This is a genomic window from Streptomyces alfalfae (assembly GCF_004127445.1).
GTDB classification, from domain to species: Bacteria; Actinomycetota; Actinomycetes; order Streptomycetales; family Streptomycetaceae; genus Streptomyces; species Streptomyces alfalfae.
On record NZ_QEXM01000012.1, the window covers coordinates 225,497 to 283,167 of the forward strand.

Annotated in this window: 46 protein-coding genes and 5 pseudogenes (2 of these 51 running past the window's edge); 23 read left to right on the plus strand and 28 right to left on the minus strand. The window is 69.7% G+C overall.

What is annotated here, in order from left to right; translation table 11 throughout:
- A protein-coding gene (locus DCW30_RS03655; protein WP_076682471.1) for a GlxA family transcriptional regulator crosses the window boundary here: on the plus strand, nucleotides 1–984 show its 3' portion. The gene continues 6 nt to the left of window position 1, outside the view; the window shows 984 of its 990 coding nt (coding positions 7–990); the start codon falls outside the window, past its left edge; the stop codon is at nucleotides 982–984.
- A gap of 75 nt (nucleotides 985–1,059) precedes the next feature.
- Here DCW30_RS03655 and DCW30_RS03660 read toward each other — a convergent pair whose 3' ends face one another.
- Nucleotides 1,060–2,031, minus strand: a complete 972-nt coding sequence (locus tag DCW30_RS03660; protein ID WP_076682473.1) for an SDR family NAD(P)-dependent oxidoreductase — start codon at nucleotides 2,029–2,031, stop codon at nucleotides 1,060–1,062.
- Between the two features lie 55 nt (nucleotides 2,032–2,086).
- Between DCW30_RS03660 and DCW30_RS03665 the strand changes: the two genes are divergently transcribed.
- Nucleotides 2,087–2,509, plus strand: a complete 423-nt coding sequence (locus tag DCW30_RS03665; protein WP_103557347.1) for a MerR family transcriptional regulator — start codon at nucleotides 2,087–2,089, stop codon at nucleotides 2,507–2,509.
- Between the two features lie 413 nt (nucleotides 2,510–2,922).
- Here the strand turns inward: DCW30_RS03665 and DCW30_RS03670 are convergent, their stop codons facing one another.
- Complete coding sequence (locus DCW30_RS03670; RefSeq protein WP_076682475.1) at nucleotides 2,923–3,648, minus strand: dienelactone hydrolase family protein; 726 nt, start codon at nucleotides 3,646–3,648, stop codon at nucleotides 2,923–2,925.
- Nucleotides 3,649–4,255: 607 nt separating this feature from the next.
- Here DCW30_RS03670 and DCW30_RS03680 point away from each other — a divergent pair.
- A complete protein-coding gene (locus DCW30_RS03680; protein ID WP_237283302.1) occupies nucleotides 4,256–5,002 on the plus strand; it encodes a DUF1963 domain-containing protein in 747 nt (248 codons plus the stop codon).
- A gap of 170 nt (nucleotides 5,003–5,172) precedes the next feature.
- Here the strand turns inward: DCW30_RS03680 and DCW30_RS03685 are convergent, their stop codons facing one another.
- Nucleotides 5,173–5,892 carry a nitroreductase gene (locus DCW30_RS03685; protein ID WP_076682479.1) on the minus strand — a complete coding sequence of 240 codons (720 nt, stop codon included), beginning with the start codon at nucleotides 5,890–5,892 and terminating at the stop codon, nucleotides 5,173–5,175.
- 105 nt (nucleotides 5,893–5,997) lie between these two features.
- On the opposite strand from DCW30_RS03685, the gene DCW30_RS03690 reads away from it, so the two are divergent.
- The 3 genes from DCW30_RS03690 to DCW30_RS03700 all read left to right on the plus strand — a co-directional run bounded on the left by DCW30_RS03690 (nucleotide 5,998) and on the right by DCW30_RS03700 (nucleotide 8,704).
- Nucleotides 5,998–6,612, plus strand: coding sequence for a TetR/AcrR family transcriptional regulator (locus DCW30_RS03690; protein ID WP_076682481.1), 615 nt, complete (start codon nucleotides 5,998–6,000; stop codon nucleotides 6,610–6,612).
- A 726-nt stretch (nucleotides 6,613–7,338) separates the two neighbouring features.
- Nucleotides 7,339–7,599 (plus strand): hypothetical protein, encoded by a 261-nt coding sequence (locus DCW30_RS03695; RefSeq protein ID WP_076682483.1) that lies wholly within the window; start codon nucleotides 7,339–7,341, stop codon nucleotides 7,597–7,599.
- A gap of 283 nt (nucleotides 7,600–7,882) precedes the next feature.
- Nucleotides 7,883–8,704 (plus strand): SDR family NAD(P)-dependent oxidoreductase, encoded by an 822-nt coding sequence (locus DCW30_RS03700; RefSeq protein WP_076682485.1) that lies wholly within the window; start codon nucleotides 7,883–7,885, stop codon nucleotides 8,702–8,704.
- 222 nt (nucleotides 8,705–8,926) lie between these two features.
- Here DCW30_RS03700 and DCW30_RS03705 read toward each other — a convergent pair whose 3' ends face one another.
- On the minus strand, nucleotides 8,927–9,526 hold the full coding sequence (locus DCW30_RS03705; protein WP_076682487.1) for a TetR/AcrR family transcriptional regulator: 600 nt from the start codon (nucleotides 9,524–9,526) through the stop codon (nucleotides 8,927–8,929).
- Nucleotides 9,527–9,657: 131 nt separating this feature from the next.
- On the opposite strand from DCW30_RS03705, the gene DCW30_RS03710 reads away from it, so the two are divergent.
- Nucleotides 9,658–10,446: an SDR family oxidoreductase gene (locus DCW30_RS03710; protein WP_076682489.1), complete on the plus strand. Its 789-nt coding sequence runs from the start codon at nucleotides 9,658–9,660 to the stop codon at nucleotides 10,444–10,446.
- Between the two features lie 1,039 nt (nucleotides 10,447–11,485).
- Here DCW30_RS03710 and DCW30_RS36510 read toward each other — a convergent pair.
- Nucleotides 11,486–11,761: a helix-turn-helix domain-containing protein gene (locus tag DCW30_RS36510; RefSeq protein WP_076682491.1), complete on the minus strand. Its 276-nt coding sequence runs from the start codon at nucleotides 11,759–11,761 to the stop codon at nucleotides 11,486–11,488.
- A gap of 753 nt (nucleotides 11,762–12,514) precedes the next feature.
- Between DCW30_RS36510 and DCW30_RS03725 the strand changes: the two genes are divergently transcribed.
- Complete coding sequence (locus DCW30_RS03725; RefSeq protein WP_079249846.1) at nucleotides 12,515–12,913, plus strand: DUF397 domain-containing protein; 399 nt, start codon at nucleotides 12,515–12,517, stop codon at nucleotides 12,911–12,913.
- Nucleotides 12,914–13,099: 186 nt separating this feature from the next.
- On the plus strand, nucleotides 13,100–13,921 hold the full coding sequence (locus tag DCW30_RS03730; protein ID WP_079249847.1) for an SAM-dependent methyltransferase: 822 nt from the start codon (nucleotides 13,100–13,102) through the stop codon (nucleotides 13,919–13,921).
- A 33-nt stretch (nucleotides 13,922–13,954) separates the two neighbouring features.
- On the opposite strand, the gene DCW30_RS03735 is transcribed toward DCW30_RS03730, so the two are convergent.
- The 10 genes from DCW30_RS03735 to DCW30_RS03780 form a co-directional block, all read right to left on the minus strand.
- Nucleotides 13,955–14,890, minus strand: coding sequence for a helix-turn-helix domain-containing protein (locus DCW30_RS03735; RefSeq protein WP_232627035.1), 936 nt, complete (start codon nucleotides 14,888–14,890; stop codon nucleotides 13,955–13,957).
- A 597-nt stretch (nucleotides 14,891–15,487) separates the two neighbouring features.
- Nucleotides 15,488–16,816, minus strand: coding sequence for an aminotransferase class I/II-fold pyridoxal phosphate-dependent enzyme (locus DCW30_RS03740; protein WP_079249848.1), 1,329 nt, complete (start codon nucleotides 16,814–16,816; stop codon nucleotides 15,488–15,490).
- On the minus strand, nucleotides 16,813–19,944 hold the full coding sequence (locus DCW30_RS03745; protein ID WP_079249849.1) for an amino acid adenylation domain-containing SDR family oxidoreductase: 3,132 nt from the start codon (nucleotides 19,942–19,944) through the stop codon (nucleotides 16,813–16,815). Before DCW30_RS03745 ends, DCW30_RS03740 begins: the two co-directional genes overlap by 4 nt.
- 224 nt (nucleotides 19,945–20,168) lie before the next feature.
- A complete protein-coding gene (locus DCW30_RS03750; RefSeq protein WP_162933533.1) occupies nucleotides 20,169–21,089 on the minus strand; it encodes an SAM-dependent methyltransferase in 921 nt (306 codons plus the stop codon).
- 69 nt (nucleotides 21,090–21,158) lie between these two features.
- The gene (locus DCW30_RS03755; protein ID WP_076682499.1) at nucleotides 21,159–21,827 is read right to left on the minus strand and encodes a hypothetical protein; all 669 of its coding nucleotides are present in this window, start codon (nucleotides 21,825–21,827) and stop codon (nucleotides 21,159–21,161) included.
- Nucleotides 21,828–21,887: 60 nt separating this feature from the next.
- Entirely contained in the window at nucleotides 21,888–24,992 is a 3,105-nt protein-coding gene (locus tag DCW30_RS03760) for an amino acid adenylation domain-containing protein (protein WP_162933534.1), read from the minus strand.
- Nucleotides 24,993–25,044: 52 nt separating this feature from the next.
- Nucleotides 25,045–26,088: a zinc-dependent alcohol dehydrogenase family protein gene (locus DCW30_RS38175; protein ID WP_418346945.1), complete on the minus strand. Its 1,044-nt coding sequence runs from the start codon at nucleotides 26,086–26,088 to the stop codon at nucleotides 25,045–25,047.
- On the minus strand, nucleotides 26,058–26,858 hold the full coding sequence (locus DCW30_RS03770; protein WP_079249852.1) for a HisA/HisF-related TIM barrel protein: 801 nt from the start codon (nucleotides 26,856–26,858) through the stop codon (nucleotides 26,058–26,060). The genes DCW30_RS38175 and DCW30_RS03770 overlap by 31 nt, the downstream gene beginning before the upstream one ends.
- Nucleotides 26,859–26,861: 3 nt before the next feature.
- Nucleotides 26,862–28,115 carry an NAD(P)-binding protein gene (locus DCW30_RS03775; protein ID WP_076682505.1) on the minus strand — a complete coding sequence of 418 codons (1,254 nt, stop codon included), beginning with the start codon at nucleotides 28,113–28,115 and terminating at the stop codon, nucleotides 26,862–26,864.
- Between the two features lie 5 nt (nucleotides 28,116–28,120).
- On the minus strand, nucleotides 28,121–28,822 hold the full coding sequence (locus tag DCW30_RS03780; RefSeq protein ID WP_076682507.1) for a hypothetical protein: 702 nt from the start codon (nucleotides 28,820–28,822) through the stop codon (nucleotides 28,121–28,123).
- A gap of 435 nt (nucleotides 28,823–29,257) precedes the next feature.
- Here DCW30_RS03780 and DCW30_RS36515 point away from each other — a divergent pair, with 435 nt between their 5' ends.
- The gene (locus DCW30_RS36515; RefSeq protein WP_162933536.1) at nucleotides 29,258–29,656 is read left to right on the plus strand and encodes a helix-turn-helix domain-containing protein; all 399 of its coding nucleotides are present in this window, start codon (nucleotides 29,258–29,260) and stop codon (nucleotides 29,654–29,656) included.
- Nucleotides 29,657–30,297: 641 nt separating this feature from the next.
- On the opposite strand, the gene DCW30_RS03790 is transcribed toward DCW30_RS36515, so the two are convergent.
- The 6 genes from DCW30_RS03790 to DCW30_RS03815 all read right to left on the minus strand — a co-directional run bounded on the left by DCW30_RS03790 (nucleotide 30,298) and on the right by DCW30_RS03815 (nucleotide 36,255).
- On the minus strand, nucleotides 30,298–30,621 hold the full coding sequence (locus tag DCW30_RS03790; protein ID WP_076682509.1) for an AAA family ATPase: 324 nt from the start codon (nucleotides 30,619–30,621) through the stop codon (nucleotides 30,298–30,300).
- Nucleotides 30,622–30,627: 6 nt separating this feature from the next.
- Nucleotides 30,628–31,395 (minus strand): ABC transporter ATP-binding protein, encoded by a 768-nt coding sequence (locus DCW30_RS03795; RefSeq protein ID WP_076682511.1) that lies wholly within the window; start codon nucleotides 31,393–31,395, stop codon nucleotides 30,628–30,630.
- Nucleotides 31,396–31,436: 41 nt separating this feature from the next.
- Nucleotides 31,437–32,483, minus strand: coding sequence for a FecCD family ABC transporter permease (locus DCW30_RS03800; RefSeq protein WP_079249857.1), 1,047 nt, complete (start codon nucleotides 32,481–32,483; stop codon nucleotides 31,437–31,439).
- The gene (locus DCW30_RS03805; RefSeq protein ID WP_076682513.1) at nucleotides 32,480–33,241 is read right to left on the minus strand and encodes a class I SAM-dependent methyltransferase; all 762 of its coding nucleotides are present in this window, start codon (nucleotides 33,239–33,241) and stop codon (nucleotides 32,480–32,482) included. The genes DCW30_RS03800 and DCW30_RS03805 overlap by 4 nt, the downstream gene beginning before the upstream one ends.
- A 67-nt stretch (nucleotides 33,242–33,308) precedes the next feature.
- Nucleotides 33,309–34,316 carry an ABC transporter substrate-binding protein gene (locus DCW30_RS03810; protein WP_076682515.1) on the minus strand — a complete coding sequence of 336 codons (1,008 nt, stop codon included), beginning with the start codon at nucleotides 34,314–34,316 and terminating at the stop codon, nucleotides 33,309–33,311.
- Nucleotides 34,317–34,935: 619 nt separating this feature from the next.
- Nucleotides 34,936–36,255, minus strand: a complete 1,320-nt coding sequence (locus tag DCW30_RS03815; protein ID WP_076682517.1) for an aspartate aminotransferase family protein — start codon at nucleotides 36,253–36,255, stop codon at nucleotides 34,936–34,938.
- 109 nt (nucleotides 36,256–36,364) lie between these two features.
- Between DCW30_RS03815 and DCW30_RS38180 the strand changes: the two are divergent.
- Nucleotides 36,365–36,610, plus strand: a pseudogene (locus tag DCW30_RS38180) (LysR family transcriptional regulator); the annotation flags it as partial.
- 101 nt (nucleotides 36,611–36,711) lie between these two features.
- On the opposite strand, the gene DCW30_RS03825 reads toward DCW30_RS38180, so the two are convergent.
- Complete coding sequence (locus DCW30_RS03825; RefSeq protein WP_123985568.1) at nucleotides 36,712–36,945, minus strand: hypothetical protein; 234 nt, start codon at nucleotides 36,943–36,945, stop codon at nucleotides 36,712–36,714.
- Nucleotides 36,946–37,352: 407 nt separating this feature from the next.
- Nucleotides 37,353–37,557: pseudogene (locus DCW30_RS03830) on the minus strand (IS110 family transposase); the annotation flags it as partial.
- Nucleotides 37,558–37,561: 4 nt separating this feature from the next.
- Between DCW30_RS03830 and DCW30_RS37230 the strand changes: the two are divergent.
- From DCW30_RS37230 to DCW30_RS37235, 3 genes and pseudogenes are all read left to right on the plus strand, one after another.
- Nucleotides 37,562–37,916: pseudogene (locus DCW30_RS37230) on the plus strand (transposase); the annotation flags it as partial.
- Between the two features lie 221 nt (nucleotides 37,917–38,137).
- The gene (locus tag DCW30_RS03840; RefSeq protein WP_205576571.1) at nucleotides 38,138–39,088 is read left to right on the plus strand and encodes a GntR family transcriptional regulator; all 951 of its coding nucleotides are present in this window, start codon (nucleotides 38,138–38,140) and stop codon (nucleotides 39,086–39,088) included.
- A gap of 185 nt (nucleotides 39,089–39,273) precedes the next feature.
- Nucleotides 39,274–39,477 (plus strand): annotated as a pseudogene (locus tag DCW30_RS37235) (IS701 family transposase); the annotation flags it as partial.
- 118 nt (nucleotides 39,478–39,595) lie between these two features.
- On the opposite strand, the gene DCW30_RS03845 reads toward DCW30_RS37235, so the two are convergent.
- The 3 genes and pseudogenes from DCW30_RS03845 to DCW30_RS03855 all read right to left on the minus strand — a co-directional run bounded on the left by DCW30_RS03845 (nucleotide 39,596) and on the right by DCW30_RS03855 (nucleotide 44,602).
- Nucleotides 39,596–42,280, minus strand: coding sequence for a helix-turn-helix transcriptional regulator (locus tag DCW30_RS03845; protein ID WP_076688462.1), 2,685 nt, complete (start codon nucleotides 42,278–42,280; stop codon nucleotides 39,596–39,598).
- A 593-nt stretch (nucleotides 42,281–42,873) separates the two neighbouring features.
- A pseudogene (locus DCW30_RS03850) lies at nucleotides 42,874–43,986 on the minus strand (penicillin acylase family protein); the annotation flags it as partial.
- 73 nt (nucleotides 43,987–44,059) lie between these two features.
- Nucleotides 44,060–44,602, minus strand: coding sequence for a penicillin acylase family protein (locus DCW30_RS03855; RefSeq protein ID WP_076682523.1), 543 nt, complete (start codon nucleotides 44,600–44,602; stop codon nucleotides 44,060–44,062).
- 256 nt (nucleotides 44,603–44,858) lie between these two features.
- Here DCW30_RS03855 and DCW30_RS03860 point away from each other — a divergent pair, with 256 nt between their 5' ends.
- From DCW30_RS03860 to DCW30_RS37870, 4 genes are all read left to right on the plus strand, one after another.
- Entirely contained in the window at nucleotides 44,859–45,455 is a 597-nt protein-coding gene (locus tag DCW30_RS03860) for a TetR/AcrR family transcriptional regulator (protein ID WP_076682526.1), read from the plus strand.
- Nucleotides 45,456–45,766: 311 nt separating this feature from the next.
- The gene (locus DCW30_RS36530) at nucleotides 45,767–45,955 is read left to right on the plus strand and encodes a helix-turn-helix domain-containing protein (RefSeq protein ID WP_076682528.1); all 189 of its coding nucleotides are present in this window, start codon (nucleotides 45,767–45,769) and stop codon (nucleotides 45,953–45,955) included.
- A gap of 668 nt (nucleotides 45,956–46,623) precedes the next feature.
- Nucleotides 46,624–48,006 carry a S8 family peptidase gene (locus DCW30_RS03870; RefSeq protein ID WP_373569056.1) on the plus strand — a complete coding sequence of 461 codons (1,383 nt, stop codon included), beginning with the start codon at nucleotides 46,624–46,626 and terminating at the stop codon, nucleotides 48,004–48,006.
- A 346-nt stretch (nucleotides 48,007–48,352) separates the two neighbouring features.
- Nucleotides 48,353–48,487 carry an SRPBCC family protein gene (locus DCW30_RS37870; RefSeq protein ID WP_257788562.1) on the plus strand — a complete coding sequence of 45 codons (135 nt, stop codon included), beginning with the start codon at nucleotides 48,353–48,355 and terminating at the stop codon, nucleotides 48,485–48,487.
- 92 nt (nucleotides 48,488–48,579) lie between these two features.
- Here the strand turns inward: DCW30_RS37870 and DCW30_RS03875 are convergent, their stop codons facing one another.
- Nucleotides 48,580–49,248, minus strand: coding sequence for a response regulator transcription factor (locus DCW30_RS03875; protein WP_076682532.1), 669 nt, complete (start codon nucleotides 49,246–49,248; stop codon nucleotides 48,580–48,582).
- Between the two features lie 582 nt (nucleotides 49,249–49,830).
- Nucleotides 49,831–50,895 carry an Lrp/AsnC family transcriptional regulator gene (locus DCW30_RS03880; protein WP_076682534.1) on the minus strand — a complete coding sequence of 355 codons (1,065 nt, stop codon included), beginning with the start codon at nucleotides 50,893–50,895 and terminating at the stop codon, nucleotides 49,831–49,833.
- Between the two features lie 86 nt (nucleotides 50,896–50,981).
- On the opposite strand from DCW30_RS03880, the gene DCW30_RS03885 reads away from it, so the two are divergent.
- The 5 genes from DCW30_RS03885 to DCW30_RS38065 form a co-directional block, all read left to right on the plus strand.
- Nucleotides 50,982–52,295, plus strand: coding sequence for an MFS transporter (locus DCW30_RS03885; RefSeq protein ID WP_076688464.1), 1,314 nt, complete (start codon nucleotides 50,982–50,984; stop codon nucleotides 52,293–52,295).
- Nucleotides 52,296–52,347: 52 nt separating this feature from the next.
- A complete protein-coding gene (locus DCW30_RS03890; protein ID WP_076682536.1) occupies nucleotides 52,348–53,586 on the plus strand; it encodes a metal-dependent hydrolase family protein in 1,239 nt (412 codons plus the stop codon).
- A gap of 66 nt (nucleotides 53,587–53,652) precedes the next feature.
- Entirely contained in the window at nucleotides 53,653–55,650 is a 1,998-nt protein-coding gene (locus DCW30_RS03895) for a S9 family peptidase (protein ID WP_076682538.1), read from the plus strand.
- Nucleotides 55,651–55,664: 14 nt separating this feature from the next.
- The gene (locus DCW30_RS03900; protein ID WP_076682539.1) at nucleotides 55,665–57,305 is read left to right on the plus strand and encodes an alpha/beta hydrolase; all 1,641 of its coding nucleotides are present in this window, start codon (nucleotides 55,665–55,667) and stop codon (nucleotides 57,303–57,305) included.
- 219 nt (nucleotides 57,306–57,524) lie between these two features.
- On the plus strand, nucleotides 57,525–57,671 hold the 5' portion of the coding sequence (locus tag DCW30_RS38065; protein ID WP_207230930.1) for a hypothetical protein. It continues 126 nt past the right edge of the window; only the first 147 of its 273 coding nucleotides appear in the window; its start codon is at nucleotides 57,525–57,527; the stop codon falls past the right edge of the window.

Genomic DNA, 57,671 nt, shown 5'->3' on the forward strand with positions numbered 1-57,671 from the left:
GAGGAAACTGCCACCTTCGACGTCGCCGCGCGCCGGGCCGCCCCGCACCGTGTGGCGGTCCTGACCATCGAGGACGTGCTGCCCCTGGACCTGGGCATTCCGGCCCAGGTCTTCACCGGCGTGCCCGGCGACCCCTACGAACTGACCCTGTGCGGACGCACCTCGGGGCCGGTCCCGACCGCGGCGGGGTTCGCCGTGACGGTCGAGGCCGGTCTGGAGGCGTTGCGTGAGGCCGACACCGTGGTGGTCCCGGGATACACGCCCCACCTGCGCGAGCTGCCGCGGGACGTCCTCGCCGCGCTGTCCGAGGCATACGCCGGGGGCCGGCGGCTGGTGTCCATCTGCACGGGCGCGTTCGCCCTGGCGGCAGCCGGGATTCTCGACGGCCGCAGGGCCACCACCCACTGGAAGCACGCCGACGACCTGGCCGAGCGCTACCCGGACGTGACAGTGGACCCGCGCGTGCTCTACCTCGACGAGGGACAGGTGCTGACCTCCGCGGGCGTCGCCGCCGGCATCGACCTGTGCCTGCACCTCGTACGGCGCGATCTCGGCGCCCGCACGGCGAACCAGGTGGCGCGCTCCCTGGTGTCCGCTCCCCACCGCGAGGGCGGACAGGCCCAGTACATCAAACGGCCACTGGGCCCCGAGACACCCGGCGTCACCCTCGCCCCCACCCGCACATGGGCCCTGGCCCGCCTGCACGAACCACTGACGGTGCCTCTGCTCGCCGCGCATGCGCACATGGCGCCGCGGACCTTCGCCCGGCGGTTCGTCTCCGAGACCGGCACGACGCCGCTGCGGTGGCTGCTCGACGCCCGGCTCGACCGCGCCAGGGAACTGCTGGAGAGCACGGAACTCGCCGTCGACCAAATAGCCGACCGCTGCGGCCTCGGCAGCCCCTCGAACCTTCGCCTGCACTTCCGGCGCGCCCTCGGCACGACACCCACCGCCTACCGCACGGCGTTCGCCCCCTCCCCATGACACCCAGCGGGCGCCTGGCGCGCGGCAGTATGGGAGTCGGGCTCACCGGCGTCAGCGCCAGCCCCCCCCCTGGGCTCACCGGGTGATCGGGGTGGCGCCGGTCGCGGTGACGGACAGGTCCCAGAGCCGCGCGGCCCCATCGGGGTCGATGGCGTACTCACGGACACCGCCCTCGTCCATGGGCGCTTCGAGGGCGGAGACACCCGCGACGTCGCAGTCCTCCAGATAGAGACCGCCGCGATCGTCGAGAAGGGGAGCCGTGGCTGCCCACAGACCGGTGGCCGCGCCCTGGGAGGATGTCTTCAGGTCGGCGCCGATCACGTTGCCGTGCTCGTCCACCCATCCACGGTCGACCTGTTCCTGAAGCGTCATATCCCGCTGAAGCCCGGTGATGATCTTGCCGGGGTGGAGAGCGAAGGCCCGGACGCCGTCGCCGCGCCCGATGGCGTCGAGCCGCACGGCGAACAGGACGTTCGCGGTCTTGGCCTGGCCGTAGGCAAGCCACTTGTCGTAACCGGTACGAAAGTGGGGGTCATGCCAGCGGATGCCGGTCAGGGTGTGCCCGGCTGAGCTGTTGACGACGACACGCGCACCGTTGGCGGCGGCCAGGAGCGGGTACAGCTCACAGGCGAGGGTGAAGTGTCCGAAGTGGTTCGCGGCGAGCTGGCTCTCCCAGCCGGGGCCGACATGCCGTTCGGGGGTCGCCATGACACCGGCGACCGCCATGAACAGGTCGAGCCTGGTGAGGGTGCCGCTGATCCGTGCGGCAGCGGCGCGCACACTGCCGAGATCTGTCAGGTCCATGGGTATGACATCGCAGCCGTCCACATCCGCGAGCGCCGCGCGGGCGATCTGGGGCCTGCGCGCCGGAACGATGACCCGGGCCCCGGCGGCTGCCAGAGCGCGGGTGGTCTCCAGGCCGAGTCCGGAGTAACCCCCCGTCACCACGGCGCTCCTGCCGGAGAGGTCGACGCCGGCCATGACGTCCTCGGCGGTGCTGTCGGCGGAAAAGGGCGAGTTCAGTGGCTGCTGCTCAGTGCTGGTCATGCCGCCGACGCTACGATCTAGAGCGAGGTCTAGATCAAGTCCTAGACTGTCACGCATGGCGACTACGGAGACCTCTGCGGAGCCGCTGAGCATCGGCGAGGTGGCCGAGCGGACCGGACTCAGCGTGCACGCCCTGCGCTTCTATGAGCGCGAGGGCCTGCTGGTCGGTCCGGTCCAGCGCACCTCCGGCGGCCGGCGGCGGTACACCGCCTCCGATGTCGACTGGCTGCTCATCTGCGTCAAGCTGCGGGAATCCGGCATGCCGCTCGCCGACCTCAAGCGGTTCGCCGAGCTGGTGCGGCACGGTCCGGGAAACGAAGCCGAACGTCTGCGGCTCCTCGACGCCCACAGGCAGCGCGTCGACGCGCGGATCCAGGCCCTGGAGGAGTGCCGCTCCGTCATCGCCTGGAAGGTCGGTGTCTACGCCGACCACCTCGCCCGCGGCGAGGCCGACGGGCTCTGGGACCCGACGGCCTGAGACAGGGCATCGAGCCGATTGCCCAGGCCGCCCAGGCCAGCAGTTCATCGAACCAGCCGCCGACCTCGTCGACCGCATCCCCGTCCCTCTGCGACGCCGTACGACGTGAGCAGACCCGCGTCGCGGGAGCGGCACGGACACCGTTGGTGGAGTCCGTTGCCTGCTCTGGCGCGGAACAGCGTGCTTCTCGGCGGGAGACTCAGAGGGAGACGGGAGACGGGAGACGCTGATGACAGGCGGCGGCAGGTCGAGTGCCGATACCGGTGGCGGCCACATCGGCATCATGGGGTGAACGGGACGGAGGAGTGGTTCGACGCGCTCGCGTCGCCGCTTTCGGCCGGGGTGACCACGTCACCCCAGATGGGGTCTAACGACAAGGTCAGGGCCTGTGAACACCCCCCGGTCCGCCCAGATCACTCCGTCATGGGCAGGCACTCGGCGAGCAGGTCGACGACATCGCGCCAAGCTCGCTGCGCGTGCCGAGGGTGATGGCCGACCCCGGGAAGCACGATGTGGTCGACCGGTGGGTGATGGAAGGCGTGCAAGGCGCCGCCGTAGACCACGAGGCGCCAGTCGACGCCCGCGGCCTGCATCTCGGCGGTGAATGCGTCCCGTTGCGCGGGCGGCATGATCATGTCTTCCGACCCGACCCCGGCCCACACCGGGCAGTGAATGCGCGCCGTCTCACCTGGTCGGCCCGTGGTCAGTCCATTGACTGTCGCGATCGCGCGCAGGTCGACACCGTCGCGCCCGAGTTCCAGCGCGATCGCGCCCCCCGTGCCGTAGCCGATGGCGGCGATCTGGTCCGGGTCGGTCCGCGACTCGGCGCGGAGCACGTCGAGCGCCGCGTGGCCGATGCCCCGCATCCGGTCGGGGTCGGCGAGCAGCGGCGTGCAACGGGCCAGCATCTCTTCGGGGTCGGCCACATAGCGCCCGCCGTGGAGGTCGAAGGCCAGGGCCACGTACCCCAGCTCGGCGAGCGCATCGGCCCGGCGGCGCTCGACGTCGCTGAGCCCCACCCCCTCGGGCCCGATCAACACCGCGGGCCGGCGGTCGACACCGGCCGGGAGCGCGAGGTGCCCGATCATCGTCAGGCCGTCGGCCGCGTATTCGATCGTGCGGGATGTCACTGTCGTCATGAGCCTGGACTGTAGTGACCGTCGAGCCTGGTCGGGTCAGTGTTCTGCCGCTGGCAGAAGGCAGGTTTCTGGCGTATTCCGAAACCGCCCCGCCGGCGGTTCGGCCCAGAGCATGGGAACGAACCGCCGTCCGTCCGAAGGGCGGGCCTACCGGACGCCGCTGCACGCAGGCGGAGTTTGTTCACGGGCTCTTCAAGTGACCGATGCGGACCAGCTCCCACGTTCGTTCCGCTCCGGGCGGGGCGTTCTCGCACCACTGCGTCACCGTGAGGTCGACGAGGCCGGCGCCGCCGGCGGAGGGCTTGACCTCGATGACGGTGACCTCGTCGACCGAATAGGGCCCTCCTGGCCAACCCGCCGCTCGGGCGGCAGACCACCACCGTGCGGACTCACCCAACCGGCATACCGCACCGATCGCATATCGTCGTCCCCTGCCGACATCACGTCCCCAAGCCAGGAGTGCCAAATTGCGTTGCTCTTATGCGAGTTCCGTCTTGTCACTGCCCGCCCGTGAGCCCGTCAGGTCTGTCCGGTGACCGATGCGAGCACGGACAGAGTGAACCGATTCCGGGTCGGGGCGGCATCCCGGGGTCTGCCGTCGGAGGAGGTGGAGGAATGGATACGCGTCGCCCGCCCGGCGGTGTATGTGGCGGAGGGCGGTGACGGTCCCCTCGTGGCCCGGGTCGGCGGCGACCCCATGCTGCCGCACGGCACTCCGCAGCCGTCCGATCCCTTCGTGGCCTCCGTCGACCTCGCGGCCATCCCCTCGGGTGCCACCGACCTTCCTCTGCCCTCCGACGGCCACCTGCTCCTCTTCTCCAGCACCGATGTGCAAGGCATCGATGGACAGGTGTCCGACGCGGTGCTGTACGTCCCCGCCGGGACCCCCACGACCCCGAGCCCTCTCGAACACAGCTGGCGCGTGCCGTACCGGCCGCGTGAGCTCCGCACGGCCTGGCACCAGCCGAGCGCGCAGATGCCGGAGAGTTTCGCCCTCGACAGATGGGGCGAATTCCCCGAGGACGAGCAGTTCGAACTCGCCGACGAACTCGCCGACGCCTGGGCGGACGTGGGCGGCTACCGCCCCTCCTGGGCCCTCCAGATCGGCGGCCACCCGGTCTCGCCCCAGAACGACCCCGTCCACTGCGCCCGCGGTCCCGAGGAGGCCGCCCCCTCCGCGCCGGGTGGTACGGCCCACGGGGAGGACGCCGACGACTGGGCTCTCCTGGCCACCTGGTGGTGCGGCGACGATGTCACGGAGCTGGACTCCGGCGTGGCCCACTGGGTGATCCGCCGCCGGGACCTGGCGGACCGGCGCTTCGACCGGGTCCACCGCTACGTCGAGATGGCCTGACCACGCGGGGCGCGGACGACCGGCTTCCCGCCGCCTCGTCAGCGCCTACCCGGTCCGCGCGTCCGTGTCGTCACCGTGACGGCCGGTCTGCCCGGAGCGCAGTGCCAGCGGATGCGGCGACTCGCGATCGTGATCGTCGAGATCACGACGCCCCGTCATCCCGCCGCGGTCTACGGCCCGACGCTCTCCGATGACGGGCCCTGGTCGTGAAAGGCGGTGGTCGACTCGAGCGGGGCCCGTTCGGTCTTGACCTGGTTCACCGGCGACGACGCGTCGGCGTACCCGAAGGAGATGCCGACGAGCAGCCTGCCTCCGGTGACGCCGAGTTCGGCACGGACGGTGTCGGCGTAGAAACTCAGCAGCCCCTGGGGGCAACTGTCCACGCCGTACGCCGTCATGGCCAGGAGGAGCGTCTGCATGTAGGCACCGACATCCGCAGCCAGGCGCGCTTCGCCGTCGCCCTGGACGAAGAGGAAGGCGGCGTGGGGCGCGCCGTAGAACCGCAGGCTCTCCGCGTCATAGGCGGCACGCGCCGTGTGATCACCGGATCCGATACCCAGCGCACCGTACAGTTCGGCGCCGAATGCCGATCGGCGTTCCTGGTGAACCGGCGCGTACATCGTTTCGGAGTATGGATAGTCCACCGAAGTGCGCCGCTCGGCGTGAGCTGACAGCAGAGCATCGGCCAGGCGCTCACGTGCGGCGCCGCTCACCACCTCCACCTGCCACGGTTGGGCGTTGGAATTGGACGGCGCGGCGCCGGCCAGCGAGAAGATGTCGCGCATCGTGTCCTCGGGGACGGGGTCCGGACGGAACGCGCGGGTCGCGCGGCGACCGCGTATCAGCTTCTCCGCGCAACTGCTCAGCTCGGTGGTGACAAACCTGGTCATCGAGGCTCCTCAAGGGCGGAAGGGTCGTGGTAAACGGTTGCGTTTACTTGCGAGCACTGTAGCGCGATGCGGCGACGCAAGTAAACGCCGACGTATACTTACGCCATGAACACGTCCGCCAGTACGACGACCACGACATCCGAGCGGCGCGGGCGCGGCGGCCGGGAGCGCGTCCTGGCCGCCGCCGCCCGGCTGTTCGCGACCCAGGGCATCGGCGCGACCGGCATGGAGCAGGTCGCCGAGGCGGCGCCGGTGTCCAAGCGAACGCTCTACGCGCACTTCCGCACCAAGAACGACCTCGTCATCGCTCACCTGCGGGAGCTCGTCCGGTCGGGGGCCACCCTGGAGGCTGCACTGACCCGTGCGGATGTCGCCCCCCGTGAGCGGATCCGCCGGCTGTTCGACCAGCCGGCGGCCGACACGGTTTTGGTGCGCGGGTGCCCGTTCATCGACGCCGCCGCGGAGTTCCCCGACCCGGAGAGCGCGGTGCATTCCTATGCCCGCGAGCAGAAGCTGCGCATGGTGCAGCTGATCGCCGCGGTGGTGACGGAGCTGGGCTGTCGCGAACCCCTGTCACTCGCCGAGCAACTGGCCACCCTCGCGGATGGAGCGGCCAGCCGCGCCATGGTGCTGAACGAGGCGGACTACGGTCGCCACGCATGGGCGGCGGCGGAGGTCCTGCTCGACCGGGCCCTGCCGGGAGGTAGGGAGCAGGGCTGACGAGGCGGAGTGCTGGCGCACTTCTCTGAGTACTCCGGCAAGTAGCGGCAAGCGTGCACCACTTGGCAGTCAGCACGGGGGTTACGACTGGTTGGCCGTGGGCGATATGGGACGTCTCTGCGGGACTTTCATGCCCCCGACCATGGATGAGATCACCCAGGCTCCGGGGCGGAAGTTCGACGCCGAGGAGGGGGGCTTCCCATGCGAGCAATCGCGGTCCGACCAGAAGCTCGTTCAGCGAGGCGCTGAAAGGTTCCGGCGCGTCGAGCGAATCGGGACCTTGCCAACTGGTTCTTCCGGGGCCGGCACAACCACTTCGAAGGCCACGCCTGGACTGACCCATGAAGGCGGTGGCAGGGATGGAACGTTCGGAAGCGCCTGGCCTCATGAGCAGCCGTTCTCGTTGCGCACGCTCACACCCGTTCGCACTGCGAACGAAATCGAACGGTGCGGGGCATGTGGAAGTTGACCGCAGCTCTTCACAGGTCTTTCACGCCAGGTCCACACCATCGAAAAAGTCGCACTTGTAGGTCTTGCGTCCATGTTGGGGCGTTGTTTTGTGCGGAGTTGCCCCTGTCTTCGGAATGGCGCATACCGGCAGGCATCCCCCTGCCCATCAGGGGCACCTGTGTTCCCACCCCCACGCACCACCCTCCCCCCACTCCTGCCCGAGCCATTCCAGCCCGGCCCACGAGCGGCCGGCGCCCACTGCCAGGAGTCCCTACGGTGACCACCCCCAGAGCCGACGCCCTCGCCCGCCACGCCGGCCGCCTGCTGTGCCACCACCTCGCCCTCGCCATGACCCTCACCGCAGCCTTGACCGCACATCCCGCGGAGACCTGGCGCCCGGCCCTGTACTTGCTGTGGGCCGCGCTCCCCCTGACCGCCACCGCGTGGACCCTGGCCCGCGCCCACCAGAAACGCCTCCAGCGGTGCGAGCGCAGCCGGCACACCAGCCACCCCAACGACTGGACACCGGCCGCCTGACACCGAGCGCTCCAGGCACCTCGAAGAGCACCTCCACCGGCAAGCGCATGAAGGGCCAGCGGGGGGGGCGGCGCGCGCATGGACAGGCAGTCTTACCCGAACACCTCGCCGCCCCGCGCCAGGCGCCGGCCCTGCCCACCCCGCCACACTGCCCGTGCGCCGCACCCGATCAGCACGCGAAGCGAGACGAACCGTATTGCCGCTCTCGCGATGATGACCTACGCTCACGGAACCGAGACGGATCGTTCCGTTCAAGTGAGAGCAAGAGTGAGAGTGAGGCAACGTGACGGACGCACGGGTCTGGCTGATCACGGGGGCATCCCGGGGCCTGGGCAAGGCTTTCACCGAAGCCGCTCTGGCCGGGGGTGACCGCGTGGTCGCTGCCGCCCGCAATGTCGAACCCCTCACGGACCTGGCCGGTGACCATCCCGGGCAGTTGATGCCGCTGCCTTTGGACGTCACTGACCGCCGCGGGGTGTTCGACGCGGTGGAGCGGGCGGCGGGCGCGTTCGGCGGGCTGGACATCGTCGTCAACAACGCCGGCGCGATGCTCTACGGCATGGTGGAGGAAGCCACGGAAGAGCAGATCCGGGCGCACATGGATGTGAACTTCTACGGCGCCGTGTGGGTGGCCCAGGCGGTCCTTCCCCACCTGCGGGCCCGGGGTGGCGGGCGGCTCCTCCAGGTCACCTCGATGGGCAGCGGCGGTGGTATGGCCACCGTCGGCTACTACGGGGCGAGCAAGGCCGCACTGGACTCGGTCAGCGAGGCGCTGGCGATGGAGGTCGAAGGGTTCGGCATCAAGGTCACCATCGTGCAGATGGGCGGCTACAACACCGGCCTGTTCACCGCCGGCACCACCAACACCCGGCCCATGGAGCCGTATCAGCCTCTGCGTGAGCAGATGGAGGCGATGTGGGGCGATGCCGTCGCCCCGGAGCCGGAGACCGCTGCCCCGGTCATCATGGAGCTGGCCTCACTGCCGGACCCGCCCCGACGGCTGATCGTCGGCAGCCAGTCCTTCGACCACGTCCTGGAAATGGACCGGGCCCAAGCGGATCTGTACCGGTCCTGGGAGCACCTCAGCCGTATCGCTCCCGGCTGACCGGCACAGACCCGGGCTCGCCCACCCTCGCCCGGCGTGTGTCCGCATGCTCGCCTTGGTCCCGGACTTGCGGGCACACGCCCGGCAGTGATGCTCGACGAAGCAGGGATCGGCGTTGCCACCCTTGGAGCGGCCATCCCTGCACAACTGCTCACTGGCGCAGCCTGCCCGGGCGAGACCCAAAACCCCACTCGGCTCATCGGGATGCGACGTTCCGAGAATTCATCGAGGGCCGAGGACGCTTCCCGGCTGACCCATGCCGCGCAGCAATGTGTCGACCACGAGGGTCGCCAGTTCATCGACATCGTCGGCGTCGTCCGAGCGATTCTGGGCGGCCTCGTGAATGAGGGCGTAATAGACGCGGCGGGCCCACGCCAGGTCAGTGCCAGGGCGTAGCACGCCGGCGTCCAGCGCGCGCTGGAACAGGCGGTGGCACTGATCGAGCACATCGGCATGGGCTCGTGCCACCTCGGGATCCTGCGGTGCGGTCCTGCTCATGGCGAACCCCCACCCGATCTTGACCCGGAGGACGTTGGCCGTCGCTTGATAGAGGGCGACCAGTGGTGGAGCGCTGTCGGGGTGGGCGCTCGTCACGGCTTCGTGGAATTGCCGCGTGGCCCACGCTGTCAGCGCGTCCACCAGGGCCTCGCGGCTGGTGAACCGGCGGTGCACGGTCGTCCGGGCGACGCCCGCCGCCTCCGCGATCTGCTCCATCGTGGCCGCCGGATTGGCGCTGAGGACACGCTCGGCAGCTTCCAGGATTGCCCTCACGGTCCGCTCCGCGTCCGCGCGCAGCGGCCGCTGCTGACTCTTCCGATCCACGAGGCCCCCTCTCCCTGACTCCCCGACAAGAGTACGACATAGTTGCCACTCCCCCACTACTTGCAACATCGATGTTGCACGTTCTAGGTTGGATGCATCGACGAAGACTCACCTCTGGACAGGAGTGCTCCATGGACCTGCAACTGACCGACAAGGCCGCTCTCGTGACCGGCGCGAGCCGGGGGATCGGGTTGGCCATCGTCTCCGCGCTGGTGAACGAGGGCATGCGGGTGGTGGCCGCGGCGCGGACGATCACACCGGAGCTCAAGGCCACCGGTGCGATCGGCGTGTCCGTGGACCTCTCCACGGCCGACGGCCCGGCCCGGCTCGTCTCCCGGGCCGAAGCCGAGCTCGGCGGGCTGGATCTCCTGGTCAACAACGTCGGCGGCGGCGACGCCGGGAAGGGCCAGACGGGCGGTTTCCTCACCTTCACCGACGAGCAGTGGCATGACGCGTTCGACCTGAACTTCCTCGCCTCGGTCCGCACTACCCGTGCAGCGCTGCCTCACCTCACCGGCAGCGGCGGCGCCATCGTCAACATCTCCTCCAACGGAGCCAGGACCCCGCATGCGGGCCCTATCACCTACACCACCGCCAAGGCCGCCCTGACCGCGTTCGGCAAGGCGCTGGCCGAGGAGTTCGGCCCCCGGGGCGTGCGTGTCAACACCGTCTCGCCGGGCCCCGTCCGTACGGACATGTGGGAAAGCCCCGACGGCTACGGAGCCGAGCTGGCCGAGTCGATGGGCCTGGAACAGAAAGAGCTCCTGGCCAATCTCCCGACCGCCATGGGCATGGTCACCGGCAGGCTCGTCCGCCCCGCCGAGGTCGCCGCCCTCGTCGCCTACCTCGCCTCTCCCCTCGCCGGCAGCATCACCGGGGCGGACCACATCATCGACGGAGGCGCGACAAAGACCGTGTGACCCCGGGCGCGGTGCTTCCCCGAGCCCTCATGCGCCCCGGTCCAACCCACCCGGACTGGCATTGGCGCCAACACTCGCCCGGTGACGGGCTGCCTGCTGGCCCGTTGTCTCTGGCTTCACCACGCATCCGCGCAGAGCCATATCGCGACGCCGCTGGAAAGCAGGGGGGTCGGTCCAGGCGCGAGACCGACACCACGGCGGTTGCTCGTCTGACGGAGGTCTACGACGCGAAGCGGGCTGCTCCCGGTCGGGTGAGTCGGGCGGTGCGGGTGGCGAAGCACGGGGCGATGCCGCTTCGGCAGTACGCGGCGGACTGGTGGGAGAGCCGGCGGCATCTGGAGGGCCCCTCGCTGCCGGTCACTCAAATTCTTCCGGGGTCTGAAGGCGGTCGCCCGGGGGCACCGTCGCGCTTCCAGGCAACCTGTCTCGATGATTACCCTCCGTTGTCCACAAAGCGCATCACGCCAACGTCCGGCCGCCAAGTGGACCCGACGGCTCCGGGGCCAGGAGCGATTCCAAGGAGGCGACGTCTCCGGTCCTGGCGGCCGTGACGAAGACCTTCAGCAGTTGTCGGTGCTCCGCCCCGTCCGCGGTCTCCCGCTGCTCGTCCGCGAGCCCGCCACATGACCCTCGCCATGGCCGCCCACGCCTGCCTCACCGTCTTGCGGGCCCGCCGGCTGGACACGGAGAAAGCAGAAACGGATCCTCCCAGCTCATCCAGCTGAGCCTCGCCGAGATACGACGACTGATCACCCGACTCACCGGCCGCCGCCCCACCCCCACCGACCACATCCTGCACTGGTCGACATGGCGCCGAAGACGCCAACACCAAGCCCGCACCAGTCACTACAAACGACGCGGACACAGCCCCTGGAAACCCCACACGCAAAACAAGCACCGTTTCAGTACTAAGTACTCCGCCATGACCGGCGAACCACCCTCGTCCAACCCAAACGCCGAGCAGTTCAGGACCGTTCGCCTGGAATCGGATTCCGCAGGCCATCGAGCCCCTTGAGCGCAGGCGCGGGCGCGGGCGGGGCTACCGGCGGGGCTGCCGTCGACTCCGACGGTCGTGTTCGTGCTGCCAGGCTATGAGAAGGATGTGCGGATCGGCGCCGCAGGCTCGGGCGTAGCGGTGGGTGAAGCCGCGGCTGGGGAAGCAGCGTCCGTTGAGGACGTCGTAGACGTGAGTGATGTCGGCTCCAGTGCTGTGGGCGAGGTGATTGCTGGTGACTCCTGCGTGATAGCGGACGTACTGCAACAGGCGGGCGAAGTGCGTCGCGTCGTCTGTGAGGCGTCGGTACGGGGGCAGCATGCGGCCTCCTTGTGTCATCGGTCGGCGCTCCGTCCGTGGAGCGCCGGCTGGGTGGCCGTCACGGTGTCGAGATGGGGGCACGGGCGAGCGGCGCTGTTCAGAAGCAGCAGGCAAGCTGTGAGCAGTACCGGTTGCCAGTGAGCGGGCTGTTGGGCGACCAGGAGCTGCCCTGCGGTGGCAACGGTGTTGCTCAGTGCGTCGTTGACGCACCAGGGGCATGGACGTGGCAGGCGAGGTGCGCGAAGGCGGGCGTGGCGTGGTATGCGGTGGCGCCGCCAAGGGGAGGGGGCCATTTGCGTTCTCCTGTGCAGTGGGGCTCGCGCCTTGGGCCCCAGCCGGTGACGGCGATCGGTGAGCTGGGGCCCTCGTGCTGACCGAGGTCTCGGTATCCGGACGAAGGTCAAAGTTAAGGCGAACTCTGCCCTCAGCAACGGTGGTTGGGGCGGCCCACCGTGAGCCTGATGGCCCGTTCACGGCCTCGGCATCGTGGTGATGAACGTGCGTGCGGAGGGTGGCGTTCGATTAGCCCGCGAGACAGCGCACTGACTGGTGCGCTGCCAATACTGCTGCTGAGAGCCTCAAGCCACTCCGGTGATCGACCGGGGAGCGGCGACATGTGCGAATGGGCGACGCACGTACGTGAGGGCCACCGGACGCGGTCGGACTGTCGGATGAATTGCTCTGCTTGCCAAGCGCACTTGCATGTGGCGCCCATCAGTTGAGAACGAGACGTTGTGGCCGCCCTCGGCATAGATGTCCCTCGTATGGGCGATCCTGACAAGAGCCGACCAAAATGCAATTGCAGTCCGGCGATGGCGGTTGGACACCCAAGGAGGTCATCCGGTGAAGGACCCGGCAGAGACAGCACAGTCCGCTGCGGCGGAAGGCGTCGGCCACGCCTGGCGCAAGAGCTCCTACAGCCTTCCCGAAGGATCCTGTGTAGAGATCGCCCGCCCGGACGGAGACCAGGTGCTCTTCCGGGATTCCAAGGTCACTGACGGACCTGTGCTCCGGGTCCGCGCCGGAGCAGCCGAGTCGTTCACGAGTGCGTTGTCGCGTGGCGGTCTCCAAGCCCAGAAGGCCGCTGAACAGGGAAGCCGTGTCCGCACGCACGAACCATGCCGGACACCGACCCTGCAGAAACGGCCATGACACTGGCGGAAGCGCTCCACGGAGCCGTCAGAATGCGGCCAGAAGCGGTTTATCGAGAAAGCGTTCCGCGGCTGGACAGCGGAAGTGACGAGTCAGTATGGATAGAGACACTGCAAGTGCATTCCGCCTGTGACGTGGGCGAACTTCGGCACGCAGCCAGGGGAAGCGGCGATGGGGGGAGTGTCCATGCCCGAGCGTGGTGACAGTGACGACAACATCGACTTACGGCAGGACCAGGCGCACAGCGCCCGTATGTACGACTATTACCTGGGCGGCAAGACGAACTACGCGGTCGACCGGGACGCCGCCGAGCAGGTCATCAAGGCGTTTCCGGCCATAGGAACCGTCGCCCGGGTCAACAGGGCCTACATGCACCGCGCCATGCGCCACCTCGCCACAGCGGGTGTGCGACAGTTCATCGACGTCGGCACTGGCATCCCCACGGCGCCCAACCTCCATGACATCGTCCAGGAGGTGGCGTCTGAAGCCCGGGTCGTCTATGTCGACAACGACCCCATCGTGCTGGTGTACGCCGACGCGCTCCTGGGCGGAAGCCCCCAGGGCCGCACCGCCTACGTCCATGGCGACGCCACTGCCCCCGGACGTCTCCTCGCCGCCGTCCGGGAGCAAAACGTCTTGAACCTGGACGAGCCGGTGGCTCTGAGCCTGCACGCGCTGCTGCACTTCGTCCCCGACCACCTCGAGCCCGGCCGGATCGTGGCCGAATTCATGGCTCAGCTACCCTCCGGCTCCTACCTCAGCCTCACCCACTGCACCGGTGACTTCGACCCCGAGGCATGGCAGAAGATCAGCGACACGTACAACGCACGTGGGACTCCGGCTCAGGTCCGCTCTCGGGATGAGGTCCTGCCCTTCTTCGACGGCCTCGAACTCATCGACCCCGGAGTGGTCCTGGCCCACCAGTGGCGGCCCGAGGCCGGCAGTGGCCCCGCAGTCCTCACCGACCGGCTCGTCTCGCTCTATGCCGGAGTGGCACGCAAACCCTGACCGGTGAGCCCCCGCCCCGGACGGCCCGGGGGCTCACCGGTACAGGCTGCGCAGCTGCTGCAGTTTGCGTCGAGTCGCCGCAGGGGCCAACGAGGCGTACTGCAGCGCGTCGAACTCCCTGACCCGCCGGTCGACCATGTCGTCATCCTGGATGATCACTCCGCCTTCGAAGAGTTCCGAGTAGACGACGGAGGGCATGATTCGCTCGGCGAAGTCGAAGATGGTGGTCGGCCCGACCTCGGCGTGCACGTGCGGGTTGGCCTGCTCGGCCAGGCGCAGCTGGTAGCGGCCGCTGTCCATCAGGCACAACAGGTGCTCGATCTGCTCCAGCATGATGGCCGAGGAGCCCACCGGCCGCCGCAAAGCCCCCTCATCCACTACGCCGATGAACGACTTGGTCTCAGCGGCCGCGAACCGCCGCTGTCGCTCGGCCCTGAACTGCCACAACTCCTCGTGCGATTGCGCGTCGCCGCGGGCTCGGCTGATCAGTGCCCGCCCGTAGGCGGCTGTCTGGAGCTGGCCGTGCAAGACCAGCGGCTCATACGACTTCACCCGCTCCGCCAGCTCCTCGTAGCTCACCATGGCCTGCAGGTAGCGCTGCGTCACACCCGTCCACGACTGCCACCACGCCGGCTCATTGGCGACCGCAGCGAGGGTGCGCAACCGTTCACGCTCCGCGGGGTCGCTGACTGCGTAGGCGGTGAACAGTCGCTCCAGGTCGGCTGACTTGGCCTTGAACGTACCCGTCTCGATGCGGCTGATCTTCGACTCGGACGCGTTTAGCCGGCGTGCGACTTCCTCTTGTTTCAGCCCGGCCTTCAGACGCAGGTCCAACAGAGCAAGGCCCAACAGACGGCGCTGCGCGGACGGCGCAGCCTCACTGTGCAGGAAGCGCACCCCACCGCGCCCGCCTGCCGCAGGTTCCCCCCTGCTTTCGTCTCCACCGGCCTCGGCCAAGTGCTTGACCACCAACGCTCCTCGCACGTCTAGGGTGTTGCCTGAGTGAGGCACTCATCCTGCACGACGGTCCCGAATCGACGTTGTGGAATCGCAAAAGTTTCCAACGCGACACATACGGTCGAAAGCCCGTTTCCCATGGAGCCTCCAGTTGCAGCACCTCCGGTGTCAGCGGGAAGGAGCTTCGTCCGCTGCGCGGTCACAAGACCACCCTCGACCGTCTCCGAGTGGATCACTGGCTGAAGGCAGCCCTCGACCGCGAGCCGTACTCACTGGGAAACTGACACCGCCGCGGACGGGCAAGACGCCGCCGCAAGGGGCGCGACGTCATGGCGATCCTTTTCGGCCTTTGAGGATGTCGATGACGAGGCCCACGGCTGTAACGAGCAGCGCAACGAAACCCATCACGTTGGCGGCCGCCGAGCCACTCACGGCCCAGCTCCACATTCCCGTCCCCGGGGCAGGCACGGAAAGGCGTGTCAGGAAAGCCAGCAGAGAGTCAGCCCAGCGGCCTCGGCGACAGTGAGCTTCAATTCAGCCACCTTGCGCTCGCACACGGACGTAGACAGTCGGCTCCGGCGTCGACGACCGGCAGCTTCACGGACGAGATCAGCTGCTGGATCGGCGACCACGACGTTCACCTGGCAGAAATCCCGTGCTCCCCACACAGGGGCGGCGAGGAGGTCGGTTCCGGCCCTGGTTCGCCGTGGGCGGGCGGGTGGTTCTACGGCGGTCCAGGAAGCGGGCCAGCCTGGTGGTCGCATCGGTGAGGACGTCAGGAGCGGGCAGCGTGACCATGCGCAGGTGACCGGGCGAGACCGGACCGAGGCCGGAGCCGGAGACGACGAACAGTCCCTCCTCGTGCAGCAGATCGGCGGCCAGGCTCTCATCGTCGCCCAGACGGTACTTCCCGGGCATGATGCGTGGGAAAACGTAGAACGCGCCGCGGGGTTTGACGGCCCTTACCCCCGGAATGTCGGTGAGCAGGCGCCAGAGGTGATCTCGCCGGACGCGCAGTGCGCCTCCCGGGGCGGTCAACGCCGGCGTGTCGTTGACGCGCAGCGCGGTCTCCACGGCGCGCTGGGCGGGAACGTTCGGGCACAGCCGCAGCGACACGAGGGAGTCGAGCGCGGCGACGTAGTCGCTCGCGGGCCCTCGGGGTCCGGTCAGTGCCAGCCATCCCATGCGGTAGCCGGGGATGCGGCTGCGCTTGGACAGCCCTCCCAGGGTCAGGCACGGTACGTCCGGGGCACACGTCGCGAGCGGTATGTGCCGGATGCCGTCGTAGAGGAAGTCCGCGTATATCTCATCGGCCAGCAGGACCAGGCCGTGCCTGCGGGCGACGTCGGCGATGCCTTCGAGGACCTCGCGCGGCCATACGGCGCCGGTGGGGTTGTTGGGGTTGATCACCACGATCGCTCGCGTCCGGTCAGTCACCCTGCGGGCGACCTCATGTGGATCGGGACACCAGTCGGAGGCTTCGTCGCACAGATAGTGCACCGGTCGTCCGCCTGCCATGACGACGGACGCGGTCCACATGGGATAGTCCGGTGCCGGGATGAGGACCTGGTCCCGAGGGTTCAGCAGCGCGTGCAGGGACAGGGGGGCGAGTTCCGAGACTCCGTTGCCGAGGTAGACGTCGCACGACCGCACCGTGTCCAGCCCCTTGTCGCGGTAGTGCCGGGCCACCGCGTCACGGGCTTCCGGGAGCCCCGCGGCGCTGCTGTACCCGCAGGAGCGGCCGAGGTGGTCGCGCACCACCTCGACGACCTCGGGTGCGGGCGGCAGACCGAACGCGGCGGGGTCTCCGAGGTTCAGTGCGAGCACGTCCTCCCCGGCGGCTCGCATGCGTTCGGCCTGTGCCGCCAAGGGGCCGCGCATGTCGTACGAGACACGTGACGACTTCTGTGACGTGCGGACGCGGGAGCGGGACATCATGCGCTCTTCCTTGTGGTGGCTGCGGCGCGAGAGGGGGCCGGTGGCGGTGCGAGAAACCCCGTACGCGTGAACTGGCCCAGGTAGGTGTCGAGCAGTCGGGCGTCGACGGGCGGGCAGACGAGTCCGCTGTCGGCGATCGCGGACCGGGTGTTGTGGCGGCCGAACGTGGGGAAGACGCCGTCGGTGTACATCTGTTTGACCGAGACCTCGCTGTGACGAGCCGGTTCGATGAACATGCCGATGTACGGGGCCATGGGGTGGTCGGGCAGCCGGGCCGTGAGCTCGGCGAGCTTCTCCGTCCAGGTGTCATAGGACACGGTCCGCACCGGATAGCCCATGGCGGTCAGGCGCTCCACCAGCAGGGGCAGGCGGGCCGCGTGGGGATTGGTCAGGTGGTAGACGCGTCCGTCGGGTTCCTGGTGGGTGATGATGTGTGTGATCGCGTCTGCGGTGTAGTCCACCGGTACGAAGTCCAGCGGCAGGGCCATGTCCGGGGCGAGGCCGGTTTCGGCGATGGTGCGGAACAGGGCGCACATCATGGTGTCGGTGTTCCATACGCCCCGGTCCACGGTTCCGGTCACCTCGTAGGGGCGGTGGATGGCCACCGGCAGGCCGCGTCGTCCGGCCTCGACGACGAGGTTCTCCGCGACCCACTTGGTCTCGGGATAGCCCAGGGACAGGTGGTCGGCGTGGTCGAGCGGGGTCTGCTCGTCGACGTGGGTGACGCCGGCGGTGCCGAACCCCGCGATGACCGCGATGGTGGAGATGTGGTGCAGGGGTTTGGTGCTGTGCTCGGCCGCCAGCTCCAGTACGGTGCGGGTGCCGTCGACGTTGATCGGCGCGAGCGCACGGTAGGGGTAGGCGAAGTTCACCCGGGCGCCGCAGTGCACGATCGAATCGGTCTCACGGGCCAGCCGGCCCCAGTCTTCTTCGGACAGGCCGAAGTGCGGCTCGGCCAGCTCTCCGAGTACGGGGACGACACGGTCAAGAAGGGGTTCGGGGTCGAGGCCGTAGCGCCGCATCCTGGCGGCCAGCCGCGCGAGGGCCTGCTGTGGGTCGTCGGCGCGGATCAGACAGTGCACCCGCTCCACACCTTCCCTCAGCAGCCGGTCCACGAGGTAGACCCCCAGGAATCCGGTCGCTCCGGTCAGCAGTGGCTGCCGGGGTGCCCGCGGGGCGGACGCGGCGGGTGCGCTGAAACGCAGGTCCGGGTCGAGTCGGCTCTCGGCCGCGAAGTCGGTGTCCGCGCCGCCCGGTTCCTCGTGACCTTCCAGCAGGTTCCGCACCGACGCGGCGAAGTCCCGCAGGGACGGGTCGGCGACCAGACTCCGGATCATCGCCCGTCCGAACCCGGCCGGTACCTGCAGCCGTTCACGGACCGCGGCGGTGACCTGAGTGGCCCGCAGCGACGTGCCGCCGAGGGCGGAGAAGCGCGCGTCGCGTCCGATGGTGTCCTCGTGAAGGATGTCGCGCCACACACCCGCGAGGACTTCCTCCACCTCGTCCCGGGGCGCGTCGTCGCGGGCCGCCGGAGCGGCGGGCATTGCCAGGGCGGACAGCGACCTGCGATCGACCTTGCCGCTGGAGGTGAGGGGGAGGGCCTCCACGGTCGCGATCCGCGTCGGCACCATGTAGCTGGGCAGCCGGTCGCGCACATGCTCGTGCAGGCGAGCCGTGAGGTCCTTGGGCCGATGGCCGCTGTGCGCCACGACAGCGGCCACCAACCGCTGCCCCGCCCCCTCGCCGACGACGTCCACCGCTGTCTGACGCACGTGCGGGTGCGCCGACAGCACCGACTCGACCTCGTCCAGCTCCACGCGGTAACCGCGCAACTTGACCTGGCGGTCGCGCCGCCCGAGGAACTCAAGTGCTCCGTCCTCGCGCCACCGTGCCATGTCGCCGGTGCGGTAGAGGCGTCCGCGTATCCCCTCGGGACTCCACCGGTCCTCGATGAAGTGTTCCGCCGTCTTCTGTGGGTCGCCGAGATACCCCAGCGCCACTCCGTCCCCGCCGACCCATAGTTCGCCCGTCTCACCGGGGGCGGCAACCGTGCCGTCCTCGCGCACCACGTAGGCGGTCGATCCGGCGACCGGCACCCCGATGGGCACGTTCTCGGCCTGCGGGGCCAAGTGGTCCACCCGGCCCACGGTGGACAGGGAGGAGTTCTCTGTGGGCCCGTAGCCGTTGAGGAAGACGCCTGGACGCCCCTCTGTCAGAACGGCGCGTACCGCACGGGGGCTGAGCGCGTCACCGCCCGCGATGAGGACACGCAACCCGGCGAAGAGATGTGGTGCGAGGTGGGCGTGCTGGTGGAAGAGGCCCGCGCTCAGCCACATCACGCTGACGCGGCGATCACGCACGATGTTCTCCAGCGCCTTGGAATCCAGCAGGGTCGAGTCCTGTGCGAGGAGGAGGCAGGCGCCGTTCAGCAGGGTGGCGAAGATCTCGAAGCAGGAGACGTCGAAGGTCAGGTCAGTGGTGGCGAGGACACGGTCGTCGGGCCGGATACGCAGTTCTCCCGTCCCGCGGGCCAGCCTGGTCTGGCCGCGGTGGGGGCACACCACGCCCTTGGGGGCGCCAGTGGATCCGGATGTGTAGATGACGTATGCCGCCTCATCGGCGGCGCGATCGCGCCACCAGTGAGGATCGGCGTCCTCGGGCACGTTGAACAGGTCGTCGGCGCAGACGGCGATCGTGGGGTCCGGTACCTCCACGGGCTCGTCCGCGCAGTGCACCGCCACTCGGACGCCGGCGTCCCGCAATATCCGGGTCAGCCGGTCGGCGGGCTGGTCCGGGCCGAGCGGAAGGTAGACGCCGCCCGCGTGCAGGATCGCGAGAATGGTGGCCACTGCCGCTGGAGAGCGGCGCATCACCACCGCGACCACATCCCCGGCGCCGACTCCATGTGCCCGCAGTGCCGTGGCTCCGCGCCGGACTTGTACGGCCAGTTCGCCGTAACTCCATGCCCCGTCCGCCCATTCGAGTGCTGCTGCCTCGGGGCGGGCGTCGGCCTGTTCCGTGAAGAGGAGGGGAATAGTGGCCGCCCGGGGGTGGTCCGTGGGCGCCTGATTCCAGCTGCGGGCATGCCGGGGCAGGGCGGCGGTGGCGGTTTCGTCTGGTGTTGCCACGCTGGCTCCTTGAAGTCGGTCGGACAGTCGGGTCGTTGTCGTTCAGGTGGACAGTCGGTGCTCGGCTCTGCACGCCGTTCCCCCACGTCCCACGGGAAGATCGCGCTGTTCACCCCGGGGGCCGGGCGGGTCCACGGTGTGCCGCCGGGCCGCCCGATGCCGCACTCGGCGGGCCTGGCGGGCCGTTGGCTGCCCCCGGTGCAGCAACGCGGTGCCGAAATGCCCTACACAGGGGCCCTTTCGGCGAGGATGCTGTGAACCGACACCCTCCGCTGGAGCAGGGCGACCGCGAGGTCCGAGGCCATGCGCCGGATCGCCTCCAGGGGCGGGTGCGCCGTCTCGGGGAAGTGGACGTCGATATTGCTCTTCAGCTCCAGAACCCACCGGGCCGCGTCCTCCGGAGAGGGCAGCACTCGGTCGTCCCGGATCCGGAAGCCACCCTCCCGCAGGACGTCGGTGAGGTAGCGCAGCGACTTGCGGTGCCCCAAGGCCAGATGGTCCGTGTCCGCGGGCAGGCCAGGCTCATGAGCCAGGAAGTCCTCGCTGTACAGCGTCTCGGAGACGAGGAGCAGGGACCCGGGCCGCATGCGCCGGGCCAGAGCCTCGACCGCGGTCTCGTACACCCGTGGGGGGAGATGCGTGATCACTCCGCGGGCGACCACCAGGTCGTAGGGCTGTTCCGGGTCGGGCAGTTCGGCGATGTCGGCGGCGTCGCACAGATAGAGGTGGACGCGATCCGGTCGGGGCACGTCGCGCACGAGGTCGGCGCAGTGGGCGAGCTGCTCGGCGCTGACGTTCATGCCGTCCACGCGCGGGCAGTCGGGGAACACGTGCGCCAAGTGCCTCAGCGTCGCCCCCCATCCGCATCCCACGTCGAGGACGCGTCGCAAGGTGGTGTCTCCGGCCCCGTCCTGGGTGGCGATGGCGAGTTGTCGTTCCAGGTAGCTGAGCCCCGCCTCGTCCAGGGACACGGCACGGGGTGCGTCCGGGTGACCGAAGACACCCCATTGGAAGTGCAGTTGTTCACCGAGGACCTTCTGCCAGTCACCCGCGGAGTCTTCATAGGCACGGACCACTTGATCGCGGAACGGATCGCTGTGGTGGCTCGGCAGTACCTCGTACGTCGCTCCTTCGATGCCGCTCAACGCCTGCATCCTTTCGGGGGTGGGTGGTGCGGTGCCGGGAGACGGCCCCGGCACCGCGGTGTCATGTGCTCAGACCGTCTCGGCCGCCGCGGCTTTCCAGACGCCCAGCAGGGCGTCCGCTATGCGGTGGGCGTGGAACAGCGCGTCCTGTGGGTCGTCGCCCCGGTCGAGGCCGTCCTGCGCGACAGTCAGGGCGAGATCCGCCAAGGCCTCGTCGCCGGGGTCGTCGTAATAGTCGATGAACTCCTGCGGCACCGGTGCGTCCGTCTCCCGCAGGCGTCGCGCGACGGCGGTGGCGCCGGAATAGTAGACACGCATGTCGGTGTGCACGGCCAGGGCCGCCGCACTCTGACTCCCCGACGCGGCGATCCAGGACATGGCACTGTGGAAGTCGTAGGCGCCGCTGCCCGCGGGCCGGCCGGCCAGGTCGGTCTCGGTCATCCCCAGTGCCCGGGCCACGTCCCGCAGCTTGGGGGTTGCTTCGTGGACGATGCGTGCCAAGGTCACCCAGAGTTCGGCGGCCGGCCGGTGGGGGAACCGGGTCAGCAGGGTGCCGTAGGAGACGAGTTCGACGGCGTGCGCCTGGCACTCCACCGCCACCAGGCGGCGCAGCGGTTCCAGGACGCCGGGGCCGGTGACGGGCGCCAGGGTGAGCGGGCTGCCGGGGGCTTCGCCGGCGAGGTCCTGTCGGACGTCGTCGGCCAGGGCTTTGGCATCGATGTGGCTTCGGGTGGTCACGTGGTTCCCTTCGGTCGGGGCCGGCGACGGAAGGCCGTCGTCGTGCGGATGGTGAACGGTTCAGGCGGTGGGGCCGTCCGGCGGTGGGAGGTACCCGCTGTCGCGGAGACGGCCGAGGTAGAGGTCGATCAGCCGGGCGTCGACCGGTGGGCAGGTCAGGCCGGCCTCCGCCGACGCGGAGTCGGTGTTGTCACGGCTGAGGGTGGGGAACGTGTTCGTGAAGTGCGTCTGCTCGACGCCGATCCCGAAGCTGGTCGTGGGCTCGACCAGCAGGGGGAGGTACGGCGTCATCGGGTGTCGGGGGTCCGCGTCGACCGCCCGTACGACCGCGGCCGTCCATTCCCGGTACCCGACCGTGCGCACCCGATAGGACATGGCGCGCAGACGCTCCACGAGAAGGGACAGGTGCGCCACATCGGGATTGGAGATGTGGTGGACGCGGCCGTCGGGCTTCTCGTGGGTGATCGCCCGGGTGATGGCGTCAGCCGTGCAGTCCACGGGGACGAAGTCGAGCGGCAGCGGTACGTCGGGGGCCACACCGGTCTGTGCGATCGTGTGGAACAACGCGCACATCAGGGTGTCGGTGTTCCACACGCCCCGGTCACTGGTGCCCGTGATCTCGCCAGGGCGGTAGAGGGACGTGGGAAGCCCCTGGCGCGCGGCCTCCACCACCAGCTTCTCGGCGACCCGTTTGGTCTCGGTGTAGCCGACCGCAAGACGGTTGGGACGGTCGAGCGGAGAGTGCTCCATCGCGTGCCGGGCCCCGGTGGGGCCGGGGCCGGTGAGGACTCCGGCGCTGGAGATGTGGTGCACGGGTACCAGCCGGTGCGCGGTGGCCAGTTCGACGACCGTCCGCGTGCCGCCGACGTTGACCGGAGCCAGTGCCTCGTAGGGGTAGGCGAGGTTGACCTGCGCACCGCAGTGCACGATGAGGTCGCTCTCCTGTGCCAGCCGCTCCCAGGCGGTCCCGGCCAATCCGAACCGCTCGGCGGACAGGTCACCCGGGACCACCGCGACCCGGTCGCGCAGGCGTCGCGGATCCAGGCCGTAGCGTCGCATCCGGGCGTCGAGACGCGAGGCTCCTTGTGCCTCGTCCCGTGCGCGGATGAGGCAGTGGACGCGCTCAGCGCCGTCCCGCAGCAGGCGGTCTATGAGGTGGACACCGAGAAATCCGGTTCCCCCGGTGACGAACGCCCGACCGAGACGGCCGACCTCGGGCAGCGGTCCGGCGCACGGAATCGCTCGGCGCAGCCGCGCCTCGGCGTGGAGGTCCGGCTTCGCGGGTGACACCCGCGCCCTCCCCTGTGCGGCGAGTCGCCGGGCCCGCACCGCGAAGGCCCCGAGGGTCGGGGTGTCCAGCAGTTCGCGGACGAGGGCGCCGCTCGCCCCCGGGTCCATGCGGAAGTGGCGGCGGGTGGCCGCGGCGGCGTGCGTCGCCGTCAATGAGGAGCCGCCCAAGGCGAAGAAGTCGTCCTCGCGCCCCACGGCGTCCACGCCCAGGACCTCGCACCAGATCCGCTCCACGGCCCTCTCGTCCGTGGTCTGTGACGGTCCGCTCCCGTGTGGGTCGCCCTCCGGCCGGGTGAGCGGGTCCAGGAGGCGAGCGTGATCCACCTTGCCGCTCGCCGTGAGGGGCAGGTCCGGGACGCAGACGATCCTGCTGGGCACCATATGGGCCGGCAACCGGTCCCGGACATGGTCGTGCAGGCGCGCGGCCAGATCCGTGGCTTCGATGTCCGGGGTGCCTGCCACGACCGCGCCGAGGTGCTCCCCCTGCCCTTCGCCCAGTACGCCGACGGCGCTCCCCCGGACGCCCGGGTGGGTGGACAGAACGCTCTCCACCTCGCCCAGTTCGACCCGGAAGCCCCGCAGTTTGATCTGCCTGTCCCTGCGTCCCAGGAATTCGAGCGTGCCGTCGGCATGTCGGCGCACGATGTCGCCCGTTCGGTAGAGGCGGCCCCGCGGGTCGTTCCCGAAGCGGTCGGGGACGAACCGCTCCGCGGTGCGTTCCGGGTCGTTGAGGTAACCGATCGCGACGCCGTCCCCTCCCACCCACAGTTCTCCCTCCTCCCCGGCCTCGGCCAGGCTGCCGTCGGGCCGGACGACGTGGACCGTGGTGGCGGGCACCGGCTCGCCGATGGGGACGCGGTCCGCGTGATCGGGCAATTCACGGACCGTGTACGACGTGGTGATGACGCCGTTCTCCGTCGGCCCGTAGCCGTTGACCAAGGTGGCCGGCGCGCCGCGAGCCAGCACGGCGCCGACGGCGCCGGGGCTGACCGTGTCACCGCCCACCATCAGACAGCGCAGTCCGGAGAACGAGCGGGGCGCGGACCGGGCGTGTACGTGGAACAGCCCGGCGGCCAGCCACAGCGTGGTGATGCGGTGGTGACGCAGGCACTGGCCCAGGGCCTCGGTGTCGAGCAGGACCTCGGGTTCCGGGAGAATGAGACAGGCACCGTTGAGCAGGGTGCAGAAGATCTCGTAGTACGAGACGTCGAACGTCGGATTGGTCGTGGCGAGCAGGCGGTCGCCCGGCCCGGGGACAGCCGGGTGATCGGCGGTCACGAAGCGGACCAGCCCCCGGTGGTGTCCCAGCACGCCTTTGGGCACACCGGTCGAACCGGAGGTGTAGATGAGGTACGCGGCATCCGTGGCGACCCGTCCGGCGGTCCGGCTCGGTGCAAGCCGCTGGGCCCACTCCCCTTCCAGTTCACGAGTGGTGATACGGACGAGTGGGAGAGATGAGTCGACGGCATTCCCGGGCAGGGTCACCAGAAACCTGGCCGCCGCGTCCCGGATCATCGCGGTGAGCCGCTTGCCGGGGCTACGAGGGTCGAGGGGGAGATGGACGGCGCCGGCCTCCAGGACGGCGAGCGTGGTCACCACCGACTGCGGTGAACGGTCCAGGAGCACGGCGACGATGTCACCTTCGCTCACGCCGCGGGCCCGCAGCCGCGCGGCGGCGTGGACCACCCTGCCGCGCAGTTCCCGGAACGTCCAACGGCCGCCGCTCCACACCAGCGCCTCGCTGTCCGGGGACTGCCGGGCCTGACGCGCGAACAGGTCCGGGAGCAGGGCGTCGCGGGGGTAACCGCTACGGGTGTCGTCGCGACGGACCTGTTCGAGGGGGCGTTCGCTCGGCGTGGGCGCCGTCGGCGGCATGATCGGTTCCTTTCGTGAGTCAGCCGGTCGGTAGGTGTGAGACCCGTCGCGGTCAGCCGGTGAGCACGACCTTCCCCTCACGCCCGGGCCGCATCGCGCGGTCGAGGGCGCACCCGAAGTCGGTGAGGTCGTGGCGCTCGGCGACCTCCAGGCCGGGCAGGCCGCATACGACGGCATCCTGGACCTCGCGGGTGAGGGAACTCAGCTCTTTCTCGCCCAGGTGCTCCATGCGGGCGGGGAGCCAGAAGCCCTGCACGCTCACCTGCCGGAAGACGAGGTCGTCGGGGTGTATGGAGAGGGGGTGACCGGACAGCATTCCATAGGAGAGGAACCGTCCGGCGGGACGGAGGCAGCGCAGTGCCGCGTCGCCGAGAGCCCCGCCCACCGCGTCCAGCACCATGCCCACCTGCCCGTGCCCCGGCGTGCCGCGGACCGCCTCGGCCAGGGCGTCGGCCGAGCTCACGGTCAGTGGCTGCGCGCCCAGACGTGCCAGTGCGCGCGCTTGTCCGCGCCGCCTGACCACGGGCAGGCACCGCAGACCGCGTTTACTCGCCAGATGGATCACCATGCGGCTTACGGCAGAGGCGCCCGCGGTCAGCAGCAACGTGTCGCCCGGATCCAGGGCGATGTCGCGCATGAGCAGGTGGGCGGTGAACGGATTCACGGTGAGCTGACAGGCCGCCTCAGCGGAAACGCCGGGCGCGATCGGAATCACCGATGTGCTGGGCACGCAGACCTGTTCCTGCCAGGTCCCGGTGGCGGCTACCGCCACCATGGTGCCTGGCGCGGGTCCCCTCGTGCCGGAGCCCAGGGCGTCCACGGTGCCTGCCCCCTCGAACCCGGCGACAGCCCAACCACTACCTCGGGTGCCCATCTCCGGTCGCGGGGCGAAGTGTGCCTCGCGACCATAGGAACCCTGTATGAACAGGAGGTCCGACGGGTTGATCGGACGGGCGGACAGCCGTACTCGCACCTGGCCAGGTCCTGGTTCGGGACGGTGAAAGTCTGTCAGGCGGAGTACCCGGGAGGGGGCCCCGTGCCTTGGGAAGGCCAAGGCCCGCACGATCAGCCCGCTTCCCGGCGCAGGTGAGGGCACAAGCTCTCACTCAGCGAACCGACTGTCTCTCGGCCGCTGTGGACGACCTTGTTGACGAGTACGTGGGAGGCGTCGCCGCCGTTGAGCGCGTCGGCCAGTTGGCTCGCCGAGCCCGCACCGCCGGAGGCGATGACCGGGAGCGCGGAAGCACGGGCCGCGGCACGGACCAGATCCAGGTCGTATCCGATGCCCGTGCCCTCACGGTCGACGTTGTTGGCGAGCAGCGCGCGCACGCGCAGCTCACCGAATCGCTGGGCCACGGCGAGGGCGTCCACGGTGGTGCGGGTGGCACCGCCGTGAATCACGGTCCGCCATCCTTGCTGCCGGTCCCCGGAGCAGTTGACGACACCGATGAACCGCCGGCTCCCGAGCAGGCGGACCGTGTCCGCCACCCGGTCGGGCTCCTCGACCATGCTCGTGCTGACCGAGAGGGCGTCCGCCCCCGCAGACAGCAACTCCCGGCACTCCTTGGGTGACGGCAGGGCTCCGTGCTGCACGGAGACGAGCAGCTCCAGACCGGTCGCCCGCAGCTTGCGCAGCAGGTCCGGCAGATAGCCGACAGCGCTCCAGGTATCGACGACATCGAGGAACAGCTGGCCGACCCCGTCGTCGGCGTAACCGGTGGCGATGCCGACGACGTCGAGGGGATCGGCGAGGCGCGGAGCGCCGGAGGGGTCGGTCGCCATGCCGTCACGCACGTCGATACAGGGGATCATGTGCCGGGCCGCTCGGGTCCGGGCGCTGGTGGTGATGGTGCTTCCTCGTCGCATCGGTCATCCGCCTTCCAGGTAGTCACGCAACCGTTTGCCGCAGGGTGTGAGGTGTTGTGCCACGGCCACAGCCGATGCCATGGCCGCTTCCTGTGTTTCCACCGGAGTCGTGCAGTGCCCGAGGAACAGGAGGCGCTGCCCTTCGTGGATCGCGCCCAGCCGTTGCCGTGCCCGGCATGCCTGGGGGGTGGGGAGTGTCGCCCGGAACGAGGAGCGGGCCAATTCCTCGCGGGGCCGCCCGGCACGGTGATCGAGTTGACTGACGAACAGGTCGACGCCCAGCGATGGGCCGTACCAGGTCGTCGTCTCGCTCCGGTTTCCGTCCACGGTGGTGTTGCCGGCGGACCACGTGCGCCTGTTCTCGGGCATTCCGTACGGGTCGTGGTGCAGTACGTAGGTCACTTCCCGGTACTCGACGGCTTTCAGCGCCGTCCTCCAGGCGCCTGCGCCGGCCAGACCGGAGAGAGCTGCCAGAGCATGGTCCGCCGGAAGGGCCAGGGCGACCACGTCCGTTGCGTGGACAGCCCCCGCGCTGTCCACGAGTTCGAAGCCCTCACCCGCCCGGCGCACCGCTCGCAGGCCTGTCCCCAGTAGCAGCCTGGCCGGACGTGCACCGGCGGCGAGTCCGTGGACGAGTGAGGAGTTCCCGGATCGCAGGTACGTCGTCCGAGGGACCGTGTGCGGCGGTGTGAAGGTCGTGCCGACCGCCCGTGCCGACAGGGACCGCACTTCGTCCGTCGTGCAGCCGTGGAGCGAAGCGGGGAGCGCGCACAACAGGTGCCGCACCGCCGTCGAGGGCAGCGGCCATGAGTCCAGGACGTCGCCGACGGTGACGTCCCAGGACATTCCCTCTGTCTCCCATCGCGCGGATTCGTCGGCGAATCGCGCCATGGCCCGGTAGGCCGGTCCCCCGGTCGTGACCGGTCGTGCCGTGTCGGTGGGGTCTGCTGCGGAGACCCACAGGGGCGAGCGCTCGTGCTTCCGGAGCACCACCCGAGACGCGGTGGTCGCGACGAGGTCCCCCGCCGAGACACCCACCGCCGCTGCGATGTGCCGCCAGACCGGAGACACCTCGACGGGCGTTTCCCTGACACCGAGATCGATGGCACAGGGGCCGCCGTCGGCGGCCGTCAGGACGGACTTCACGTTTCCGCCGAGCCTCGGCCGCTCCTCCAGCAGCACCACCTCGTGGCTCTCGGAGAGCAGCCAGGCCAGCGTCAGCCCCGCGATCCCTCCGCCCGCTATCCCCACGCGCACGGCCGTCACCCCTGCCGCTTTACGCGACCCGCGCCGGCCGAGGACGGCCCTTGCTCCGTCTCGGCGGCGAACCGCCAGAAGCCGTCGAGACCCGCCAACAACATGGCGGCGACAGATGTGGCGTGGTCAGACGTGCCGCCCTCACGGACGTCGTCCTCCACGACACCGGCGGCCAGGTCGAGCAGCTCCGAGGGATCCTGTCGGCTGTAGTAGCCGAGGAACGCCTCGGGGACGTCCGCGCCCGCGTCGGTCAGCGTCCGCACGAGTTCCTGGCTCTCCCGCGCGTAGGCCGCGAAGTCCGACCACAGCGCCAGTGCCGCGGCGACGGGCCCGGCGTGCAGGCACATCCAGGAAACCGCCATGGGGAAGGCGAACGCGTCGGCCGCCTTGGACGGGTCGAGAGCGGAGACGGGGGGCGCGTCCAGAGCCTTCGCGCACCGGTCGAGACTCGGCTTGACCGAACGCAGGGCGGAGTTCAGCCCGGCGAAAAGATCAGCTGCCGGTCCGCTCGGGAACCGGGCGAGAAGTACCCCGTAGGCCACGGTCTCGGAATACAGGCACAACTGGTCAGCCTGCACCATGCGACCGAGATTCTGTCGGCCCACCCGACCATCGCGGGCGGCTTGCAGCAGTGCGTTGTCACGCTGCCCGATGATCTGCTGCTGCTCGACGAGGAAAGGGGAAGCATGCTTCGCAACTGCATTCATGGATTTCCCTCCTTACATTGCAGCTTTCGCCGTTACGCGCAAACCGAGTGCCCGAAGCGAAACTCCGGAAACGACCGAGACTTCGGTACCTTCGATACGGAACCAGGTCCTTTGGTACCGCATGCCGACCGCTCAATCAGTCGCAGTACCCGTCGTCTCCTTTTGTCGCTATCGCGCCATGGACCGGCCGCGCGCACGGCGGAGTACCACCCGTGGCCGCTGGTGCGGCAGAGTCGGCAGTGTCCCCGTGGGGGTGAACCGGCCAAGGGATGCGGGAGGTTGCACCACCATGACGGCTCGCCACGGAGGCAGGATCTGACCAGATCCAAGGTTCACTGCCCCGTGGACCCGGGAATGATGGCCTTGTCTGCCCGCCCTGCGATGCCGAAGCCACTGCTTCGTCCGTGGCGGCAGACTCATCCCGGGGAAGGCGTCATGCCCGACAAGGAAGAATGCTGTCAGCAGGTACTGACTTGTGACCTGCGGGCGCTGCGACGGGATGTCAACGAGGTAATCAAATTGCTGAAGATTCTGGTCGATGAACGCCGATCGGAAGACGCCCCCTTCACTTCCGCTCCGGCACCGGCACCGGCACCGGCACCGGCACCGGTCAACAATAGAAGAGAAGTCCTCACAGATCGCGAGACGGAAGTTTTTCAGCTTCTTGTGACCGGTATGTCAAATCACCAGATAGGGCGCAGGCTCGGTATAACAGAGCGCACAGTGAAGAATAAATTGCACACCATCTACCGGAAGATCGGGGTATCGGGCCGGGCCGAAGCGATTGCCCAGCACTTCGGCGCCCCTGACCGACATGACGGGTCAAGCGACTGACCCCTCCGGCAGAGGTGGTTGATCATGCGGCTGTCGGCTCGTCCGCTCTTTTGCATGGCCTGGGGACAGGTGTGCCCCCGACGGAGCGCCAGGGTTACTTGAGCTCGAAAGCAGCCAAGAAAAATGCCCCGCACTCCTGATGCGTCGGGCGGTGTTTCTGGGCGCGGACGTCCTGTGTTCCCTGCCAGGTGAGGGTCTCGGGGTTGTCGGTGCGGAGGTCGATCACGAGATTCCTTCCCTTGGACTGGAGATCACGGGGTCAGACGGTGAGGTCCAGGTCGCGGAACAGGAGGGGAGTTCGTCGGTGTACCACTCCACGACGGTGCTCCTGCTTCCGATCCCCCGCGCCATGTCCTCCCAGAGCAGCAGAACACGGGGCCCGCTGCTGCTCGCTGCCTGCAGGCGGCACGCTGGGGGCTCCGGTCGTCGACGACACGGACGGGCGCAGCGGGCGGCTTGCGGCTGTTGCATCGCGTTCCCGTTCGACGGTGGTGAGGGGTGCGGTACCAAGGGGCGCCCCCTGACTACCGGCCGAGGGCGGGGTCCGCGGACCACCGGCCGAGGGCGGGGTCCCCGGCGAAGTAGAGCGAGGCGAGTTCGTCGATGCGGAGGCGCAGCTCAGGACCGCTGCCTTCGCGTATTCACTCACCGTGGCTGAGCACAGGGGCGCGGTCGCACAGCCCCAGTGCGATGTGCAGGTGTCGCTCGACGAAGAGGACCGCGACGCCTTCGGCCGCCACCTCCTTGACGATGTCGACGAGGCCGCGCGCTACCAGGGGGGCGAGTCCCATCGTCATCTCGTCGATGAACAGCAGACGGGCGTCGAGGCTCAACGCGCACAGGAGAGCCAGGAATTGCTGTTCCCCGCCCGAAAGCAGCCCGGCCTGCCGGTCACGCAGCGCCGCGAGGCTCTCGAACCCGCGCGGATCCGGCCCGCGTGCACGTCCACGTGGGTGCGGGATCATTCGTGTTCATCGGTGGGTGAGAGGGGCCAGATGGACGTCCATCCGGCCGTCCGGTCCTTCGCCGACGGTGCCTCGGACCCGGTAGACCTGCTCGAGGAGGGGTGGCGTGAGCACCTCGGCGGGGCGCCCGGAGGCGACGACACGGCCGGCGTCGAGGAGCACGAGGTGGTCGCAGTAGCGTGCGGCCAGGTCGAGTTCGTGCAGGGCCGCGATGACTGTGGTGGGGCTGCCCGAAAGCCTCTCCATGAGGTCGAGCCGGTGACTGACGTCCAGATGGTTGGTGGGTTCGTCCAGCAGCAGAACCGGGGTCCCCTGGGCGAGCGCCCGGGCGATGTTGACGCGCTGCCGTTCGCCCCCGGACAGCGTGCTCCAGGACCGGTCGGCCAGCGCCCGTACCCCCATCGTCGTCATGGCCTCTTCGACCGCGCGGATGTCTCCTTCCGACGTGGCCGACCGCCCGTAGTGGGGGGCCCGGCCGAGCATGACGACCTGCGCCGCGGTCATGTCGATGTCGGTCGAGGTCTCCTGAGCGACGAAGGCCGCGCGACGCGCGACCTCGCGCCTCTTCAAGGCCCGCAGGTCGGAGCCGGCCAGCAGGGCACGACCCGCCGAGGGCCGGCGCACACCGGCGAGGAGGCGCAGGACGGTGGACTTGCCGGAACCGTTGGGGCCGATCAGTCCGGTGAAGGAGCCCTGCGGCACGGTGAAGGTGACGCCGTCCACGACCGCGCGGCCGTTCGCCGTCCACCGCAGCCGGTCGGCGGCGAGTTCCACGCCTGCGCCTGGACCCCTTTCGGCGCCGGTGCTCATATCCTTCACGGCGCACCCGCCCGCCGGCGCAGCAGGAGCGCGAAGACCGGGACTCCGATGAGCGCGGTCAGTACGCCGACCGGTACCTCCCGGGGGCCGAAGGCGGTCCGCGCGGCCGTGTCCGCCCACACCAGAAAGCTCGCACCGAGCAGGGCCGAGGTCGGCAGCAGCAGCCGGTGGGAGGCTCGGGTGAGGATGCGTACCGCATGCGGGACGAGCAGGCCCACGAAGCCGATGGCGCCACTGGCCGCGACGAGGGAGCCGGTGACCACGGCGGTCACCGCGAAGAGCACCGCTTCGGTGCGACGCGGTGAGAAGCCCAGGGTGGCGGCAGTCTCGCGGCCGAAGGCCAGGGCATCCAGGGGGCGTGCGTACAGCAGGCAGACCACCAGGCCGGCCGCGGTGGTGAGGGCGCAGATGCCCACCGAGACCCAGTTCGCCGGGGCGAGGGAGCCCAGCAGCCAGAAGGTCACCGCCCTGGTGCTCTCGGCGTCGCCGGAGCGGATGGTGACGAGGCTGGTGAGCGCGCTGAACAGTTGGGCCACCACAACGCCGGAGAGCACGACTCTGGTGGCGGAGCCGAATGAGCGGCCGAGCAGGAGGAGGACACAGCCGAAGGCCGTGAGCGCGCCGGCGAAGGCGCCGACCGGGAGGGCGAGGGAGCCGACGCCGAGCACCAGGACCAGGACCGCTCCCGTGGAGGCGCCGGCCGACACCCCGAGCAGGTAGGGGTCGGCCAGTGGATTGCGCGTCACAGCCTGCAGGACCGCACCGCACACCGCGAGCCCCGCTCCCACCAGCGCGGCGAGCAGCACACGCGGCAGCCGCAGGTCCCACACGATGCTGTCGCGCAGCGGGGGCAGGGCATCCCACGGTGCGCCGAGGTGGACGCCTATGGTCCGGGCCACGTCCAGGGGCGGTATGTCGGCGCTTCCCGTGCCGACCGCGATGAGCACGGACAGCGGCAGGAGGACGGTGCAGCAGGTGAGGACGAGCGCGCCCCGAGGGCCGGTGGCTCGGTGCGCGCCCGTCGTGATGGTGGTCCTCGTCATCGCCGTGCGAAGACCACGTAGTCGTCGAGGTACTGCCAGACGGTGCCCGTCTCGCTGAAACCTGCGGTGCTCAGCGCCGACAGGTGGAAGTGCAGCGGAGACACCGGCTGCGGCGGGCGGTCGGTGAAACGCCGCCGGCGTTCGGCGACGAGCGGGGCCATGTCCGGCTGAGCGGCCGCGAGTGCGAACCAGGCGTCCCAGGTGTCCGCGCCGGCGGCGAACGCGGCGCGCTGCACCTCGGCGTCGTGCAGGGCGGACACAGCTCCCAGGGTTTCGTTGTCCGGCCCGTAGCGCAGATGGTCGGCATTGAGGAAGAGCGCGCCCGGCGGCAGCAGGTCGGCGAGTGTGGTGTAGACGCCCAGCAGCTGGGAGGGGGAGAGCCAGTGCAGGGCGGTGGAGGAGACGACGGCGTCGATCCTCTCCCCGGCCAGAGGCCGGGCCCAGTCGGTTCGTACGAGGTCGCTGTCGACGACGGTGGCCCGGTCGCCGTGGTCCGCGAGTACCGAGCCGGCCAGGCGCAGCAGCACGGGATCGTGGTCGACGGCGGTCACCCGCGCCTCGGGAAAGGCGGTCAGGACGCGGTCCGACAGCGAACCGGGTCCGCAGGCGAGGTCCAGGACGTGGAAGGGCTCGTCCAGGTGCAGGCGCAGGACGTCCAGCATCGACTGGAAGCGGTGTTCCCGGTGGGCGATGTAGGCGGCCTGCTGGGCGTCCCAGCGTTCCAGCAGGGCGCGGGGGGACAGGGTGGTGCCGGTCATGCGGGGCCTCGGTTTCGTACGGGGGATGGCGGGAGGTGGTGGGGATGGCCGGGGGTGGCGGGCCGGGTCAGCCGTAGAGTTCGGCCAGGCCCTTGCTGAGTTCCTCCACCAGGCTGACGCTGCGCACGGAGGGGTCCATGGCCGACCCGGGCACCACGATGAAGCGGTTCTCGCGTACGGCGCGGAGCCTTGAGGTGACGGGATGGGACCGGAGGAACTTCTTCTTCGCCTCAGCGCTGTCCCCCTTCCCCCCGCGGGTCAGATCCGCCAGGACGATGACCTCCGGATCGCGCTCGGCTATGTCCTCCCAGTTGCCCTCCGGCCACTTCTGCGGGATGTCGTCGAAGGCGTTGTCCAGCCCGGCGAGTTCACCGACCGTGGAGGGCAGTCCGCCGTGTCCGGCGATGTAGGGGGTGGTGGTGCCGGAGTAGTACCACATCAGATCGGCGTCGATTCCGTCGGGGATCGCGTGTACCGCGCGGTCGAGCCGGGCCTGTAGGCCCGCGACGACCTTTTCGCCACGCTGTCGGACGCCGAAAATGGTGGCGATGTCCTCGATCTCGTCGAAGATGGCGTCGAAGCGCACTTCGCGAGGTGACTGTTCAGGGTTCTCGCAGTCGTGGACGGAGAGGTAGGCCGGCACATCGAGGTGCTTCCATCCCGCCCGGGGGCCCGCGGCTTCGTCCGCGTACGCCGAGGCGAGGGTGGAGTAGAGGAAGTCCGGTTCCTTGGCGAGTGTCGCCTCGTGGTTGGCGTACCGGTCCGCGAGCACCGGGACCTTCTTGTAGTCGGCGGCCAGCGCGGGGAGCACCGGGTCGGTCTGGTAGGAGGCGCCGGCCATCCGGTCCGCAAGCCCGAGGCTGAGCATGATCTCCGTCGCGTTCTGTTCCAGCGCGATCGCCCTCTTGGGCGGTTCGGACACCCGCAGCGTCGTGCCGCAGGTGTCGACGACCGCGTCGGACGGCCGTGTCGCGGCCGTGCTTCTCGAAGGAGCGGGTTCGCTCGTGCCGCAGGCGGCGAGCCCGGGAAGCAGGAGGCAGACGCCCACCCACCCCTTAATGACACTGATTTTCATGTGCAGACCTTATAGCCCCCTCCCGCGGGCTCCACCCCTCCCAGCGGCACGCCACACCGGAGGGCCGCTTGCGCCGCTGAGTCGACGTGGCGTCAGCAGGCAACCTGGTACGGGAGTTGACGACCGACGGGCGATCGACAGCTTCGGACGACAAGCCTCGTTGTGGAATAGGTCACTCGGCCCGACGGGCTGCGCTGCCGTGAACCCGGCCGGTCCCGTCGCAGATCGGAACGCGCGGCCGGGCCGGCATGTCGGGGGCCGACGAGGTGCGCGGAAGATGCACAGGTGGGGCCCATCGCGTCACTCCGCGCCGGACCCTCGCGTATGCAGAACGCCGACATCGACGCAGCACCGTGAGCCCCTCCCCCAGGCTCCGCTCACCCGGGGCCCTGACCTCGATGAGCAACACGCCTTCGCGAGGTTTCTCGCGCCACTGACTGGCGCGCACAACCCCGGTGGTCCGCCGCGTCGTCCCCGTCGCCTCGCTCGACCAGTGGAGCGGCGGTCGTACGGAAGGCGGAGTGATCGTCGGCACCGACGCCCCTGACGACTGCTCCTCACTTGGGCCAAACCCTTACCCTGCACCTGAGCTTGCGACTCTGGCGGCGCCGAGTGGGGCTCAGAGCGCGGCGCGGGCGTCGCCGATCGCCTGGTCCAGGATCTCCAGGCCGAGCGACAGCTCCTCCTCGGTGGCCGTCAGCGGCGGGGCGATCCGGAAGACTCCGCCCATGCCGGGAAGCTGCACGATGTTCATGTGCAGGCCGAGTTCGAGGCAGCGGTGGGTGACCCGGGCGCCCAGCTCGTCCGAGCTGCGCTTGGTCTCGCGGTCGACGACGAGTTCCAGTCCGGCGAGGAGGCCACGGCCTCGCACGTCGCCGACGACCTCGTGCCGTCCGGCGATGTCGTCCAGGCCGCGGCGGAGGAACACGCCGAGTTGCCGCGCCCGCTCGTCGAGCTTGTCCTTGGTCAGCACGTCGAGAACCGTGTTGCCGACCGCGGCCACCAGCGGGTCCGAGACATGTGTGGTGAAGAACAGGAATCCGCGCTCGTGCGCCTCCTGCTCGATCTCCGCGCTGGTGATCACGGCTGCGAGGGGCAGTCCGGCGCCGAGGGTCTTGGACAGGGTCAGGATGTCGGGCACGACACCGTCGCGCTCGAAGGCGTACCAGGTTCCGGTGCGGCAGAGACCGGTCTGCGCCTCATCCAGGATCAGCAGCATGCCGCGCTCCCGGCACTTGGCCCGCAGGGCGGCGAAGTATCCGGCGGGCGGCTCGATGATGCCGCCCGAGCTGAGGATCGGCTCGACGAGACACGCGGCCAGGCTGCCGGTCGACTGGGCGTCGATCAGGTCGAAGGCGAAGTCCAGCTGGCGGGGCCAGTCCAGGAAGCCGTCGGGTGCGGTGAAGTCGGGCCGGTAGGTGTTCGGCACGGGGATGGCGAAGTTGCCGGGAGCGCCCGGGCCGTAACCCTTGCGGCCCGCACTGTAGGTGGCGGACGCGGCTGCCTGCGTCATGCCGTGCCAGGACCGGGCGAAGGAGACGATCTCGTGCTTGCCGGTGACGAGCTTGGCCATGCGGATCGCGGCTTCGTTGGACTCGGCCCCGGTCGTCAGGAGGAGGGCCTTCTCCAATGGCGTCGGCAGGGATTCGGCGAGTCGGCGGGCGAGGTCGACCACGGGGCGGCTGAGCATACCGCTGTAGAGGTGGTCGAGATCGGCGATCTGCCGCTGGACGGTGGCGACGATCGCCGGGTGCGAGTGGCCGAGGATCGCGCTCATCTGGCCGGAGGTGAAGTCGAGTATCCGGCGGCCGGCCGCGGTGAACACGAAGCTTCCGGCGGCGCGCTCGATGATCTCGGGCGTGAAGCCGCCTCCGTAGCGGACAAGGTGCCGATCGGCTTCGGCCCAGAGGTTGGCGGTGAACGGGGAGGAGGATGTCATAGCAGTCACACCTAAGACACTAGGCACATTTGAGCTATGCGTCTATCCCGTAAAACTGTCACCGCCGTTAGGTGCATCCACACGACAATGGGGGCGTGATGAAGCCCTGATGGTGCGGCTACGGAGCAGGCTCCACTCGCTGGATACGGGTCCGGGCGGTCGCCCACGCCGCCGACATGACTCCGTCGAGCGTGTCCCAGCAGCTCACCGGCCTGGAGTCCGAGACGCGCACCGGCTGCTGGAACGGAACGGTGGCCGGGTCCGGCTGGCTTCGGCCGGGTTGATCCGCGCCCGGCGTGCGCGGGCGATCCTCGACCACGTGGACAGCGTCGAGGCGGAGCTGCGTGCTTTCGGGGGCGTCAGCGGGCCTGGGCCGTCCGCGGCGGTCGAAGTGGTCGACCAGGAGGATGAGGTCGTTGTGCAGGTCGACCACCAGGGCCTCGTGGTGCAGGGCTGTCATCGTTGGCGCGCCTTGCGCAGCAGGTCGCCGAGGATGTCCGGCAGATGCGCCTGCTTCAGGCTGAGGTGGCCAGCCACGGCTTCCGCCTCTTGACGGCCTGGCCGGCGTCCCCGCCGCGAGCCTGGGGGGCGGTTGTCGGTGCAGGCCGAGGCTCCCAGCACCACCGCGCCGGCGACGGCCAGTGCCGACCGGTGCCGCATCTGACGAGGGCCGTTCACATGGGACTTCATAGTGACTCCGGGTTCGGTCGGGTGCCGGTGAGTCATGAGATACGAGCGGCTCGCGCCGGGTGGCCGACCGCTGCGGTGAACCGTGATCGCTGTACGGGCGGGGACAGAGACGGTTGAGCCGATTCGCCTGCGCCGACGGCATGGCCAGTTATATTGGGCCGCCTGCCGGTGGTCAATAGCCTAGCGCCAGGCCCAATCTTCGACCTAATGGAGCAACCATACGGAGATGCAGCGCAAACCGTGCCCCTTGGGGGTCTACCATGCCGATCCCCATACTCACGCCCGAGGACCTCGCAACCATCCGAGGTGTCACGGGCCCACAGGTCTCCGACGACGGAACGATCCACGCGGCAGTGGTCCACGCCCTGTCCCCGTGGGAGCCTCCATGCCCTTCGGCAAGCGCGTCCGGGGCTCCTCGGCTCGTCGAAGGTTCCGTCGCGGAGCAGGCGGCAGGACGCTGATGCGGTGGCGGGTGAGGCGGAGGAGGGCCTGGGTGCGGGTTTTGCCGCGGCCTCGGCAGCGGTCGGAGGAGGTCCGGAAGCCGGGGTCATGCGGAGCCGCGAACGCGGACAGGGACATCGCTCGTTTCCGCTGCCGGTTGCCGCCTCTCTGGGAGCGTACCCGCGGTGGACTGACCGCCACGGTCCGCCTCGCCGCCGGTGCCCGCTGCCCGCCCCTCGCGTTCGTCCTCACCACCGGACAAGCCGGTGACGTACCTGCCTTCACCGAGGTCATGGCCCGCCTGCGGGGTCCCCCGTAGGCGAGGGCGACCTCGCACCAGGCCGGATGTGGTCCTGGCCGACAAGGCGCGCTCCTCCCGCGCGATCCGCGAGCACCTGCGCGAGCGCGGCATCCGGGCCGTGATCCCCGTCCCCGCAGACCAGCGCGGCCACCGGCTCCGTCGAGGCAGCCGGGGCGGCAGCCTTCGACCGCGAGCCTACGAGCAGCGCAACACCGTTGAGCGGTGCATCAGGAACACGTCGTCGACGTGAACCGGCGCATCGTCCACTGATCCACGCGGCACCTGCTCCCGGAGGCCGGGAAACCGACGTAGCATCGGGGCGTTTGGCCCAGTGTTCCTGGCTGAATAGCATGGGTCGATACTGTCCACGCCGGTACGGTGCCGTCCAGCGGCCTCGCTCGGTGCACTCGGGGACAGGACAGCGTTCAGAAGAGGGAGAGCCGAGCGTTGGTGGACAACCTTCAGGTGAGCCGTGACTCCGGTGTGCCCATCTTCCGGCAGATCGTGACCCAGCTGTCCTTCATGATCGAGTCCGGCGATCTCGAACCGGGGCAGTCCCTGCCCAGCGCACGGCTGCTCGGCGACAACCTGCACATCAACCGGAACACGGTCGCGCGCGCCTACGCCCAGCTCGGCGAGCTGGGCCTGGTCGAGAGCCACGGCCGCAGCGGAACCCGGGTGGTGGGTCCCGGGCCCGCGCGGGAGGCCTCGCCGGCACGCGACCAGGCCCTGGACATCCTGCGGCAGGCCATCAGGGAGTGCATCGCGCTCGGGCTGACCGCGGCCGAGATCCAGCCGCTGGTCGCGGGCCTGGCAATGCGTGCCGAGGAGGATGTCCTGAAGGTCTCCTTCGTCGAGTGCAACGTCGACCGGGCCAAGTACTTCGCGGACGAACTCGGCGAGCACCTCGGCCTCAAGGTCCGGCCGCTGGTGCTGGGGACGTTCGACGCCGAGGAGGAGCAGGCCGACCTCGTCCTGACCACGTTCTTCCATCTGGCCGAGGTGCGCGGGCTGTTCCGGCGCCCTCGGACCGAGGTGGTCGCCATCGTCGTCGCGCCACACGTGCAGACGCTGGTGCAGATCGCCTCCGTGCCGAGGGACCGGACGGTCGGCATCTGGTACCGCACCGACGAGCAAGCGGTCAGTGTGCGGGACTCCCTCACCCAGGCGGGCATCGAGAACATCGAGGTCCTGCACGGCACCGAGGACGAAGATCTCGAGAACGTGGACCTGGTGGTGATTCCGAGCGAGACGCCCGAGCTGAGGACACGCCTGGAGGGGCGGATCCGCGTGATCGAGTTCGGCAACGTGCTGGACGCCGCGTCGATCCGCATGGTGACGGAGGTGGTCGGCGACATGCAGGCCGACAAGCGCGGCGACCAGGAAGCCACCGGGTCCTGACCAAGCCGAACCGTCAGCCGGGCCCGCACTTCGGCCTGCGTGTCGGGGTCTGCGGTTTTCGACCGAGCAACCTCACGACTCCGTCACCGAGCATCAGCGGCTCTGGTACTGGAGCCGCAGTCGATGTGACGGGTGGACGGGCTTCTCGTTGAGCTGGGCATGGGTGGGGACTCACGGTTGATGAGGTGTGCCGCTGGGCAGCGGGGCTGGATGTCCCTGCATGTCTGGATCGGTGGGCACTTCCATCGCTCGGAGCCACGTCGGCGAGCAGGGGAGTATCTGCGCGGGCCCTCGCGCCGTTGGAGCGCAAGAGCCGCTGGACACCGGCCGAGGAAGCGGGCGAGCTATGCCCGGACGGTATGCGGCCGTTGCCGCACCCGGCCGACTGGGATCACGTCCGTTCCCGGAACGGACGGAGCGCCCCGCCGCCTACAGCGGCGCGGCGCACGGGTGGCCTTCTCCCCCCTGCACGCACCACGTGCGAGCGGCGGCCGTCCCGGTCGCTGGTCAGCCGGACAGCTCGCGGAGCTGTCGGCGCGAGGAGATCCCCAGCTTGCGGTAGGCGTTGTGCAGGTGGGTGTCGATCGTACGCGGGCTGAGGAACAGCGCTGCCGCAACCTCCCTGGACGACGCGCCGGCGGCTACCTTGCCGACGATGAGGCGTTCCCGCGCGGTCAGGACACCGAGCGGGTCGTCGTCCGTGTCCTGCGGGCGCGGCTCCTCACCGGCGGCCCGCAGTTTTCTGGCCGCACGCTCGGCGAAGGCGTCGACGCCCATCGAGGACAGCATCTCGTACGCGGCTCGCAGTTCGGTACGGGCTTCCGCGGTGCGCCCCTCCCCGTCCAACCACTCGCCGTAGGTGAGCCGTGTCCGGGCGTGATGAATGTGGACGCCGGTCTTCGCGTAGTGGTCGATGGCTTCCCGGTACAGCATGTCGCAGTTCTCGCCCTCGCCGAGGAGTGCTCGCGCCTGCAGCCACTGGGCGACGGCCCACGGGGAGGGATGCGCCCGGGCCAGTCTCTCCAGCAGGCGCGCCGCGTCGGCGGCTTCCTGCGGGCGTCCCACGCGCGCGGCGGCCTCGACGAGCTCGGGGTAGACGGCCCAGAGGGTGTAAGAGCCGGCCCGGTGGCGGCTCTGGGACGCGAGGGCCGCCTGCAGAGCGGCCTCATGGTTGCCCAGGCCGTTGTACAGGACCGCCCGGGCGTACTGCTCGCCGACGGTTTCGTTGGGCCGCCCGTCCGCGCCCGTCAGCTTCTTCAGCTCGCGATAGTGGCACGCGTCGCCTCGGAAGGCGGCGAGGACGAGGTCGACGCCCACGACACGCATCGAGCCCGCGGCCTCGTCGAGTGCGTGGGCTTCCGCGAGGACGCAGGCCGCTTCGTTGAGCCCGCCTCCCGCGATGCGCGAGATCGCCTGGTAGCGCAGTGCCTGCGGCAAGGTGGCCAGCGAGCCCTGGCTGCGGGCGGCCCGGACCTGCTGGTCGGTCATCTCGCGCAGGATTGCGTCGTCGCGCAGGTCGATGGCGAGCTGGCAGGCGAGGTTCATCCGCCAGTGACCTGCCGCAGAGTCGGCGGCGGTGCGGCAGGCGGTTACCGCCTCGCGCATCGCCGGGACCGCCTGCTCGACGGGCAGTCTGATCTGGTCCAGGAGGGCGTGCAGCAACAGGTCCGCGGGAGAGGCGTCTCCCGGTCTCCCTTGTTCCTGGACCGCGGCGCCGAGTGTCTTGAGCAGGCCGGGCTGGTTGTCGTTGAACATGATCGACGCGATTGCTTCCAGGTACACCTCCGTGGCCTGCTCGCCGGGCAGTTGAGTGGCGAGGCCGATGAGCGCGGCGGTCGCCTGCGGGGTGTGGCCGAGCTGGAAGTCGATCCTGGCGCGCAACAGGCGCGCCTGCGTGTGCCTGCTGTCCTCGAGCCCGGGCTCGGCCTTCGAGATGAGTGCGCGGGCCGCCCTGGGCGAGCCGGCTTGCAGGTGGAGGCGGGCTGCCGCGATCAGCCGCCCGGCCCGGGATCCGGCTTCGGGGGTCAGTTGCGCGGCCCGCTCCATGAAGGCGGCGGCCGCGGAGAAGCCGCCGCGCATGCGTGCCCGTTCCGACGACCGCTGCAACTCCGCAGCCACCCCCTCGTCGGCGTCGACGGCGGCGTGGGCCCGGTGCCACGCTCGGCGGTCGGCATCCGTCACGGGGTCGGTCGCCTCGGCGAGAGCGCCGTGCACGCGGCGGCGCAGCCCCGGGGTGGCCGAGGCGTACAGCGCCGAGCGCACGAGGGGATGCCGGAAGGTGAGCCGGGGGCCCAGTGTGAGCAGTCCTGCATCCTCCGCCACGGACAGGGCTGCGGGGTCCATCTCCAGCAGCTCGGCCGCCCGGCGCAGCAGGGCGAGGTCTCCGACCGGTTCCGCCGCGGCGAGTACCACCAGAGGCTGGGTGTCGGACGGCAGCTGTTCGAAGCGGTGGACGAACTGCGATTTCAGCGCGGTCCCGACGTGGGGCAGTGACGGGCGTACGCGGGGCAGTGCGAACGGTCCGTCGTCGTGGGCGAATTCCAGCAGCGCCAGCGGGTTGCCCGCGGCCTCGGCCAGGATGCGTTCGACGAGCTCGGCATCGAGCCCGGACCGCACCACCGTGCCGAGCAGCCGGCGCGCGTCCTCCTCGGGCAGTCCCGTGAGGGGCAGCCGCGGCAGGGCGGCGAGCCCCGGAACCGAGGCGGCGTCACGGGCGACGAACACCATCGCTATCCGCTCGGCCTCGATCCGCCGGGCGACGAACACCAGCACTTGGCGGGATGCGTCGTCGATCCACTGGGCATCGTCGATCACACAGCACACCGGCCGCTTGCGCGCCATCTCGTGCAACAGGCCCAGCACGGCGAGGCCGACCGTCAGGGGTTCGGGTGATGTCTGCGGGCCCAGTCCGAACACCGCCTCCAACGCCTCCCGCTGCACCGGGGGGAGTTTGGCGCGCAGGTCGAGGAGGGGTGCGCACAGCTGGTACAGCGCGGCGTACAGGAGTTCCTGCTCGAACTCGGCGCCGTCCGTACGCAGCACCGTGTAACCGTCCAGCGAGTCCATCGCCGTGTCGAGAAGCGCCGACTTACCGATTCCCGCCTCGCCGGCCACGACGAGGGCCCCGCCCTGGCCGGCCGCTGCCGCGGCCATCAGTTGGTCGATGGTGCTTCGCTCGTCCTGTCGGGCCACGAACTCCACTGCAACAGTCCTCCACCTCACACTGTGACATTCTTCCCCCCTGACCGCGAGTCGTGTGGTCGGTGACGGTCAGGGACGGATCATCACGGGTGACGGCCGACGGGAGTGACGACGCGGCTGCGAGCGGTCGCGGTACCGGCGGCCCCGCGTGCCGGTGAGCCGTACGCGCGCATGCGGTGCCCGCGACCTTGGCTCTCCTCCGGTCGGCCACGCCAGGCCGGACCGTCGCGGCCCTGCGGGCGTCGGCGTCGATGCGTGCGAGACGGAGGTGGCGCGGGCTTCCTGTTGTGCACATCGGCCACACCCCCGATCCCTCGGCAATTCCGATATGCCGTCCGAGACCGATTCGACATGCCGCGCATTCGTACGTCCAGGTATCCGGGTACGTAATCTTGATCGGCTGAGGGAACGGGGTTATGCACAAGGCGAACCATGCGATCCGCATTCGTCTCTACGAGTCGACGAAGCCGGGCCCTTGTACTTCTTGACCATGAACCCCGAGAGCAGGCGCCCCAGAGCCCCCGGGAGGTCGACCGCTGCGAGGTTCGGCCGGGTGCGCGAATATGTCCGGGCGGGTAACGGTGTCAGGTGCGCAGCCTGTCGCTTGCCCATACGGCGTACTGTGACTTCGATGGTGGCGCGCCGGGTTCGGTGGCGTTGCCGTAGACGAGGACGCTTTCCGCGGTGGTTTCACCGACTGGGCGGAATTGAACCAGTGACACCCAGGTGTCACCGAGCACCTTCTTGAAGCCGTCGGCCGTTGGCATGATCTCGAACGCTTTCAGGACGCCCACCACGCCGGAGCCCCCATCCCCCGGGATTGCGTCCGGACCGTCGCCGAGTGAGACGACCTGCCCGACGGAGGCATCGAGAGGGGCTCCAGTTCCCAGGAGTATCGCCTTGGCATCGCGAAGGGTTGCGACTGCCGCGGCGGGGTCGGCCAGCCCTGTCGGGAGTCCCCCGGGCTCTGCTGCGCACCGAAAAAGTGTCTTGTCGCCGATGCCCGAGAGATTCTGCATGCTCCATAGATAGAAAAGCACATAGCCCTCGCTGTCCTGGTTGGCCTGGCGGTCCCACGCAGTCAGCACCTGGACCGCGTCCTCAAGGTCCGTCTCGCCCGTGGCGGCCGCGAGGAGTTCGTCGAGGACGACGTCCGCGAGGAGTGCGCGTTTGCTGAACTTCAGGCCAAGAAGTTGTTCCGGGCTGATCTTCTTCTGTGCTTTGAGCCACCTTCGGGAGGCGATCGGACGGAAATCGTCGACCTGGTCGACGCTGGGGGCGATGGCTGACGGCCAGTTTTCGGCGGGCAGCGGCGGATCGGTGTAGAGCCAGGGCGTTTCGTTGCAGTTCTGCACCCACCCGGATTCGGGGTTGATCACTCTGGGCATCCGGGACGCCTGATGAACCCTGCGCCACAACCACTTCGGATCATCACCGGGCAGGCGGCGCTTACTGTCGTCGAAGTCGCCATGGGCACGCACTGGAGGGGTTCCGCAATAGAGCGCGCCGATCGAGCCATGTGCGTCCGCCGCGATCATGTTGAACAGTGGGAGCGGCGCCCCGTCGTGGATCTTGAACAACTCCTGCACGCTGGTGGCGAAGGAAAGGCGCCACCAGCTCTCCAACGCGGAGGTGGCCGGGTGGTGCAGGACTCCGGCGATGCGTACCGCGACATCGGTGCCGTCGGGAGCGGTGACGACCGGACCGTGTTACTGGGACTCCCGTGGCAGCAAATGGGCTACAGCCCGGCGGTGGGCTGGGGTCACACAGTCAACCCCGTGCCGAACATGTCGGTCTACGATCTATGTCCCTGGGGGTGACGGGCAGGATCTCCCGCCGGTCACCGCCGAGTTCGGCATTCTCGGAGCACGCCGCGTTGAACCCTTCGCAGAACGCCCTGACCCGTGCGAGCGTCTTCGGTTTCTGGGCACGCGTCCAGAGGTCCGTCTTGGTGTGCAGTCCCAGCTGGATGGTGAACTCGTCCTCCGCCAGGTAATCCGGGCCCCACAATGCTGCGGCCCCACCGCGGGCCCGTCCGTAGATGTCCAGGATCTCGCGGGCGTTGGTCCTGGCTTGGACATAGCCGACGCCATAGGTGACGTCGAACTCATCCTTCGCGGAGACGGTGGGGACCGCCCACTCATCCCAACCGACCTTCAGGTGCCGGGCCCCACCCGGCTCGCGTGTCAGCTGCCACTGCTGGCCGGCGAGCGAGGCAACGGCCGAGCCGGAGTTGGCCATCATGGTGGCCGCAGCCGTCCCGGCTGCCGCGCGCAGCACGAACCTTCGGGGGAACACCCTTGTCTGGGTCATGGCTCACTCCCTCATGATCATTTCGTGTCATTCGGTTCCGGTTGGTCATGCGGTTCCGGTTGGGTGAGCAGGCGAGTTGCGTCGACGGAACACGACGAGGAGGAGCAGGAGCGTGGAACGACGCCAACAGCCCGTTAGTACAACGTACTAGTCTACTGTGCTAGTAACAAGGGTTGGACTTTGCGCGCGAGGTAAGCGGGTTACGCCTCATGGCGCACTGACGGCGCCATGATCTAAAGGGAGGCCGAGGAGAACGATGGCCGGTTCCCGTCGGCAGCAGATCGTGGAAGCGGCCAGGTCGATCTTGTCCGAGGATCCCCAGTCGACGCTCGCCGTCCGGACCGTAGCCGCACGCGTCGGCATCGGCGCGAGCACGCTGCGCCATTACTTCCCGACCCAGCAGTCGCTGCACGAGGCGATCTTCGCCGCTGCGCTCGAGGACACGCCGTCCGAGATGCGGATCCACGACACGTCGACTCCCGCCCGGACCAGGCTCCGCGAGTGCCTCGTACAGCTCCTGCCGCCGCAGCAGCCGATAAGCGGGGCCGCCGCCGACAGGATACTGACGGCCCTGAGTACCAGCTTCGGTTCCAGCAGCACCGACGAGGCGCGCAACGCCTGGGGCGCCTACACACTCCGAACGCTCGACGCGATCGTCGGCTGGCTTCGCGTGTTGGCCCACCAGGGCGTCATCACCGACGTCGATCTCAGGCGGCGTGCCCGCTTCCTGTTGACAGTCGTAGAAGGCATCGCCCTCACACGGATCATCCCCGTCACACGTCCGACCAGCGCCGAAGAAGAGGCGATCCTCGACGACGCTCTGTCGGTCGTCTTCCGGGACACCCCTGCCTGATCGCTCGTCACTTCTGCGTAAGGTCGGGACCAGTGCTGTTGGCTGGTGGGCAGCCGGCCCGAGGTTCTGAACTGGCGTGATGTGTGTTGTACACGGTGGGGGCAATGTCGGTGGACTGGCCGAGGTGCTCAAGGAGAAACTGACGGCGGAGCCGAAAGGAAGGCCGAGGACGCCGTGCTGGGCTGGTGTGGGCGGCACACGCCGCCGCCTTGCCGAGGCCCGCGCCACATATCGGAAAGCCCGTCGCGCAGCCGAGGTCGCCCGCGTCACGGGCATCCTCGGCCAAGTGGCCGCCCACCCCCCAGCTAGGCGTGTACGCGCTGCTTGCGAAGCTGACCACCGAGGAGCTGGCCGAGGGCATCCACTCCGGCCTGCGCCGCCTGCTGACCTCGGATTCCGGCAGCCAGGGGCTCGTCGAAACGCTGCGTGTGCACCTGGACCACGCCGGCGACGCCCAGCACGCCGCCGCCGCACTGCACGTACACCGCTCGACGCTGTAACAACGCCTGCACGGCATAGAGGAGTTGACGGGACTTCGCCTGAACAGCGGCGACGACCGGCTGGCCGCGCCTATCGGTCTCAAGATGGCCCACCTCAGCCCGACGCGACCGGCCGAGGGCAGAGGTCCCCGGGAACCGGCATGAGACGCGTTGCCGGAAACGGACTGCGCGGACCTACTGCGACTCCATGGCCCTGGTCTGCGTAGACCGGATCGCGCCCGACGCGGGCGGACACCGGAGATCCGGGTCAGAGGACATTCCCGCAAGCGGCACGTGGACCGCAGACGACGAATGCCTCCCCCTGTCACATTCGCGTCACCTACGTATACGTAGATCTCCGCGGCGGGGTAGGCGCGTCCGGCGCCGTACCAGTAAGTTCCGTGGCACACCGGCTGGTTGAACACACGTTCGCCGCACTCCCAGCGGCAGCCGGAGCTCACGCCTGCGGCTCCGCCCTCCCCGTGGGGCCCGGCACCTGACGAAGTGTCACCCCATAGTGATCCGCCGGTTCGGCATACCCATGCCCGGAGCCGGTTCGCGAAAGGAAGTCACCTCTTTTGTACGGCCTCAAGCGCATACGAATACCCCTCGCCACGGCGGCAGCCGCGGCCATCCTGGGCACGGGCGTCACCGCGAGCGTCGCGGCTCCGAACCCCGCAACTCCTGCCGTGAAAGAGCAAGGTTCCGCCCCCACAGCGGCCTTCGGCTCCGCCGCCGCCAAGGACTCCATCCCCGAAGGCATCATCGTCGGCTACAAGAAGCGGACCGACGCAGCGAGATCCGACGCCGAGGCCCGCGCGGACGCACGGGCCAAGGGTGCGAAGGTCGGCGAGCACCTCGGGTTCGACCGACGACTGGGCACCGGCGCCGCCCTGGTGGGCTTCGACTCCAAGATGGCGGCCGAGGACGTCAAGGACGTCATGGCCGCCTACGCCTCCGACCCCGATGTGGCCTACGTCGTCCCCGACGAGCGGATGTACGCCACGGCCACGCCCAACGACCCCTTGTACACGCAGCAGTGGGACCTCTTCGAGAACCACGCGGGCATGCGGGTGCCGGGAGCCTGGAAGCGGGGCATCACGGGCAAGGGCGTCAATGTGTCGGTCATCGACACCGGGTACGTCGCCCACTCCGACCTGGCGGCCAACATCGTCCCCGGCTATGACTTCATCTCCGACCCGTCGAGGGCCCGGGACGGGGACGGACGGGACAGCGACCCCGCCGACCAGGGCGACTGGGTCCGCCGCGGTGAGTGCGGCACGAATGCCGCAGGAGAGCCCCTCCCGGATCGCGACCGGAACAACACCTGGCACGGCACACACGTCAGCGGCACCATCGCGGCCACCGCCAACAACAGCAACGGCATCACCGGCATCGCGCACCGGGCCCGTATCCAGCCCGTCCGGGTGCTGGGCAAGTGCGGTGGCTCGACCTCCGACATCATCGACGCCATCACCTGGTCCTCGGGCGGAACCGTGTGGGGCGTCCCGCGCAACCGGCACCCCGCCGACGTGATCAACATGAGCCTGGGCGGCGGCCGCACCTGCGATCTGGGTAGCCAGCTCGCCATCAACGCCGCTGTGGCACGTGGCACCACGGTTGTTGTCTCTGCGGGGAACGAGAACTCCGACGCAGCCAACCAGTCCCCGGCGAGCTGCGCCAACGTGATCAACGTCGCAGCCAGCGACCGTGAGGGCAACCGGGCCGCATACTCCAACTACGGCTGGACCGTCGACATCACCGCCCCCGGCGGCGAGACGAAGCCGAACGTCAGCAACGGCATCCTGTCCACCCTCAACTCCGGCACCCGGGGCGTCGGCCTCGAGAACTACGACTTCTACCAGGGCACCAGCATGGCCGCTCCGCACATCACGGGCCTGGCGGCGCTGATGTACGACGCGAACTCCCGCATCAGGCCGGCGCAGGTGGAGGCGGCCATCAAGCTCCATGCTCGGCTTCTGCCGGGCGTCTGCGTCGGCGGCTGCGGCGCGGGCCTGGCCGACGCCTCGGCGACCCTCGCCTCGGTGCGCGGATTCCGCTTGGGACGTTGAGACTGAGCCGTTGACATGAGGACGCAGCCGGTGGCACGCGCCGGCTGCGTCCATCCTGCCGCCGCGCCTGCCCCCCCGCCCCCTCTCCTCCCCTGCTTGTTGGCGCCCAGGGTGTGGGTCCGACCTGAGTATGACCTCGACGAGCCCCCCAGCCGACGTGGCGGCACCTGTCTTTGGGCCGGGATGCGGGTGTTGACATCGCCTGCACGGCAACCGGAATTCATGAGCGGTCGTCGGCCTCATTCCGGCCTACGTGGGGCTGTGCATCGATGCCCTGATCAGCAGCGTCGTCTCCTCCCCACTCAGCGGAGGGACGAAAACGCAAAAAAGAGAGCGGAAGTGCCCCGTGGGCGCCGAGACCGTGTGGCCGATCGATGCGGTCGGCGACACGTTCGTCATGGCCGTGCACAACGAGGAGCGAGGTGCCTACCGGATCGAGAACCACGCCGCCGCCTTCGCCCTGGCCCGGGTCATCGCCTGACGACCCGGGCAAGCGGGTCAGCGCCCGACAGGTCACCGCTTCACCTGGAAGCCGACCCCGGCCGGCGGCGGCCACACCGAGGTGAACCAGACCTACGACTGGGCCGCGGTCGCCCACCCGGCAGGCGTCTCGCGCATGCCCGTCGTCTCGGCCGACCAGTTCGAGGAGTCGTTGGCCCGCCTGGCCGGTGCGGTGGCGTGGGAAGGGCCCAGAAGGCCGAGCGCCCCCACCTGTGCCGCCAAGGCGCGGCGGTTGGGCGCATCGAAGCGGCGCAGCATCTGGCGGATGTGGTAGTCGACGCCGCGTCGGCTGAGGCACAGGCGCTCGGCCAGCAGTTCGGTGGACGCGCCGGCCGCCACGCCGTCCAGGATGCGCGCTTCGAGCGCCGTGAGCACGGTGCGCGCAGGCGGCGTTTCCCGCGTCGTGGGAGACAGCAGCAGCATCAGTCCGGTGAGTCCTGTGGGTGCGGTGGCGGTGCCGGCCGTGAGACGGGCGGTGAAGGTGGTGCCGCGGCAGTGCTGGCCGATGACCTTCTCGGTGAACCACAGGGTGTGACCTTCACACAGGCCGGTGAAGCGCTGCCGCAGACTCTCAGGCGTTCCGACGTGGAGCAGGTCGCTCGGCAGACAGCCGTGGATCTCACCGGGACTCACGCCGAACTGGGCGGCGAACCCGGTCTCTGCCGCGACGATCACAGCACTCAGGGGGCAGGCCTGGGCCGCGTATACCGGGGCAGCGCTGTCCTTGTTCTCCTTGGGCATGGGGTCTCCTTGCCTAGAGTCAGGCGCGACGTACTTTACGTTTCCAAATGTACTAATTCCGACATCCGAGTAAGTACGTCGTTGTTACGCATTCATGGCCGTCCACCATTTCTCGGGATCAGGAATGCGTTACGTAAGTTACGTAGACACATGCCGGAGCAATGCTCCGGCATGTGTCTACGTCTTTCGCGCTCGCGTGGGCGGGGGTCGCCTCCCCGCGCACCACAGTGGTGAGCGAGCTTCTCTCCGAGGACGAGGCCGCCCAGTGGCTCGCCCGCTGGCAGCCGACGTGGCGGTACGGCAATGACGCGCGGGCATTCAAAGCCGTACGGAAGTCCTGGCGCTCTCACCGTGGACGCCGTACACCGTCAACTGGCAGACGGTCATTCTCCACCAGGCCGTCGGTGCGAACTGCTCCACGCTGGAAGGGGCGAGAGTCACTGCGGCATTGTGCGCTCCTGGGCGCAGGGCCTCGTTCGAAGCTCATCACCAACGGTCAGCGGACGCTGATCCGCTTGCGCGGACCCGCCGAGTGGACCGGCCGTCACCGCGCTCCCCCGGCCGGTAACCGGGCCGGACGCCTCAGTGCTGCGTCCTGTCCGGCAGCGCGAGGGGCACATAGCGCAGGGCTCGGCCGTCGGGGGCCAGGAGCCAGCCCATGCGTTTCGGGGTGTGCAGGGCGATGGTGCGGTCGTGGACCTGGAGGTGCGGGAACCGCTCGGCGAGGAGCGCTTCGAACGGGCTGATGCCGTTGAGATCGTGGAGCCAGGCCATGACGAAGAGGTTGTAGGGGCCGCTGACGGAGATGGAAAGGCGGACCTGGTCCGTGCGGGCCAGGGCGGCTCCGGTGTGTTCGAGGTACTGGTGGGGGACGGCGGCCCGGTACAGGACCGAGGTGCGGTACCCGGCCAGCGGATGCGCGAGGTCGCAGCGCAGGGTGATCTCCTGGTCACGCAGCATGCGCAGCAGGCGTCGGCGAGCGGTGTACTCGCTGACGCCGATGACGGCGCCGAGGTCCTTGTAGCTCATGCGGCCGTCGTTGCCGAGCGCGGCGCGCAGGGCGTGGTCGTGCGGGGTGCGCCGGGTCTGCGTATGGGTGCTGTACGTGAAGCGGGTGGCCCCGCGGCTCTCCGGCAGCAGGGCTCGGCTCCCGGAGGGGATGGCGTGAGTGCGCCAGTCGCCGCCCTCGCTGAAGACGGTCAGGCCGAGGCGCGTGTGCGTGGAGCGGACGCCGCGCAGCCCGCCGATGGTGCCGTGCACGGCGCGGCCGAGAGAGTGCAGGTCGGCGGCGGTGACGGCGAGAAGCAGGTCGAAGTCGCCCGCCACCTCTTCGACGCTGATCACCCACGGGAGCTGCGCCAACGCCCGGCTGACGGCGTCGAACCGTTGGGGAGTACAGCGCACCTCGACGAAGGCGACGGTGGCGGTATGGGGCCTTTCGTAAGCGGTGACCCAGGCCAGTCCCTGTGACCTGAGCCGGTCCCACCGCCGGGACGCCGTGGTCGCGTCGATGTCCAGGGCCCGGCCCAGCTGGGTCCAGGTGGCACGGGGTGCGGACTGCAGGGCGTCGACCAGTGCCAGGTCCAGCTCGGAGAACCCGGTGTCACTTTCCGGTGTGGATGCGGGCTCGTCGCCGCTTTCCTGCAATTTCCCGGCCCTTCTGCTGGTGAGTCGGACGATGTGGGGGTTCCCCCGCCATGGTCGAGTATCGGCCACTGCAGGAAGGAGTGCTGGTGTTCACACCGCGTTCCCGTACCAGAAGACCCGCGCCGCTGAGCGGCCCGGCCCGCACCACGGTGGTCCTGCTGTTCGCGGCCTGGTTCATCGACTATGCCGACCGGCTCGTGATCAATCTCGTCCTGCCGTCGATCGGTGACGAGTTCGATCTCAGCCACAGCCGGCAGGGCCTGGTCGTCTCCGTGTTCTTCGTGGCCTACGCGGTGTGCCAGATCCCCGGCGGCATCCTCGCCGACCGGTTCGGTGGCCGCCGGATGGCCCTGTGGGCACTCGCCGCCTGGACCGTGTTCACCGCTCTGACCGGGCTGGCCTGGTCGTTCGCCGCGCTCCTGGTGATGCGGGTGCTGTTCGGACTGGCGCAGGGCGTGTTCCCTCCCGCCGCCACCAAGACCCTGGTGGAGCGGTCGCGGCCGCAGGAACGGATGCGGGCCAACGGCCTGATCCTCAGCTCCAACTCGCTCGCGGCGGTGTTCACACCACTGGCCGTGGCGCCGCTGGTCGCCGCCTTCGGCTGGCGCTCGGCCTACATCTCCGTCGCCGCGCTCGGCGTCTTCGTCTACACGGCGATGCGACTGCGACTGCCGGCCCCGCTGGCAGAGCAGCGGGAAACGCACTCGGCCACACCCGCACCCACACGCACGGCCGACACGAGGGCCCTGCTCAGGTGGGGGATGCTCTGGCGGTTCGCCGTGATGATGTTCGGCTACAGCCTGATCATCTGGGGCCTCAGCTCCTGGGCCCCCACCTACCTGCATGACGAACGCGGCCTCGAGCTCTCCTCGGCGGGCGCGCTGATGGCGATCCCCGCGCTGGCCGCCGCGCTGGCGACGGTGCTCGGCGGCACGCTGGTGGACGGCATGGGCGGCCGGCACCGCACGATCGTGGTCCCCGCGATGTCGGTGGCCGCGCTGACCCTCCCCGCCATGGCCCACGCCTCGGGTGTCGCCCTGTTCATCGTGCTCAGCACGGTCGCCGTCTTCGCGGCGGCGCTGTGCTACATGCCGATCATGGCGGTGCCCATCCGCGGCCTGTCGGCCCAGCACATGGGGGTGGCCAGCGCAGTCCTCGTCTTCGGCGGGCAGCTGGCGGGTGTCATCGCCCCCACGGTGATGGGGTTGCTCGCCGACGCCTTCTCCTTCCAGGTGGCCTTCGCCTTCCTCGCGCTCGGCGCCGTGCTCACCGGAGCCGCGGCCTGTCTGACGCCGCAGGACACCGCCGCCTTCCTCGCCACCGCGGACGAACGCGTACGCGCCGCGGCACACGCCACCGCTTCCACGGCCACCCACAGCACGGAAAAGGAACTGACATGACGTCGACCGCACACCGCCCGGACTCGGCCGCCGCACGCGCGGGTGGCGCGTCATGAGTGAGCTCATCATCAAGGCGGCCACACTCCTCGACCTCGAGTCGGGAGAGCTCGTCCCCGGATCATCGGTGCGCATCTCGGGCGAACGGATCGTGGAAGTCGCCCCCGGCCGCCGGATCACCGCAGACGCACCGGTCCTGGACGCCGCGGGTCGCACGCTGATGCCGGGCCTGATCGACGCCCACGTACACGCCGCCGTCACGACCCTCGACATGCCCGCCATGGCCCGACGGCCCTCCTCCCGCATCGGCATCGAGGCGGCGGGACTGCTCGAAGGCATGCTGCGCCGGGGCTTCACGACGGTCCGCGACGCCGGCGGGCTCGACCGGGGCGTCGCCGAAGCGCTCGACGCCGGTCTCATCGAGGGGCCGAGGGTGTTCCGCTCCGGCCGCGTCATCAGCCAGACCGGCGGCCACGGCGACTTCACCCCGGCGCCCGACGAGCCGCGCCTGTGCGCCTGCCACATCCACAGCGACTGGTTCGCACGAGTCGCCGACGGAGCCGACGCCGTACGCCGTGCCGTGCGCGAGGAGCTGAAGAACGGCGCCCACCAGATCAAGATCATGGCCAGTGGGGGCATCTCCTCACCCACCGATCCCCTGGACATGGTGCAGTACACCGCCGAAGAGATACGAGCGGCCGTGACCGAGGCGGAGGCCCGGCACACCTACGTCCTCGCCCACGCCTTCACCCCGGAGGCCATCATCCAGGCGGTGACCGCGGGCGTGCGGTCGATCGAGCACGGCAACCTGCTGGACGCGGCGGCCGCGCGCGTCATGGCGGAGCACGGGGCGTTCCTCGTGCCCACGCTCGTGACCCTGGAACAGCTTGCCGAGGTCGGGCGGCGGTGGCACTACCCGCAGCAGAGCATCGACAAGCTCCAGCACGTGCTCAGCGAGGGGGAGAAGGCCGTCCACCTGGCCCTCGACGCGGGCGTGCGGGTGGGCTTCGGCACCGACCTGCTCGGCGAGGCCCACCCCGAGCAGAGCCGCGAACTGCTGCTCAGGGCACGGGTGCAGTCCCCGCTCGACGTCCTACGGTCGGCCACCGCGGTGAACGCCGAACTCCTCGGCCGCACCGGCGAACTGGGCGCCGTGGCACCCGGCGCCCTCGCCGACCTGCTCCTGGTCGCGGGCAACCCGCTCGAAGACCTGTCGCCGCTGGCCGACTCCGGCGCGGGCATCGATCTCGTCATGCGCGGCGGGGAGGTGGTGAGCAGTCGGATCGCCGGATGACCCACGGCACTCCCGTACGCCCCACCCCACACCACCCGCTCCGCCCGCCCTCACCAAGGAACACACATGACACCGACCCCATCCCCCACCTCACCGCACGCCCCGCCCCGCATCCCACCCCTGATCCCGGTCGAAGACTTCTGCAGGACCCCGGTCGCCACGAGCGGATCGATCTCACCGGACGGCACGAAGATCGCCTACCTCGCCCCGGAACGCGGCAGGCTGAACGTCTGGATACGCGGCGTCGACACCGCCGCGGACGGCGGCACCGAGTTCGGCGACGCCGTCTGCGTCACCCACGACCACCACCGGGACATCCACAGCTACCGCTGGACCGACGACCCGCGCTGGCTGCTCTACACCCAGGACGGCGACGGCGACGAGAACTGGCACGTCTTCCGGGTCGACCTGGAGGACCCGGACGCCCCCGCGGTGGACCTGACCCCGTTCCCCGGCGTCCGCACCATGGACTTCTGGCAGCCCGGCGGCCTGCCCGGCACCGTCATCGCGGTGCTGAACCGGCGCAGACGCGACCAGTTCGACGTCCACCGCATCACCATCGCCACCGGCGAGCACACCATCGTCGCGGAGAACCCCGGTCACATCGGCGGCTGGCTGTGCGGCCGGCACGGAGAGCTGTTCGCGACCGTGGTTCCGCCGGCCGGGGGCCATGAGATCCACTCCTGGGACCCGGAGACCGGCACCTCGCGGCCGATCACCGCGTACGACGGCGCCGATCTGCCGATGGGCCTCACCCCCAGCACCGTCACGCCCGACGGCACCGGCATCTGGCTCGGCTCCAACCGGGGCAGCGACCTCATCAGGCTGACCCGGCTCGACGTCGCCACCGGCGAGGAGACCGTCGTCGACAGCCACCCCACGTACGAGCTGGACACCCGCAGCGGCGTCAACGAGGCGTTCCCCTCCCCGCTGATCCTCAGCGGACGCACCGGCGAGATCCTCGCGGTCCGCTATCTGGGCGAGCGGCAGGCCATCCATGCGCTCGACCCGCACTTCGCCGCGGTGTACGAGCGGCTGTCCCGGCTCTCGCACGGCGACCTCGACTCCGTCTCCTCCGACACCGGTGGGCGGCGCTGGGTCGTGAGCTTCACGCATGACACCGAGCCCGGAGTCACCCACTACTACGACCACGAGACCGGCGAGAGCCGCGAACTCTTCCGCCCGCACCCCCACCTCGATCCGGCGGCGCTGGCCGGGAAGCACCCCGTCTCCTTCACCGCCCGCGACGGACTGACGGTCCACGGGTACCTGACGCTGCCGGTCGGCGTCGCGCCGACGCGGCTGCCGCTGGTGCTGCTGGTGCACGGCGGCCCCTGGTTCCGCGACGGCCCCGGCTACGAGCCGCGCGTGCAGCTGCTGGCCAACCGCGGATACGCCGTCCTCCAGGTCAACATGCGGGGCTCCTCCGGCTATGGCGCGGCGTTCACCCGCGCCGCCATCCGCGAGTTCGCGGGCCGGATGCACGACGACCTCGTCGACGCCGTCGACTGGGCGGTCGGGGCGGGGTACGCCGACCCGCGGCGCGTCGGGATCTTCGGCGGCTCCTACGGCGGATACTCCGCCCTCGTCGGGGTCACCTTCACCCCGGACGTCTTCGCCGCGGCGGTGGATCTGTGCGGCATCTCCGACCTGGCGAACTTCATCCGCACCCTGCCGGCGTTCGCCCGCCCCCTGATAGGCAACAACTTCCTCACATACGTGGGCGACCCCGATGTACCGGAGGACGAGGCCGACATGTTGGCCCGCTCACCGATCACCAGGGTGGACCGGATCCGAACCCCGCTCATGGTCATCCAGGGCGCCAACGACGTCCGCGTGGTGCAGGAGGAGTCCGACCTGGTGGTCGAGGCCGTACGCGCCCGCGGGGTCGAGGTGGAGTACCTGGTCAAGGCGGACGAGGGCCATCGCTTCCAGAACCCGGAGAACCTCATCGACGTGTACCGGGCCGTCGAGCGCTTCCTCGCCCGCCACCTGGGCGGCCGGCAGCACCGGTCAGACCTCATTTCCCACCAGGCAGCAGCACCGCACGTCCCCTCACAGTGAGCAAGGAGCGCACCATGTACCGTCCACATGCCGCACGCAGCACCACGGCCCTGACGCTGAGTCTCGCCACGGTGCTCGGACTGACCGCGGCCACGACCGCCACCCCGCGCTCCGGCGAACCGCACACGACAGCCGCGGCCCCGGCGCCGAAGCTCGACTGGAAGCCCTGCGGCAAGGGAGAGTTGAGCGACTTCCAGTGCGCGACCGCGGAAGTGCCCACCGACTACGACCGCCCCCGCGGCGCGACGACGACGATCGCCCTGACCCGGCTCCCCGCGAGTGACCCTGGCAAGCGCATCGGCTCGCTGTTCACCAACCCCGGCGGTCCCGGCGGCTCCGGGGTCGACTTCGTCCACCACGCGGGCAAAGTCGCCTACGACCCCGCCGTACGCGCGCGCTTCGACATCATCGGCTTCGACCCGCGCGGCGTGGGCGACTCCGACCCGGTCACCTGCTTCGCGAGCGCCGAGAAGGAGAAGGCCGCGCTGGCCCGGATCCCGGTGTTCCCGTTCACGGAGAAACAGGAGAAGCCGTTCCTGCGCCGCCTGCTGGAGGTGCCGAAGGCCTGCATGAAGCGATCGCGCGAACGGATCGAGCACGCCTCGACAGCGAACGTCGCCCGCGACATGGACCTGCTCCGCCGGGCCGTCGGCGACACGAAGCTCACCTACGCCGGCTACTCGTACGGCACCTTCCTGGGCGCGACGTACGCCAAGCTCTTCCCGGACAACGTCCGGGCCCTGATGCTCGACGGCACCGTCGAGCCGACGGGCTACACCGGAGTCAACGGTGACACGCGCTCGGTGGTGACGCGGACCGGCCAGGGCGAGGCGGCAGGGCGTGCCCTCGGCGAATTCCTCCGCCTGTGCGCGAAAGCGGGGCCCGACCGTTGCGCCCTGGCCCGGCAGGGCGACCCGCGCGCGGTCATGGAGCGGACACTGCGGCGCCTGAAGACCCGTCCGGTGACGGTCCGCCTGCCCGAAGGTCCGCCGGTCGAGGTCACGTACCCCTTCGCGGTGGAGACGCTCTACAACGGGTTGTACACCCCGAGGAGCTGGCCGGTTCTGGCCGAGGCGTTCGCGGCCGTGGCCACCGCGGGCAAGCGGCTCGACCGGCCGAGCGCCGCCGTGGGCGAGTACTTCCGCACCCTGCGCGACAAGGAGTTCGCCTCGAAGGGCGAGGTGCTGGCGAACCTGTGCGTCGACACCCTCAACCCGAAGAGCCCGAAGGGCTTTCCCGCCGAGGCCGACGCCGAGGACGCGAAGAGCTTGCACTTCGGCCGTTACCGGACCTGGCAGGGCCTTTCCTGCACGGTGATAGGCAATGAGGACCGCGACGCCCACCTGGGCGGCTGGCGGCAGAAGGTCGACGCGCCGGTGATGGTGGTCGGCACCCGCTTCGACCCGGCGACCCCGTACGAGAAGACCCGCCCCTTCGCCGACAAGTTCCCCGACGCGCGCATGGCGACCCTGGAGGGCTGGGGGCACGGCGGCACCCTGCTGCAGAGCACGTGCATGAACCGACTGGTCGCGCGGTACCTGGTCGAGCTGGAGGCGACGGACGGGGCGACCTGCGAGCCCGACTCGCAGCCGTTCGCGTCGCCCACGCCGACGGGAGACGGGCCCGTCGGGACCGGGACGCGCGAAGCGCCGTGAGCCTGCGCCCGGGTGGGCGCGGTACGTCCTGCCGCACGGTCGTCGCCACTCCTACCGTCGGACCGGTGAGCAACCGTCCGACGGCGTGCCTTCCGGCATGCCGAATGATCCGAGCACGACCGACGGACTGAGTCGGCGCCGGGTACTCGGCACCGCCGCCGCGGCGGCGGTGCCGCTGCCAGCGCGGGGAGCGGAGGACGCGGAAGCGAAGAGCGGACCGTGGTGAGAAGGGCCCTGGAGTCGGTCTTCGGCTGGGACCGTGCCGAGGACGACGGGGCGTTCGCGTTCCGGGACACTTTCGGCCACCTCTACGACTGGCACGGCAGGGACACCTTGCACTACGACGACTTCGACCCCGAGCACCGG

Excerpts from the sequence above, each read along its gene's own strand:
- DCW30_RS03660 (WP_076682473.1), bottom strand. The coding sequence starts at position 2,031 with ATGACCAGCACTGAGCAGCAGCCACTGAACTCGCCCTTTTCCGCCGAC.
- DCW30_RS03665 (WP_103557347.1), top strand. The coding sequence starts at position 2,087 with ATGGCGACTACGGAGACCTCTGCGGAGCCGCTGAGCATCGGCGAGGTG.
- DCW30_RS03670 (WP_076682475.1), bottom strand. The coding sequence starts at position 3,648 with ATGACGACAGTGACATCCCGCACGATCGAATACGCGGCCGACGGCCTG.
- DCW30_RS03685 (WP_076682479.1), bottom strand. The coding sequence starts at position 5,892 with ATGACCAGGTTTGTCACCACCGAGCTGAGCAGTTGCGCGGAGAAGCTG.
- DCW30_RS03690 (WP_076682481.1), top strand. The coding sequence starts at position 5,998 with ATGAACACGTCCGCCAGTACGACGACCACGACATCCGAGCGGCGCGGG.
- DCW30_RS03710 (WP_076682489.1), top strand. The coding sequence starts at position 9,658 with ATGGACCTGCAACTGACCGACAAGGCCGCTCTCGTGACCGGCGCGAGC.
- DCW30_RS36510 (WP_076682491.1), bottom strand. The coding sequence starts at position 11,761 with ATGCTGCCCCCGTACCGACGCCTCACAGACGACGCGACGCACTTCGCC.
- DCW30_RS03725 (WP_079249846.1), top strand. The coding sequence starts at position 12,515 with ATGTCCCTCGTATGGGCGATCCTGACAAGAGCCGACCAAAATGCAATT.
- DCW30_RS03730 (WP_079249847.1), top strand. The coding sequence starts at position 13,100 with ATGCCCGAGCGTGGTGACAGTGACGACAACATCGACTTACGGCAGGAC.
- DCW30_RS03740 (WP_079249848.1), bottom strand. The coding sequence starts at position 16,816 with ATGATGTCCCGCTCCCGCGTCCGCACGTCACAGAAGTCGTCACGTGTC.
- DCW30_RS03760 (WP_162933534.1), bottom strand. The coding sequence starts at position 24,992 with ATGCCGCCGACGGCGCCCACGCCGAGCGAACGCCCCCTCGAACAGGTC.
- DCW30_RS03770 (WP_079249852.1), bottom strand. The coding sequence starts at position 26,858 with ATGCGACGAGGAAGCACCATCACCACCAGCGCCCGGACCCGAGCGGCC.
- DCW30_RS03780 (WP_076682507.1), bottom strand. The coding sequence starts at position 28,822 with ATGAATGCAGTTGCGAAGCATGCTTCCCCTTTCCTCGTCGAGCAGCAG.
- DCW30_RS36515 (WP_162933536.1), top strand. The coding sequence starts at position 29,258 with ATGCCCGACAAGGAAGAATGCTGTCAGCAGGTACTGACTTGTGACCTG.
- DCW30_RS03790 (WP_076682509.1), bottom strand. The coding sequence starts at position 30,621 with ATGATCCCGCACCCACGTGGACGTGCACGCGGGCCGGATCCGCGCGGG.
- DCW30_RS03800 (WP_079249857.1), bottom strand. The coding sequence starts at position 32,483 with ATGACGAGGACCACCATCACGACGGGCGCGCACCGAGCCACCGGCCCT.
- DCW30_RS03805 (WP_076682513.1), bottom strand. The coding sequence starts at position 33,241 with ATGACCGGCACCACCCTGTCCCCCCGCGCCCTGCTGGAACGCTGGGAC.
- DCW30_RS03810 (WP_076682515.1), bottom strand. The coding sequence starts at position 34,316 with ATGAAAATCAGTGTCATTAAGGGGTGGGTGGGCGTCTGCCTCCTGCTT.
- DCW30_RS03815 (WP_076682517.1), bottom strand. The coding sequence starts at position 36,255 with ATGACATCCTCCTCCCCGTTCACCGCCAACCTCTGGGCCGAAGCCGAT.
- DCW30_RS03825 (WP_123985568.1), bottom strand. The coding sequence starts at position 36,945 with ATGAAGTCCCATGTGAACGGCCCTCGTCAGATGCGGCACCGGTCGGCA.
- DCW30_RS03855 (WP_076682523.1), bottom strand. The coding sequence starts at position 44,602 with ATGACCCAGACAAGGGTGTTCCCCCGAAGGTTCGTGCTGCGCGCGGCA.
- DCW30_RS03860 (WP_076682526.1), top strand. The coding sequence starts at position 44,859 with ATGGCCGGTTCCCGTCGGCAGCAGATCGTGGAAGCGGCCAGGTCGATC.
- DCW30_RS03875 (WP_076682532.1), bottom strand. The coding sequence starts at position 49,248 with ATGCCCAAGGAGAACAAGGACAGCGCTGCCCCGGTATACGCGGCCCAG.
- DCW30_RS03890 (WP_076682536.1), top strand. The coding sequence starts at position 52,348 with ATGAGTGAGCTCATCATCAAGGCGGCCACACTCCTCGACCTCGAGTCG.
- DCW30_RS03895 (WP_076682538.1), top strand. The coding sequence starts at position 53,653 with ATGACACCGACCCCATCCCCCACCTCACCGCACGCCCCGCCCCGCATC.
- DCW30_RS03900 (WP_076682539.1), top strand. The coding sequence starts at position 55,665 with ATGTACCGTCCACATGCCGCACGCAGCACCACGGCCCTGACGCTGAGT.